34 protein-coding genes and 2 pseudogenes (1 of these 36 only partly in view) are annotated in these 47,768 nt (G+C 73.0%); 19 read left to right on the forward strand and 17 right to left on the reverse strand.

Annotated elements, in window-relative coordinates:
* The 3 genes in view from pucD to IF88_RS0122945 are tightly spaced (at most 2 nt apart) and all read right to left on the reverse strand, a layout consistent with a single transcriptional unit that may run on beyond the window.
* Positions 1–170: the 5' end (the start) of a xanthine dehydrogenase subunit D gene (gene pucD / locus IF88_RS0122935; protein WP_030715572.1), read on the reverse strand. It extends 2,233 nt beyond the left edge of the window; 170 of the gene's 2,403 nt are visible here — the first part of the coding sequence; it begins with the start codon at positions 168–170; its stop codon lies off the left edge, out of view.
* Positions 171–172: 2 nt separating this feature from the next.
* Positions 173–805 carry a (2Fe-2S)-binding protein gene (locus tag IF88_RS0122940; protein WP_030715576.1) on the reverse strand — a complete coding sequence of 211 codons (633 nt, stop codon included), beginning with the start codon at positions 803–805 and terminating at the stop codon, positions 173–175.
* A gap of 2 nt (positions 806–807) precedes the next feature.
* Positions 808–1,704, reverse strand: a complete 897-nt coding sequence (locus tag IF88_RS0122945; RefSeq protein ID WP_030715578.1) for an FAD binding domain-containing protein — start codon at positions 1,702–1,704, stop codon at positions 808–810.
* A gap of 253 nt (positions 1,705–1,957) precedes the next feature.
* Here IF88_RS0122945 and IF88_RS0122950 point away from each other — a divergent pair, with 253 nt between their 5' ends.
* Positions 1,958–3,637: a PucR family transcriptional regulator gene (locus tag IF88_RS0122950; protein WP_030715581.1), complete on the forward strand. Its 1,680-nt coding sequence runs from the start codon at positions 1,958–1,960 to the stop codon at positions 3,635–3,637.
* 181 nt (positions 3,638–3,818) lie between these two features.
* Positions 3,819–4,592, forward strand: a complete 774-nt coding sequence (locus tag IF88_RS0122955) for a hypothetical protein (RefSeq protein ID WP_199808117.1) — start codon at positions 3,819–3,821, stop codon at positions 4,590–4,592.
* Positions 4,593–4,753: 161 nt separating this feature from the next.
* On the opposite strand, the gene IF88_RS0122960 is transcribed toward IF88_RS0122955, so the two are convergent.
* The gene (locus IF88_RS0122960) at positions 4,754–5,473 is read right to left on the reverse strand and encodes a GntR family transcriptional regulator (RefSeq protein ID WP_051837380.1); all 720 of its coding nucleotides are present in this window, start codon (positions 5,471–5,473) and stop codon (positions 4,754–4,756) included.
* A 47-nt stretch (positions 5,474–5,520) separates the two neighbouring features.
* On the opposite strand from IF88_RS0122960, the gene IF88_RS0122965 reads away from it, so the two are divergent.
* Positions 5,521–6,396, forward strand: a complete 876-nt coding sequence (locus IF88_RS0122965) for a (2Fe-2S)-binding protein (protein WP_051837382.1) — start codon at positions 5,521–5,523, stop codon at positions 6,394–6,396.
* A gap of 224 nt (positions 6,397–6,620) precedes the next feature.
* Positions 6,621–7,682: a DUF2637 domain-containing protein gene (locus tag IF88_RS0122970; protein WP_030715591.1), complete on the forward strand. Its 1,062-nt coding sequence runs from the start codon at positions 6,621–6,623 to the stop codon at positions 7,680–7,682.
* Positions 7,683–7,721: 39 nt separating this feature from the next.
* Here IF88_RS0122970 and IF88_RS0122975 read toward each other — a convergent pair whose 3' ends face one another.
* From IF88_RS0122975 to IF88_RS40680, 4 genes and pseudogenes are all read right to left on the reverse strand, one after another.
* Positions 7,722–8,186 (reverse strand): ATP-binding protein, encoded by a 465-nt coding sequence (locus IF88_RS0122975; protein WP_234323657.1) that lies wholly within the window; start codon positions 8,184–8,186, stop codon positions 7,722–7,724.
* 131 nt (positions 8,187–8,317) lie between these two features.
* The gene (locus IF88_RS0122985) at positions 8,318–10,060 is read right to left on the reverse strand and encodes a pyruvate dehydrogenase (protein WP_030715595.1); all 1,743 of its coding nucleotides are present in this window, start codon (positions 10,058–10,060) and stop codon (positions 8,318–8,320) included.
* A 76-nt stretch (positions 10,061–10,136) separates the two neighbouring features.
* On the reverse strand, positions 10,137–11,144 hold the full coding sequence (locus IF88_RS49365) for a protein phosphatase 2C domain-containing protein (protein WP_324617204.1): 1,008 nt from the start codon (positions 11,142–11,144) through the stop codon (positions 10,137–10,139).
* 1,035 nt (positions 11,145–12,179) lie between these two features.
* Positions 12,180–15,567 (reverse strand): annotated as a pseudogene (locus IF88_RS40680) (S8 family serine peptidase).
* 200 nt (positions 15,568–15,767) lie between these two features.
* Between IF88_RS40680 and IF88_RS0123000 the strand changes: the two are divergent.
* Both IF88_RS0123000 and IF88_RS0123005 read left to right on the forward strand, forming a co-directional pair.
* Entirely contained in the window at positions 15,768–16,742 is a 975-nt protein-coding gene (locus IF88_RS0123000; protein WP_030715600.1) for a helix-turn-helix domain-containing protein, read from the forward strand.
* 24 nt (positions 16,743–16,766) lie between these two features.
* Positions 16,767–17,252: a DUF456 domain-containing protein gene (locus IF88_RS0123005; RefSeq protein ID WP_030715603.1), complete on the forward strand. Its 486-nt coding sequence runs from the start codon at positions 16,767–16,769 to the stop codon at positions 17,250–17,252.
* 152 nt (positions 17,253–17,404) lie between these two features.
* On the opposite strand, the gene IF88_RS0123010 is transcribed toward IF88_RS0123005, so the two are convergent.
* From IF88_RS0123010 to IF88_RS0123045, 8 genes are all read right to left on the reverse strand, one after another.
* Positions 17,405–17,743 (reverse strand): nuclear transport factor 2 family protein, encoded by a 339-nt coding sequence (locus IF88_RS0123010; RefSeq protein ID WP_051837385.1) that lies wholly within the window; start codon positions 17,741–17,743, stop codon positions 17,405–17,407.
* Between the two features lie 17 nt (positions 17,744–17,760).
* The gene (locus tag IF88_RS0123015; protein WP_158754518.1) at positions 17,761–18,966 is read right to left on the reverse strand and encodes a hypothetical protein; all 1,206 of its coding nucleotides are present in this window, start codon (positions 18,964–18,966) and stop codon (positions 17,761–17,763) included.
* 17 nt (positions 18,967–18,983) lie between these two features.
* On the reverse strand, positions 18,984–26,351 hold the full coding sequence (locus IF88_RS40685) for a non-ribosomal peptide synthetase (RefSeq protein WP_037806707.1): 7,368 nt from the start codon (positions 26,349–26,351) through the stop codon (positions 18,984–18,986).
* 11 nt (positions 26,352–26,362) lie between these two features.
* On the reverse strand, positions 26,363–29,527 hold the full coding sequence (locus IF88_RS0123025; protein WP_051837387.1) for a non-ribosomal peptide synthetase: 3,165 nt from the start codon (positions 29,525–29,527) through the stop codon (positions 26,363–26,365).
* A 1,099-nt stretch (positions 29,528–30,626) separates the two neighbouring features.
* The gene (gene rsgA, locus IF88_RS0123030) at positions 30,627–31,763 is read right to left on the reverse strand and encodes a ribosome small subunit-dependent GTPase A (protein WP_030715614.1); all 1,137 of its coding nucleotides are present in this window, start codon (positions 31,761–31,763) and stop codon (positions 30,627–30,629) included.
* A gap of 287 nt (positions 31,764–32,050) precedes the next feature.
* The gene (locus IF88_RS0123035) at positions 32,051–32,950 is read right to left on the reverse strand and encodes a hypothetical protein (RefSeq protein WP_030715616.1); all 900 of its coding nucleotides are present in this window, start codon (positions 32,948–32,950) and stop codon (positions 32,051–32,053) included.
* Positions 32,947–33,603, reverse strand: a complete 657-nt coding sequence (locus IF88_RS0123040) for a response regulator transcription factor (RefSeq protein ID WP_030715618.1) — start codon at positions 33,601–33,603, stop codon at positions 32,947–32,949. The genes IF88_RS0123035 and IF88_RS0123040 overlap by 4 nt, the downstream gene beginning before the upstream one ends.
* Positions 33,591–34,865, reverse strand: a complete 1,275-nt coding sequence (locus IF88_RS0123045; RefSeq protein WP_199808118.1) for a sensor histidine kinase — start codon at positions 34,863–34,865, stop codon at positions 33,591–33,593. Before IF88_RS0123045 ends, IF88_RS0123040 begins: the two co-directional genes overlap by 13 nt.
* Positions 34,866–35,042: 177 nt before the next feature.
* On the opposite strand from IF88_RS0123045, the gene IF88_RS0123050 reads away from it, so the two are divergent.
* Positions 35,043–35,438 (forward strand): hypothetical protein, encoded by a 396-nt coding sequence (locus IF88_RS0123050; protein ID WP_051837388.1) that lies wholly within the window; start codon positions 35,043–35,045, stop codon positions 35,436–35,438.
* Positions 35,439–35,706: 268 nt separating this feature from the next.
* A complete protein-coding gene (locus tag IF88_RS0123055) occupies positions 35,707–36,138 on the forward strand; it encodes a VOC family protein (RefSeq protein ID WP_030715626.1) in 432 nt (143 codons plus the stop codon).
* A 203-nt stretch (positions 36,139–36,341) separates the two neighbouring features.
* On the opposite strand, the gene IF88_RS0123060 is transcribed toward IF88_RS0123055, so the two are convergent.
* The gene (locus IF88_RS0123060; protein ID WP_030715627.1) at positions 36,342–37,466 is read right to left on the reverse strand and encodes a YihY/virulence factor BrkB family protein; all 1,125 of its coding nucleotides are present in this window, start codon (positions 37,464–37,466) and stop codon (positions 36,342–36,344) included.
* Between the two features lie 17 nt (positions 37,467–37,483).
* Here IF88_RS0123060 and IF88_RS0123065 point away from each other — a divergent pair, with 17 nt between their 5' ends.
* The 11 genes and pseudogenes from IF88_RS0123065 to IF88_RS0123105 form a co-directional block, all read left to right on the forward strand.
* Positions 37,484–39,127, forward strand: coding sequence for an acyl-CoA dehydrogenase family protein (locus IF88_RS0123065; RefSeq protein ID WP_030715628.1), 1,644 nt, complete (start codon positions 37,484–37,486; stop codon positions 39,125–39,127).
* 356 nt (positions 39,128–39,483) lie between these two features.
* Positions 39,484–40,746 (forward strand): GAF domain-containing protein, encoded by a 1,263-nt coding sequence (locus tag IF88_RS0123070; RefSeq protein WP_051837396.1) that lies wholly within the window; start codon positions 39,484–39,486, stop codon positions 40,744–40,746.
* A 5-nt stretch (positions 40,747–40,751) separates the two neighbouring features.
* Complete coding sequence (locus IF88_RS0123075) at positions 40,752–41,315, forward strand: GNAT family N-acetyltransferase (RefSeq protein ID WP_030715633.1); 564 nt, start codon at positions 40,752–40,754, stop codon at positions 41,313–41,315.
* A gap of 176 nt (positions 41,316–41,491) precedes the next feature.
* Positions 41,492–41,575 carry a putative leader peptide gene (locus tag IF88_RS49370; RefSeq protein WP_312847410.1) on the forward strand — a complete coding sequence of 28 codons (84 nt, stop codon included), beginning with the start codon at positions 41,492–41,494 and terminating at the stop codon, positions 41,573–41,575.
* Positions 41,576–41,804: 229 nt separating this feature from the next.
* Positions 41,805–43,517, forward strand: a complete 1,713-nt coding sequence (locus tag IF88_RS0123080; RefSeq protein WP_030715636.1) for a nitrite/sulfite reductase — start codon at positions 41,805–41,807, stop codon at positions 43,515–43,517.
* Complete coding sequence (locus tag IF88_RS48080) at positions 43,514–43,693, forward strand: hypothetical protein (RefSeq protein WP_078893063.1); 180 nt, start codon at positions 43,514–43,516, stop codon at positions 43,691–43,693. Before IF88_RS0123080 ends, IF88_RS48080 begins: the two co-directional genes overlap by 4 nt.
* Positions 43,690–44,403, forward strand: coding sequence for a phosphoadenylyl-sulfate reductase (locus IF88_RS0123085; protein ID WP_030715639.1), 714 nt, complete (start codon positions 43,690–43,692; stop codon positions 44,401–44,403). The genes IF88_RS48080 and IF88_RS0123085 overlap by 4 nt, the downstream gene beginning before the upstream one ends.
* 38 nt (positions 44,404–44,441) lie before the next feature.
* Positions 44,442–44,987: an adenylyl-sulfate kinase gene (gene cysC / locus IF88_RS0123090; RefSeq protein WP_030715642.1), complete on the forward strand. Its 546-nt coding sequence runs from the start codon at positions 44,442–44,444 to the stop codon at positions 44,985–44,987.
* Positions 44,984–45,925 (forward strand): sulfate adenylyltransferase subunit CysD, encoded by a 942-nt coding sequence (gene cysD / locus IF88_RS0123095; protein WP_030715645.1) that lies wholly within the window; start codon positions 44,984–44,986, stop codon positions 45,923–45,925. The genes cysC and cysD overlap by 4 nt, the downstream gene beginning before the upstream one ends.
* 2 nt (positions 45,926–45,927) lie before the next feature.
* Entirely contained in the window at positions 45,928–47,268 is a 1,341-nt protein-coding gene (locus IF88_RS0123100; protein ID WP_030715649.1) for a sulfate adenylyltransferase subunit 1, read from the forward strand.
* A 224-nt stretch (positions 47,269–47,492) separates the two neighbouring features.
* A pseudogene (locus IF88_RS0123105) lies at positions 47,493–47,768 on the forward strand (sulfate ABC transporter substrate-binding protein); the annotation flags it as partial.

The raw sequence follows: 47,768 nt of genomic DNA on the forward strand, positions 1-47,768 counted from the left end.
TGGCCCCAGAGCATGTCCTCGTGCCACATGTCCGAGGAGTACGCGAACTCACCGGTGACCTTGAGAGTGCCGTCCGGACGGAGAATCGATTCTCCGATGCCGCCCTTGTTGTGCTTCTGGGTGACGTTCGTCGGCGTACCGGCGGGCGCGGTGCGGGTGTTCTGAGCCATGGTCAGACCGCCTCTCCCTGACGGGCGGCCGCGAGGCGGACCGCGTCGAGGATCTTCTCGTAGCCCGTGCAGCGGCAGAGGTTGCCGGACAGGGCCTCACGGATGTCCTGGTCGGACGGGGAGGAGTTCTCCTCCAGCAGCGCGTCCGCCTGGATGAGCAGACCCGGGGTGCAGAAACCGCACTGCACGGCGCCGGCGTCGATGAACGCCTGCTGGATGTTCGAGAGCTCCACGCCCTCGCCGGTCTGCGAGTCGCCCGCCCGCGAGCGACCCTCACTGCCCGGCCCGTGCGCCTGCCACTGCTTGGCCGCGTCCAGGGACACGCCCTTGCTGCCGCAGCCGCCGCCGGTGCCGCAGGCGCCGCCGTGGCCGTGCTCGTCACGCTGCTTGGAGAACTCCGCCAGGCCCTCGACGGTCACGACGTCGCGACCCTCGACCTGGCCGGCGGCCACGAGACAGGAACAGACCGGCACGCCGTCGAGACGGACGGTGCAGGAACCGCACTCGCCCTGCTCACAGGCGTTCTTCGAACCGGGCAGGCCCAGGCGCTCGCGCAGGACGTAGAGGAGGGACTCGCCCTCCCACACGTCGTCCGCTTCCTGCTGACGGCCGTTGACAGTGAAATTGACGCGCATGATTACGCAGCCCCTTCAAGCGAGCGGCCGTTGTTCGAACCGCGGTACTGCTCCCAGGTCCAGACGAGCTGGCGGCGAGCCATGATGCCAACCGCGTGACGGCGGTACTTCGCCGTGCCGCGGACGTCGTCGATCGGGTTGGCCGCGCCGGAGGCGAGGTCACCGAACTGCTTGGCGATCGACGGGGTGATGACCTTGCCGGACTCCCAGAAACCGCCCTCTTCGAGCGCGGCGTTCAGGAACTCCTCGGCGGCCTTCGCCCGGATCGGGGTCGGGGCGGCCGAACCGATGCCGGTGCGGACCGTGCGGGTCTGCGGGTGCAGCGCCAGGCCGAACGCGCAGACCGCGATGACCATCGCGTTGCGGGAGCCGACCTTGGAGTACTGCTGGGGGCCGTCCGCCTTCTTCACGTGGACGGTCCTGATGAGCTCGTCGGCGGCGAGCGCGTTGCGCTTCACACCGGTGTAGAACTCGTCGATCGGGATCAGGCGAGAGCCGCGTACGGACTCCACCTCGACCTCGGCACCCGCCGCGAGCAGCGCGGGGTGGGAGTCACCGGCCGGCGAGGCGCAACCGAGGTTGCCGCCGACACCACCGCGGTTGCGGATCTGCGGGGACGCGACCGTGTGAGAGGCGAGCGCGAGACCCGGGAGCTCCGTCCGGAGGTTCTCCATGATCTGGGTGTACGGGACGGAGGCGCCCAGACGAACCACGTCCTCGCCGACCTCCCACTCCCGCAGGAGACCGATGCGGTTCAGGTCCAGGAGGTACTCCGGCCGACGGTGGTCGAAGTTGATCTCGACCATCACATCGGTGCCACCCGCAATCGGCACAGCTGTGGGGAACTCGGCCTTAGCGGCGAGCGCCTCCTCCCAGCTGGCGGGGCGAAGGAAGTCCATGTGCGGCTCTCTTCTTCTTCATCGTGTCGTTCACTTCAAGCCAGGAGGCCTTCGGCCCTCGACTGGTCGTTCACGTGCTGTTAACGCGGTGTGGACTCAGTACACCGGCCCCCCGTCCCCCCGGTGCAGTCACCGAAACCATGAAGGAGTTGGCTGACGGCATCCCTCGTCTTGTAGATTCGTATGAAAGGCAGGATGCGACGACCTGCCCGATTTCCAACGGCAACATTCGAGACAGATCGGCGGCGACACCATGCGGCTGCGCGCACTGCTGGAAACCGAGGCGCTGGGGCTGCGGCTGCTCGGCGGCGAGGAAGAACTCGACCGGACGGTCCGCGGGGTCATGACGACCGACCTACGTGATCCCAGCCGGTACCTCTCGGGGGGTGAACTCGTCCTCACTGGCCTGGCCTGGAGACGAAATTCAGCCGACTCCGAGCCGTTCGTACGAATCCTCGCGAGCGCCGGCGTCGCCGGGCTCGCGGCCGGCGAGGCTGAGCTGGGCGCGATCCCCGACGATCTCGTTTCGGCCTGCGTGCGCAACCGGCTGCCGCTGTTCGCCGTGAACGAGGACGTTGCATTCGCCACCATCACCGAGTACGTCGTACGGCAGGTTTCGGGCGAGCGGGCCGGTGATCTCGCGGCCGTCGTGGACCGCCACCGCCGTCTCATGACGTCGGGGCCGGCCGGCGGCGGCCCCGACGTGGTGCTGGATCTGCTCACCACCGACCTCGATCTCCGGGCCTGGGTGCTGTCCCCCACGGGCCGGCAGATCGCCGGGGCGGGCGAGCCGCTGGCGCCGGGCGTGTGCGCAGCACTGGCGAGCGAGCACCTCGCGGCGGTCCGGACGGGCCGCAGGGGACCGCACCGGATCTCCATCCAGGGTATTACCTACTCGCTCTTCCCGATCAGGGGACACGGGCGCGGCGCGGCGGGCCCGGCGGCCCGGGACGTGCGCGAGACCGTGCTGTCGGACTGGCTGCTGGCCGTCGAGGCGGACGCCGGCGACTGGCCCGCCGAGCGCCTGGACCTGCTCCAGGGAGTGACCCAGCTGATCGCCGTGGAGCGGGACCGGCGCGACGCGGCCCGTACGGTGCGCCGCCGCCTTGCACAAGAAGTGCTGGAACTGGTCCAGACGGGTGCCGCGCCCGCCGAGATCGCCGCCCGTCTGCGGGTGGCGGCCCCGGTGCTGCTGCCCGGGCTGGGCGCCGCCCCGCACTGGCAGGTCGTCGTGGCCCGGGTGGACTGGGAGGGCGGGGACATCCCCGGCGGCCCGGTGGCCCAGTCGGTGCTGGAGGAGATCCTCGTCGACCCGTCGCTCTCGGGGCCGGAGCCCTCGGACCGGATCGCGGTGGCCCATGCGGGTGACGAGGCCATCGCCCTCGTGCCGCTGCCCTCGCTGTCCGGCGACGCCGGCGAGGACAAGGGCCCGGACTCCGCCCTGCACGCCGACGAGCTCCTCGCGGCCGTACGGGACCCCCTGGGGGCCGGTCTGGCCGACGACGGCCGGCTCACGCTGGGCGTCAGCGCGGCCGTCCACTCCGCCGAGGGGCTGCGCGGGGCGCTGGAGGAGGCCCGGCACGCCCGCCGGGTGGCAGCGGCGCGCCCGGGCCGGGTCTGCGCGGCCGGCCACCACGAGCTGGCCTCGCACGTGCTGCTGCTGCCGTTCGTGCCGGACGACGTGCGCCGCGCCTTCACGGCCCGGCTGCTGGACCCGCTGCGGGACTACGACCGGCGCCACCGCGCGGAGCTCATCCCGACGCTGGAGGCCTTCCTGGACTGCGACGGTTCGTGGACCCGCTGCGCGACGCGGCTGCACCTCCACGTCAACACGCTGCGCTACCGGGTCGGGCGAATCGAGCAGTTGACGGGGCGGGACCTGTCCCGGCTGGAGGACAAGCTCGACTTCTTCCTCGCGCTGCGCATGAGCTGAGGAGATCCGTCCCGCGGCCGGAGGGGTCCGGCCACGGGACGGCTGATGATCCGTCCGGACTTTGTGAAAGAGTTCACCCGACCCCTTGGCCGATGCCGTGGATCCGTGCTCTCATTTCGCCCCAGGGCTCAACGATGTGCTGCTTGGTTGCTTTGGGGAGGGCAATGTGGCGGATACCGCCATGTCGGGTGCCGGAACGACCGGAGGGGACGACCCCCTCCAGCGGGCGATATGGCGGCTGCGCTCGCGCGGCTGTTGGACCGACGCGGCGGCGCTGCTGACGCCGCACCTCGCGGATGCGGGTGCCGCGGTCCAGCGCACCGCGCTGCTGGTCGAGCGGTGCCTGTTCACCGGCCAGGGCTGGGCCGAGGCCGAGGACGCGCTGCGGGTCGCCGAGGCGGTGGCGCAGGACGACGACCACCGGGGCGCGGCCGCGTGCGAACGGGGCCAGCTGGCCTACGCGGCCACCGTGCTGGGCGTACGCGACCGGGCCGACGAGGCCCGCTCCGCGCTGGGCCGGGCGGCGGCCCTGCTGTCCCCGGAGTCCCGGACCCGCCCGCTGCTGGACTTCCGGCGCGGGCTGGTCGCCGAGCACCTGGCGGACGCCCCGCAGTCGGCCCGGCCTGCGTACCACCGGGCGCACGCGGGCGCGGAGGCCCACGGGGACACGCTGCTGCTGTCGTTCACGTGGCGGCACCTGGCCGCGCTCTCCCTGCGGGACGGCGAGGTGGCCGAGGCCCGCAAGGGCTTCGCGGAGTCCCTCCGCATCCGGGAGGACCTGGGCTTCCTGATCGGCACTGCTCCGGCGCTGGCCGCGCTGGCCGAGGCCGAGCCGGAACCGGAGGCCACCCGGCTGCGCGCGGAGGCCCGCCGCCTGTTCCACCTCCTGGGCGGCATCCCCACCTGGCTGGCGGACCAACTCCACCCCACCCCGGCCCCGTCGCCCGCGGCGTAGCCCGCCCCGCGGCGTTTCGCCCGAGCCTCGAACGACGCGCAATTCCAGCCCCGTCGGCGTTTGAGGCGCGGGGTCTGGGGCGGAGCCCCGGGTTGTTCAGCCCCGCCGGCGTTTGAGGCGCGGGCGCGGAGCGCCGTCGGGTCCGAGGGCGGAGCCCGCGGTCAGGAGCCGGCGAAGTGTTCTCGGACCAGGGACTCGACCACCGGGAGGTCCCGCTCGATCAGCGCTTCCAGCAGCGCCGAGTGCTCCGCCGCGTCGGCGACGAGATCCGCCCGTCGAATCCGCGGAGCGCCCGGCAGGGGCCACTGCGCCCGCCGGTGGAGCTCCTCGGCCACCTGCACCAGCTGCGCGTTGCCCGCGAGCCTCAGCACCGCCCGGTGGAAGGCCCGGTCCGCCTCCGCGTAGCCCGGCAGGTCGCCCGCCGCGGCCGCCTCCGCCGTGGCGGCGGCCTCGGGGCGCAGGGCCTCCCAGGCGTCCGCCGGCACCGTACGGGCCAGCCGGAGCATGACGGGGACTTCGAGGAGCGCCCGGACTTCGGCCAGGTCGGCCAGCTCCCGCGGGGTGCGCGCCAGGACCCGGAAGCCGCGGTTCGGCAGGCATTCCACCGCCCCCTCGACCGCCAGCTGCTGCATCGCCTCGCGCACGGGGGTAGCGGAGACCCCGAAGCGCTCCCCGAGGGCGGGGCCGGAGTAGATCTCCCCGGGCACCAGCTCGCCCTCGATCAGGGCCGCGCGCAGGGCGTCGAGGATCTGCCCGCGCACCGAATGGCGCAACACCTTTCGTGCTTTTTGTGCCGGTACCCGGGCTCGGGCCGTGTCGTGCACTCGGTCCTCCTCCGGATCTCGACCTGACCTGAGGATACGGCCTGGCCGAGATCGGATAAGGTAAGGCTAACCTGCTAACGATCGTGCGATTCGGTGGTCCACCCATGGCCGTCACTGCCGTGACCCCTGCCCTGCACGCACCCTCCGTCCCGGCCGGATCTCCGGTGGCGGCTGCGTACGCGCGCCTGGACGAGGCCTACAGCGGCCTGCGGGTCGACGAGCGGGCCGCGCACGACCCCGTCCCTCGCGGTGCGGGATGGGTCGGCGCCGACGAGCTCGCGGCCGGCGGACCGGCCCTGGACGCCTTCCTCGCCTGGGACGAGGCCCAGATCCTCAGGGACTACGGGACGCAGGCCCGCCCCGACGTGATCGCGGGCTTCGGGCTGCACCGGTACGCGTGGCCGGCCTGCCTGCTGATCACGCTGCCGTGGTTCCTGCACCGGCGGGTGCCGTACCTCCCGGCCGGCGCGGTGGCCTTCCACCGGACGCTCGGCCGCATGTCCGTGCGCGTCGAGGGGTTCGCCTGCCTGCCGGACGACCCGGCGGCCGCCCTCCCGGGGGCCCGTGTCGTGCCCGACGAGGAGGCGCTGCGCGGTGAGGTGCGGGCCGCGGTGGCCCAGCACCTCGGGTCCGTGCTGGAAGGTTTCGGCCCGCGGATGCGGCGCGGCCGCCGCGCTCTGTGGGGCACGGTGACCGACGAGGTCGTCGAGGGACTCTGGTACGTCGGCGGGCTCTTCGGCGAGGAGCGCCGGGCCATGGCCGAGCTGGAGGCGCTGCTGCCCGGTTCGACCGCCCCGTACACCGGGGGCGCGGGGTTCCGTACGCTCACGGGTCCCGACGGCCGCGCGCTGCAGACCCGGGACCGGGCCGGCTGCTGCTTCTTCTACACGATCCGGCCCGAGGAAACCTGCGTCACCTGCCCCCGGACCTGCGACGCGGACCGCGTCGCCCGGCTCACGGCGGCCACCCCCGACTACTGAGCGTGATCCCGCCCCTAACCCACCCGTAGGGGTGGCTGTAATCGAACTCAACTCCGTCTACACGGGCGTCAGTTCGATCTACAACACCCTATCCGGCGGGCCCCGCCCCCCGATGGCGTCCACTTGCCCCGAAACCCGCGTGCACGGCTCACCGGCTACGCCACTATGGCGCCCGGAAGGCCGCACAGCCGCATAGCCGCATACGCGAGGCAAGGGACATCCGCATGAGACTGACCGACATATCGCTGGACTGGCTGCTGCCCGGCAGCCTGCTGATCCTGGGCGTACTTGCGGCAGTTGCGGTCTTGGCCCGTGGCAAGCGCGAGAGCGAGAAGGCCGCGGCCGACGACAGCTGGGAGCGCAGCGAGGAACGGCGGCGGCGCAAGGAGGCCGTCTACGGCACCGCCTCGTACGTCCTGCTCTTCTGCTGCGCGGCCGTCGCCGCCGCGCTGTCCTTCCACGGACTGGTCGGCTTCGGCCGGCAGAACCTCAACCTCTCCGGGGGCTGGGAGTACCTGGTCCCCTTCGGCCTCGACGGCGCCGCCATGTTCTGCTCCGTGCTCGCCGTCCGCGAGGCCAGCCACGGCGACGCGGCCCTCGGTTCGCGCATGCTGGTCTGGCTGTTCGCGGGCGCGGCCGCCTGGTTCAACTGGGTGCACGCCCCGCGCGGCATGGGCCACGACGGGGCCCCGCAGTTCTTCGCCGGGATGTCGCTCTCGGCGGCCGTGCTCTTCGACCGCGCCCTCAAGCAGACCCGCCGGGCGGCGCTGCGCGAACAGGGCCTGATCCCGCGGCCGTTGCCGCAGATCCGGATGGTGCGCTGGCTGCGCGCACCCCGGGAGACCTTCGGCGCCTGGTCGCTCATGCTGCTGGAGGGGGTGCGCACCCTCGACGAGGCGGTGGACGAGGTGCGCGAGGACAAGAAGGAGAAGGAGCAGGACCGGCACCGCAGGCGGGAGCAGCACCGTCTGGACCGCGCGCACATCAGGGCGCTCGGCCGCCAGCACCGGGCCTTCGGCCGCGCCCGTGGCGGCCGCCAGGTCGAGCTGCCCGAACTGACCCAGGGAGCGGGCTCCGCGCCGGTCGGCGCGGAGCCGGCCATACCGGAATCGGGACAACTGCCCCTGCGCCGCCGGCCCTCCCTGCAGGCCGTGAACGGAACCGAATCCCTTGACGTGACCGGCACCCGGACGGTGGACCTCACCGCCGAGGACGACACCCAGACCATTCCCCGGCTGGACTCGCTGGAGCGCAAACTGAAGGACCTGGAGCAGCAGTTCGGCTGACCGGTCCCGATCGGGGAAGACCCCGGAGGGCCCGCCTGCTCAGGCGGGCCCTCCGTCGTACGGGGCGTCGTGACACCCGTCGAGCTCGAACCACACCACCTTGCCCCTGCCGCTGCCCGGGGTCAGCGCGTCCACGCCCCAGTCGTCGGCGAGCGCCTGCACCAGCACGAGTCCCCGGCCGTGCGTACCGTCGTCGGCGGTCGGTACGTACGGCCGGGGCCGGCGTGCGGCGTAGTCCCGGACCTCCACCCGTAAGCGTGTGGCGGCGAGACTCGCGGACACCTCCGCACCCCGGTCCGTGTGGACGAGGGCGTTGGTGACGAGCTCCGTGATCAGCAGCTCGGCCACCTCGGCGGCATCGGTCCGGCACCGGTGGCGCATCAACTCCCTTAAGGCCCGGCGGACTTCTCCGACCGCTTTCAGGTCGGCCCCGCGCACGCTCCGGGTGATCCGCAGCGCCTCCACCGCTCCCCCGTCCTCACCGGCGGACGGTTCACGCGGCACCGGCCTCCCTCTCCGCCACATCTTTCCGGTCTTCGCCCCCACCCGCACGGCGATGCCCCTCCCCCGCGTCCTTGCTCTCGAACAGGTCTACGGGATGCATGCCCCCCGGGGGGTTCCGCACTCCTGCGGGCTTACGGGCGGGGCACGTTACGGAGGTTGGATCGAGCCATCTGGATCATGCGGCCCACCCCGCCGTCCAGCACGATCTTGCTGGCGGACAGTGCGAATCCGGTCACCATCTCGGCACTGATCCTCGGCGGAATCGACAGGGCGTTGGGGTCCGTCACCACGTCCACCAGAGCGGGCCCCTTGTGCCGGAAAGCATCCTTCAAAGCCCCTGTGAGCTGCTTGGGCTTCTCCACGCGGACCCCGTACGCACCCGCCGCGCGGGCGATCGCGGCGAAGTCGGGGTTCTTGTTGGTCGTCCCGTAGGAGGGCAGGCCGGAAACCAGCATCTCCAGCTCGACCATCCCGAGGGATGAGTTGTTGAACAGGACCACTTTGACGGGGAGGTCGTACTGCACCAGGGTGAGGAAATCTCCCATCAGCATCGAGAAACCGCCGTCGCCCGACATCGACACCACTTGACGGTTCCTGTCGGTGAACTGTGCACCGATGGCCTGCGGGAGGGCGTTGGCCATGGAGCCGTGGCTGAAGGAGCCGATGATGCGCCGTTTGCCGTTCGGGGAAAGATAGCGCGCCGCCCACACATTGCACATGCCGGTGTCCACGGTGAAAACGGCGTCCTCGTCGGCCAGTTCGTCGAGGACCGCGGCCACGTACTCGGGGTGGATCGGGGTGTGCTTCTCGACCTTGCGCGTGTAGGCCTTCACCACCCCTTCCAGGGCGTCGGCGTGCTTCTTCAGCATCCGGTCCAGGAAGCGGCGGTCCGTCTTGGCCTTCACCCGCGTGTTCAGCGCGCGCAGGGTCTCCCGTACGTCACCCCAGACGCCGAGGTCCAGCTGGGAGCGGCGGCCGAGGTGTTCGGGGCGGATGTCCACCTGGACGATCTTCACGTCGTCGGGGAGGAAGGCGTTGTACGGGAAGTCCGTGCCGAGCAGGATCAGCAAGTCACACTCGTGGGTGGCCTCGTAGGCCGCGCCGTAGCCGAGCAGCCCGCTCATGCCGACGTCGTAGGGGTTCTCGTACTGGATCCACTCCTTGCCGCGCAGGGCGTGCGCTACGGGTGCCTTGACCCGGCCGGCGAACTCCATCACCTCGGCGTGCGCCCCGGCCGTGCCGCTGCCGCAGAAGAGCGTGACCTTGTCCGCCTCGTCGACGAGGCGGACCAGCTTCTCGATCTCGGCGTCGCCCGGCCGTACCGCGGGGCGGGCGGTGACGATCGCGTGCTCCACCGTCTTCTCCGGCGCCGGCAGGGCGGCGATGTCCCCGGGCAGCGCGACCACGCTGACCCCGCTGCGGCCGATGGCGTGCTGCACGGCGGTCTGGAGCAGCCGGGGCATCTGCGCCGGGTTGGAGATCAGCTCGCTGTAGTGGCTGCACTCGCGGAAGAGCTGGTCGGGGTGGGTCTCCTGGAAGTAGCCGAGACCGATCTCGCCGGAGGGGATGTGCGAGGCGAGCGCGAGGACCGGAGCCATCGAACGCTGGGCGTCGTACAGCCCGTTGATCAGGTGCAGGTTCCCCGGGCCGCAGGAGCCCGCGCAGGCGGCGAGGCGGCCGGTGATCTGGGCCTCCGCGCCCGCCGCGAAGGCCGCCGTCTCCTCGTGGCGCACCTGGATCCAGTCGATGTCAGCCGTCCGGCGGATCGCGTCCACCACCGGGTTGAGGCTGTCGCCCACGACTCCGTACATCCGCCGCACGCCGGCGCGCACGAGGATGTCGACGAACTGCTCCGCCACGTTCTGCTTGGCCATGAGGGGGGCACCCTTCCCGGTCTCCGGTCCGGTCTCTCAGACACGCGTGCCTCCCATCCAGCCATGTGCGCGCCGGTTACGCCTCCCAGACGGCGGCGGCCGTGCGGTCGTCGGCGTACCCCTTGAGGCGGAGCTGGACGTCCGCGAGGAAGGCCGCCAGCCCGGGCGGCTCCGCCTCGCTCCAGCGCGCGGCGAGCTCCTCCGTGAGGGCGGCCTCCTCGCGCATCGGCTCCGCCAGGCCGCCGGAGCACAGCAGCAGGGTGTCACCGGGCCGGGCCACGGACGCGCGGAACCGGAACGCGGCCTCGGCTTCGTCGTCGCGTCCGGGGGCTCCCGGGGCTCCGGGCGGACCTGCGGGTTCCAGGTCCTGCCACTGGCCCGAACGGAGTCGGAAGAGCCCGCCCGCCCCGGAGCCGAAGCACACCCGGGTGCGGCACTCCGGGTCCACCGGGAGGAGCAGCCCGCGCAGCCCGGCGGTGTACGCCGCCTCCGCGAGCCCCAGCTCGGCGGCGCGGGCCCGCAGCCGGCCGTAGCCCCGGTCGGTGAGCCGCTGGAGGCCCGAGCGCAGGGCGTCGCGGCGCCCGGCGCGGATGTCCTCGGCCAGCCGGCCCTGGCTGCGCCCGACGGCCGCCGCGACCGTGCGGCACAGGTCGGCGGCGGCCTGCGCGGCCCCGGGCGCGGCCCGGTCCCCGCCGGCCAGGGCCACCAGGACCAGGGCGTCGTCGCCGCTGCCGAAACGGGCGGTGAGCAGGAAGTCCCGGCGCACCTCGCCGCGGAAGCGGGCGGAGTCCCCCCGCAGGGAGGCGGCGCGCAGGGTGTAGGTGCCGTAACGGGCGCCCTCCAGCACGGTGTCCGGGGTCAGCGCGTCGAGGGCGGCCGGGTCGGCGGGCGGGAGCGAGCCCGGCTCGGCGGCGTAGGTGGGCGCGCGGTCGCCGAGGTGGTGCACCTCGGGCCGCCGCTGCGCGGGGGCGTCCGCCGGGGCTTCGGGTACGGGCGCGGGCGGCGGCACTTCCTGGGTCCGGTCCTCGGGGCGCGGCGCATGCGCCCGCCGGACCGGCAACTCCGCCCCGGACACCGGCGGCACGTCGACACCCCCGAGCGCGTACCCGGTGACCCCACCCGCACGCGGATCCCGGGGCGCGACGCCCCCGGGCGGTGACGGATCCGGAGCCGGGCCCGCAGACCCGGACGGCGGAAACGGGACGCCAGCCCCAGCCGGGGCCGAGGCCGCGGGCGGAGCCGAGGCCGTAGGCGGGGCCAGGGGCGAAGGCGGGGCCGAGGCCGTGGGCGGAGCCAGGGGCGAAGGCGGGGGCGGGGCCGAGGCCGGGGGCGGAGCCAGGGGCGAAGGCGGGGGCGGGGCCGTGGCCGGGGGCGACGGCGGAGCCGAGGCCGCAGGCGGGGGCGGAAACGGGCCCGAAGGCGAGGCCGGTGCCGAGGCCGGGGCCATCGGCGGGACGGGAGCCGTTGGCGGTGCGGGGGCCGTAGGCGGGGCCTGAGCCGCAGGCGGAGCCGGAGTCATGGGCGGGGCCTGGAACGAAGGCGGGGCCGGTGCCGTGGAGGGTGCCGGGGGCGCGGGAGGCGGTGGGGCCGGGGCCGCCGGCGGGGTGTTGTGCTGCTCGGTGTGCGGCGGCGGGTCCTGGGCCGGGCGGGGGCCCGGGAGGAGGGGCGGGGGCGGGGAGTGGCGCTCTCGGGGCGACGGCACGTCCGGCGCGGGGGGCCGCCCCTGGGCCGGGCGCGGGCCCGGGAGCAGCGGCTGGGTCCGTCCCGGGCCGCCGGGTCCGTCGTCCCGCACCGGCGCCGGCGGCCGGGCGGGCAGGCCTGCGTCCGCTTCCGGGCGTGAGCCCGGAAGCGGTCCCCGCCCCGGCTCCGGGTCCCGTTCCGGCGGAGCCGGGTCCGTCGTCACTCGGGCCGCCGAGCGGAACCGATGGTCCAGGGTGTCCCCCGGGTCGGCTTCCGGCCCCGCGTCCGGGTCCTCGTAGAGCTTCTGCCACCAGTCGTCCGCGCCCTGCTGACTCATGCCCTCATTCTCGGCCTCCGGCACGGGCGGAAAACGCCGAACGCACGAAAAGGGTCCGCCGGACCGCCGCCCGGTGGACCCTTTCCGCTCTGCCCGTACGGCCTAGCGCACGTCGTACGCCCGCGCGACCGTCTGGGTGACCGTCGCCCCCTTCGCGTCGGTCAGTTCGACCATCAGGGACACCGGCTTGCCGGAGGATCCGGCGTGGTCCACGACCGCGGTCCACCGGCCGCCCCGCTCGCTCACCTTCGCCTGCGTCCAGTTCTCGCCGTCGTAGGAGTACGACAGCTTCGCCGACGTCAGCGCGCCGGGCACGTAGCCCGCGTGCCCGGTGACGCCCAGCCCGATGCTCTGGCCGTTCGCCGCCGCGACCGTCTTCAGCCCGTCCAGCGGGGCCGCGTACCGCGGGAAGAGGACCGGCAGGCCCTGCGAGTACGCCGACGCGTCCAGCTTCGAGGTGAAGCCCCAGGTCGTGCGGACCGCGGTGGACCGCTGCCAGACCCGGGACGGCGGGCCGATCTTCTCGATGCTCTGGGTCAGTTCGTAGCGGCTCTCCTCGGCCGGGATCTCGAAGACCCCGAACGGGTACCAACTGTCGCCGATGACCTCGCCGTCGCGCTTGAGCTGGAGCCCGCCGATGTCACCGAAGGAGCCCGGCTGCGCGGCGTGGCCGCTATCGCCCCACATGGCGGGGGCGAAGCCGATCAGGTTGCCCTGCCGCTCGGCGGCGAGGGTCTCCTTGCCGGCGGGGTCGCGCGGCGCGACCGGCCCGGTGATCCCGTCGTACCACGTCGCCTTGGCCTTCTGGCCCTTGGCGTAGGTGCGCTGCTCGCCGACCATGAACTCGCCCCAGGGGAAGCTGCTGGAGAGCAGCTGGTCCCAGGCGGTGTCCCCGGCCGAGTAGTACTCGGTCCGCGTGCCGGGCGCCGCGACGGTCTCCATCCCGCCGAAGTAGACCGCGCTGCCGATCGGCCGGTAGGCGCCGGCCAGGTCGATGAAGTCGGCGGCCACGCCCATGGAGTGGTACGTGGACTCGACCTGGCCGAGGTCGCGGTCGCGCACGCGGTGCGTACGGCCGCCCTTGACCTCGCCCGTCTCGGGGAAGGCGAGGGAGTAGGCGTACGGGCTCTTCGCCGTGGCCTTCCACGACAGCGTGACCTTGCCCGCCTTCAGCCCGGCCAGCAGTGCCCGGCCCTCGGCGGCCTCGATGGCCATGGTGGGCAGGGCGCCGCCCGCGTAGCCGGTGAAGGCGACCCAGCGGCCCGGGGCCTCGCGGTGGGCCAGCACCGCCTTGGCACCGGCGGCCTTGGCGTTCTGCGCGACCTCGTACAGGGCGCCGTCCACCGCCTTCACCAGGACGACCGCGTCCTTGGCGCCGGCGGCGGCGAGCTCCTCGGGGGTGCCGGAGCCGGCGTCGACCAGCGGGGCGCTGCCGGTTCCGTCGAGGTTGTCGCTGCCGGTGGAGGCGGTGATCGGGTGCAGGACCGGTCCGCCGACGGCCCTCAAGTCGGAGATCAGCGGCGCGGCCGCCCGCCAGTAGCTGCCGAACTCGAAGTCGCCGTCCTTGGCGCGGCCTTCGACGGAGGCGTAGAAGCCGCGGATGGTCCGGCCGCCCGTCGCGGTGCCCGCGTGCAGCCAGGCGTCGCCCCAGCTGCGGGCGAAGCCCAGGGTGGTGTTGCGGGCCTCGACCGGCTTGTCGGCCTCGATGGCCAGGCGCCCGGCCTTGCGGGCGTCGAGCACGATCGTGGTGTCCTTCTTCAGCTCGACCTGGGGCCGGCCGAGGTAGGTGAGGGAGTCGATCAGCTCGGCGCCCTCCCCCGCGTCGGGGGTGCCGACGAAGGCGGAGAGGAAGTAGGCGCCCGGGCGCACCCGGTAGACCTGGTCCACGGAGCCGTCGTTGAAGCGGCGCTCACCGCTGGCGTCGTCGGTGCCGATGACGTCCAGGGAGGAGGGGCCGGCGGCCGGCTTGCCCGCGCGGTCGACGAGCTTGACGCGCAGGGTCACCGTCTCGGGCTCCACGTAGAGCGAGAAGGGGGTGGAGACGCGCACGCCGTTCGCGGTGGCGACGACGCGGCCGGTGACGTCCCCGTACTGGGAGCGCTCCAGCTTCGCGGCCGGGTCCAGGGCGAGCGGCACCGTGACGGTGGCTCCGGCCGCGACGGTGACGGTGCGCTTGTCGAGGCGGGCGACCTGGCCGCGGACGGCGGAGCCGTCGTTGCCGGTGACCTTCTCGACGGCGAGGTCCAGGGTGACGGGGTTCTTGCCGAGGTTGCTGTACGGGACCTCGACGGTGGTGCGGTCGCTGCGGTCCTGCGGCCAGTTGTACGCGCCGCCCTGGACGGCGGGGGCGCTGGTGACGGTCGTGTCGATCGCGGCCTTCACGTCGAGACGGCCGCCGCCGGTCTCCCGTACGTCGCCGGGGACCCTGGTGTTCGCGGATCCCACGAGAGCGGCCTTGATCTGCTGCCCGGTCCAGTCGGGGTGGCGCTGCTTGACGACGGCGGCGGCTCCCGCGACGTGCGGGGTGGCCATCGAGGTGCCGGACATGGACTGGTAGGCGTACACCCCGCGGCCGCCCGCGGCGGCGGCCGAGATCCCGACGCCGGGGGCGGCGATCTCGGGCTTGAGGGTGTGCTGGAGACCGGCCGGGCCGCGGCTGGAGAACGTGGCCGTGGTGTCGTCGCGGTCCACGGCTCCGACGGTCAGCACGCTCGGCGCGCAACCGGGCGAGGAGACGGTGTTGTTGCCGGGGCCGGAGTTGCCGGCGGCGATCACGAACAGCGGTCCCTGCCGGGAGAGCCGTTCGGCGGCCGCGGCGAGCGGGTCGTCGCAGGCGGTCCGGGAGGGGTCGCCGAGGCTCATGGAGACCACGTCGGCCTTGGACTCGACGGCCCACTCCATGCCCGCGATGATCCACGAGTCGAGGCCGTAGCCCGCGTCGTCGAGGACCTTCCCGCTGAGCAGTTCGGCGCCGGGGGCCACGCCCTTCTTGGCGCCGCCGCTCTCGGCTCCGGAGCCGCCGACGGTGGAGATGGTGTGGGTGCCGTGACCCTGGCGGTCGGCGTCGGTGTCGGAGTCGGTGAAGTTCCTGCGCGTCGTCGTAGCCCTGCCGGACGAGGCCGGTGACGTTGAAGAGCTCGTGGTCGACCCGGCCCGCGGCGAGCGCCTTGACCGCGCCCTCGGGGTACACGTACAGGTCCTTGCCGGACTGCTTCGTCTGCACGAGCGGCTGTGAGCCGTCCTCGCGCGGCATGGCGGTGGCGGCCGTGCGGCCGGCCGCGTCGGTGGAGACCAGGATCCGGTCACCCGTGACGAGGGTGACGGTGACGGGGGCCGTGGGCTGCTTTCCGGCCGCCTCGCTCCCGACGAGTGGTCTCTTTCCCGCTCCGGGCGCTCCGTCGGTCGGCTGCGCCGTCGACGGGCCGACGGCGGTGACGGCGAGGACGGCCGCGGTGGCCGCCCCGAGTGCCGTACGCGATATCGGGCGCATCGCTCTCCCCAGGTGAATTCCGGCCAACTACTGCATTGCACGGCAAAGCTGCCGCGTAAATGGCGTCTGGCCGGCGGATGTTGGTGCTGCGGTGGCGTCACCCTGGCAGAGAGCCGAGGGGTGCGGCGATGATGTCCGCGGCGGGTTTACGCCGTGGCTGCTTCCCGCCAGGAACAGCGTCGAGAGGGTGGGTGGACGGGTTGCTGAGTGCGATAGGCCTGGACGAGGGCCAGGAGTCGGCGTACCGCGCGCTGGTGGCGCTGGGGGCTGCGGAGATCCCGGACCTGGCGCACCGGCTGGCGCTGCCGGTGCCGCAGGCCGAGCGGGCGCTGCGGCACCTGGAGCGGCACGGGCTGGCGGCGCAGTCTTCGGCCCGGCCGGGGCGCTGGGTGGCGGCTCCGCCGGGGGTGGCGCTGGGGGCGCTGCTGACTCAGCAGCGGCACGAGCTGGAACAGGCGGAGCTGGCGGCGGCGCTGCTGGCGCAGGAGTACCGGGTGGAGGCGGCCGAGCCGTCGGTGCACGACCTGGTCGAGGTGGTGACGGGGGCGAGCGCGGTGGCGCACCGCTTCCACCAGCTCCAGGTGGGCGCGGTCGAGGAAGTGTGCGCCCTGGTCAGCAGCCGGCCCCAGGTGGTCACGGGGATGGACAACGAGGCGGAGGAGCAGGCCGCCGCACGGGGCGTCGAGTACCGGGTGGTGATCGAGCGGGACGTACTGACCCTGCCGACCGGCATCCGGGAGGCGTCGACGGCGCTCGCGCGGGGCGAGGGGGTCCGGGTGACGGCGCAGGTCCCGACCAGGCTGGTGATCGCGGACAGGTCGCTCGCGCTCGTGCCGCTGACGGGGCCCGGGGCGGAGCCGGCGGCGCTGGTGGTGCACGCCTCGGGGCTCTTGGAGTCCCTGACGGGCCTGTTCGAGGCGGTGTGGCGGGAGGCGCTGCCGCTGCGGCTGGGGGCCGACGGGGCGGAGGTGTCCGAGGGCATCCCCGACACCACGGACCTGGAGATCCTGACGCTGCTGCTGGCGGGCATGACGGACGCGAGCGTGGCGAAGCACCTGGAGCTGGGCCTGCGGACGGTGCAGCGGCGGGTCAAGGGCCTGATGGAGCTGTCCGGGGTGACGACACGGCTGCAGCTGGGCTGGCACGCGTACGAGCGGGGCTGGGTGGCCCGATAGGCGCTGGTCGGTCAGGCTGAGCAGATGGATCTGCCTCAGCTGCTCCTGGTGGGGCTGGTGCTGCTGCTCGGGGTGCTGGGGGTGCTGGTCCCGGGCGTGCCGGGCACCTGGCTGGTGTGGGCGGGGCTGCTGTGGTGGGCGCTGCACGTGCGGTCGGCGCCGGCGTGGTCCCTGCTCGTCTCGGCGACGGCCCTGCTGCTCGTGGTCCAGGTGGTGAAGTGGCAGCTGCCGCCGCGGCGGGTGCGGGGGCTGGGGGTCACTCCCCGGATGGCGGTGTTCGCGGGAGTCGGCGCGGTACTGGGCTTCGTCCTGATCCCCGTACTGGGGGCGGTCCCGGGCTTCGTGGGCGGCATCTACCTCTGCGAGCGGCTGCGCCTGGGCACGCACGGGGAGGCGTGGGCATCGGTGCGGGCGGTGATGCGGGCGGTGGGGACGAGCGTGCTGGTGGAGCTGTTCGCGTGCCTGCTGGTGGTGGGGGCGTGGGTGGGCGCGGTGGTGGCGGGGGCGTAGCCGTGGCGGGGGCGGAGGACGTACGGACGTGAAGGGCGCCGAGGGCGCGGAACGCGCGAAGGCGTCGGGGAGAGCTTCGATCCCGCTCTCCCCGACGCCCCGGGGCGGCCGCCTCGCCGTCAGGTCGCCGGCGGCCGCCGCCGGACCTGTCGTCAGACCACGAACCACACCTTCTCGATGCGGTCCGGTCCGACCTCGTACATCGCGACGGCCGATCGGGACTCGCCGCCCATGAAGCCGGTGACGCGTTCCTGGTCGATCACGATCCGGCCGTGCGTGACGCGGGAGACGAGCTCCGCGTGCAGGTCGGGGCTCGACTCGAAGAGGGCGGCGTAGCGCTCCTCGAACGCCGGGCCCGAGCGGTCGGCCATCACCTCACCCGACGGGAAGGCGTGCACCGGCACGTCCTTCACGTAGAAGCCGAGAAAACCCTCCAGGTCACGCGCGTTGTACGCGGCGAGCTGGCCGTCGACGATCTCCTCCGGAGACATCCGGCGAGTTCCTTTCCTCATCCCGCCGGCACCAGGGTGCGGCGGGAGCGTGTACGGATGACGAGCAGCGCGCCCGCCAGTGCGATGCCGCCGGCCACGTGCAGCATGTCGACCAGCAGCAGACCGGAGGGGACCTCCAGCAGCAGGCCGACGAACTGCTCACCGAGGCCGAACACCACACCCAGATAGAAGATCATGCTCGCCCGGACCTGTCCGAGCCGGTCCACCGGGGCCGGCTCCAGGATCCGGGCGTTGGTGAAGTGGATCCAATAGGCGTTGACGAAGGTCAGCACCACGTACAGGGCCATGTGCACGGCGAAGGCGGACCGGCCCGACACCGCACTGACCACGCCGCAGCCGGTCAGGACGGCGGCGAAGGCCAGCGCCCAGCGCTGCGCGAGGGCGGGCCGGCGCAGCAGCGGAGCGGTCACCCAGAACGCGAGGCCGTAGAAGAACCACGCACCGGAGAAGGCGATCCCCGTCGGCACGAGGTCCTGGGCCTCGGCGAGCACGCTCGCGTAGACCATCATTCCGGAGAGGCTGACCAGGAAGCCGATCTGGAGCAGGTTCCACGGCCAGAGCTGGGGCAGCCAGTAGCTCTTGACGGCGTCCGTCCCGCGGGCGAGGACGTTGCCCCAGCCGAGGTCGAACCCGCCCGTGTCCGTGGCCTCGCGCCGCTCCAGCCGTCGGGCCAGCAGCGACAGCACCAGCACGGAGGCGGCGAGGTCGAAGACGAGCGCCACCACGAGGGTCCGGGAGGTCCAGGCCGGTACGGCCGCGCAGATCACGGCGGCGAACACCATGGCGCCCTGCGGTGAGGTCACCATCTGCAGCACCGCGCCCTGCGAGCTGGAACCAGAGGCGTCGGCGAGCAGCCGGTAGGCCAGCACCGAGCTCGCGCCCACCAGGGCGAACCGGACCGCCGTCCACACCAGGACGAAGTCGGGGCCGGCCGTGCCCAGCCAGGTCGTGAGCAGGAACACGACCGCCAGGACCAGCTGGAGGCCTTGGAGCAGGGCGAACTTACGGTGGATCAGCCCGCGGTCGGCCCATACGCCGACCAGCAGGGCGCCCACCACGCCCAGCACCTGGCGCTCCATGCCCAGCAGCCCCACGAGCGAGTCGGAGTGGGTCTGGGCCGCGAAGCTGGGCACCAGGAGCAGCCACAGCACCGTCGAGCCGAGTGAGCTCAGCAGGATCGTCGAGAACGTCGCACGCATCATCGTGTCCTTCACCGGTTTCACCGGCCCAGGACGGCGACGCCGCCGTCGAGCAGCAAGCGCAGCGGAACGCTGACGCCGAAGGTGTCGCGTACAGCCGTGGCCAGCCGCAGTGCGGTCAGCGAGTCCAGCTCGCCGGCGGCGTCCGGCTCCCCGCAGATCCTGGTGACGAGCGCGTCCAGCGCCGCGGGGTCGATGCGTTCGACGCCCTCGACCCGGTCCGGCAGTGCCGCGTTGCCGCGGTCGTAGCCGTCGGGGGCCTCGTGCGCCGGGCGGGGCAGCCGCGCGAGCGGGGCGGTGGTGCGGCTCCGGGCCGCCTCGTCGCCGAGCAGTTCCGCCAGGACCGCCTCGTAGACCTCGGCGACGTCCCGTACCGCCGCCCGGCCGAGCACGGAGGCCGCGGCGTTGAAGTTGACCCGCATCCGGCGCGTGAACAGGTCGGCGTTGAAGGTCACCAGCAGGGCGAAGTCCGAGTGCTCGAACCACTTCAGGTCGCCGATGACCGCTCCGCCGTCCGCGCCGAGCTGGTCGGCGTAGGCGCTGAAGTTGACGAAGTTGAACGCCGTCTCCACCAGGCGGCGGCCGCCCATGGCCTGCTGGATGGAGGCGTACGCGTAGCGCCGGTGCGGCAGGTGCTCGTGGCCGATGCGGTTGACGTCGGCCAGGAGCTCCGGCCAGGAGCCTGCGGTCCGGGCGCGCAGGGGCACGATGTTCAGGAACAGCCCCACCATGCGCTCGGCGTCCATGTGCTCGGGCCGGCCGTGGCCGAAGACGCCGGTGGTGACGTCGTCGGTGCCGGTGATGAGCGACAGGGCCCGGAAGTGGGCGGCCAGGCAGACGTCCTTGACGGACACCTGGTGGCGGGCGGCGAGCTCGGACAGCTGCGCGTAGCGCGACTCGTCGAGCAGCAGCTCGGCCTCCGCCCAGCGGGCGCCGGGTTCGGGCAGGCGCGGCAGCTTGGTGTAGGCGGCGCCCTCCAGGAGGCCGGTCCAGTAGGCGCGGGCGGCGCCGTCGTGCTGGGCGGCGAGCTCCAGGGCCACGTAGTCGCGGTAGGCGAGCGGCGCGGGCGCCGGCGCGGTGCGCGGTTGTCCGGCGAGCACCCGGCGGTAGTCCTCCAGCAGCCGGGCCATCAGTCCGGAGAAGCTCCAGCCGTCGATGACGGCGTGGTGGAAGCTGACCGACAGGTGGAAGGAGTCCGCGGACGCCCGGTGCACGAAGAAGCGCATCTGCGTGGGCGCGCTCCACACGAAGCCGGTGCTCTTCTCCGCTTCGAACCAGGCGTCGACGGCGGCGTCGCGGGCGGACGTGCCCAGGTGCGCGAGGTCGTGGACGGTGAGGTTGACCTGTCCCCGGGCGTGCACGAGCTGCAGGGGCACGCTGTATCCGGTGAGCGCGAAGGAGGTCTTGAGGATCTCGTGCTCGTCGACCATGGCGGCCAGCAGGTCCTGGAGCACCGCCTGGTCGAAGGGGAGGTCGATGCGGTAGCGGATCAGGTCGTGGAAGACGGCCTGGGCGGGGTCGGTCTCCGTGTGGTAGATCATGCCCAGCTGGAGCCGGGTGGCCGGGTAGGCGTCCGTCACCCCGGCCGGGACCGTGTCCCGGTCCTCCTCCGGGAGGAGGTCGAAGGGACGGCTGGGGGCCGTGTCGGTGCTGGGCGCGGCGGCCCGGCCGATGAGGCCCTGGTCGCTGAGGGCGCGGATGGTCTGGACCCGGAACAGGTCGTTCAGCGCCACCTCGAAGCCGGCCCTGCGCAGGGCGCCGACCAGCCGGATGCCCTGCAGGGAGTCACCGCCGAGCCCGTGGTACGTGTCGTCGACGCCGACCCTGGGTACGCCCAGGACCTCCTGCCAGACGGCGGCCAGCCGGGCTTCCGCGTCGTCCCGCGGCGCGGCGTACGCGTGGGCGGCCGCGGCCAGGTGTTCCTCCGGATCGGGCAGGGCCCGCCGGTCGGTCTTGCCGTTGATGGTCAGGGGCCACTGGTCCACCTCGATCAGGAAGCTGGGCACCATGTACCCGGGCAGCCGGTCGGCGAGGTGGGCGCGCAGCTCCGCGGGGTCGACGGCGGCGCCGGACGCGGGCACGTAGTACCCGGCCAGGGCCTTGCCCCCGGTGCGCCGGGTGAAGGCCAGCACCAGGGAGGAGCCGACCCCCGGGTGGGAGGTCAGCGCGGCCTCGATGTCGCCCGTCTCGATGCGGTAGCCCTGGATCTTGACCTGCGCGTCGCCGCGGCCGAGGTACTCGACCTCTCCGCCCGGCATCCGGCGGGCCAGGTCGCCGGAGCGGTAGGCCCGGACGGGGCCGTGGCCGAGGTCCAGTTCGGCGAACCGCTTGGCGTTCTCCTCGGGCCGGCCGAGGTAGCCGAGGGCCACTCCGGCGCCGGTCACGACGAGTTCGCCGGTGGTGCCCACGGGGACCGGGCGGCCGGCGGCGTCCAGCAGGTACATCCCGAGGTCCGGGATGGGCTCGCCGATCATGCTGCCCGGGGCGGTGGTGTCGGCCGCGGTCACCGGGCGGTAGGTGACGTGCACGGTGGTCTCGGTGATGCCGTACATGTTGACCAGCTGCGGCCGGGAGTCGCCGAAGTGGTCGAACCAGTCGGTGAGCGAGGCGAAGTCCAGGGCCTCGCCGCCGAAGACGACGTGGCGCAGGCGGATGTCCTCCCGCCCGGCCCGCGCCATGATCGCATGCTTGACCTGGGCGAACGCGGAAGGCGTCTGGTTGAGGACGGTCACGCCCTCGGTGACGAGCAGGTCGGCGAAGTCCTCCACCGAGCGGCTCACCCAGTACGGGACCACGACGAGGCGGCCGCCGTACAGCAGCGCGCCCCACAGCTCCCACACCGAGAAGTCGAAGGCGAAGGAGTGGAACAGCGACCAGGTGTCGTCCTCGCCGAACCCGTACCAGTGCTCGGTCGCGCCGAACAGGCGCAGCACGTTGCCGTGGGTGACCAGCACGCCCTTGGGGCGACCGGTGGAGCCGGAGGTGTAGATGACGTAGGCCGGGGACTCCGCGGTCAGGGTGTGTCCGGGGCCCTGGTCGGTGCCCTCGCCGACGAGTGCGGCGACGGCCTCGGCGGTGCCGGCGATCGTGGTGCGTTGCGGGAAGAGGCCGCACACCTCGGGGGTGGCGACGATCAGCCGGACGTCGGCGTCCTCGACGGTCGTACGGATGCGGTCCTCGGGGTACCCGGGGTCGATGGGCACGTAGACGGCGCCGGCCTTGAGGGTGGCCAGGATCGAGAGGACCATTTCCAGGTCGCGGTCGAGGGCGAGGGCGACGAGGTCGCCGGGGCGGACGCCGCGCTCGGCGAAGTGGTGGGCGAGGGCGTTGGCCCGGCGGTCCAGTTCCCGGTACGTCAGGGTGCGGCCGTCGCAGGTGACGGCGGTGGCGTCGGGGTGCTTGCCGGCCATCGCCTCGAACCGGTCCACCAGGGTGCGGTGGCCTTCGAGTTCGGGCGTCGCCGGGCGGGCGGGCGCGGGCAGCAGCTCGGCCCGCTCGGCCTCGGACAGCGGAACGGTGTCCGTCCAGGCGGTGTCGCCGCCGGCCGCGAGGGCCTGGAAGCAACCCAGGTAGTAGCCGAGGTAGCGGTCGATCTGCTCGGCGGCGAACTGCCCGGGGTCGTAGCCGATGCGGTACTCCCAGCCGCCTTCGTAGGCGTTGGCCCCGACGTAGACCACGAGCGGGGCATTGGTCTGCTCGAAGTAGTCCACCGAGACGACGGCCGGCTCCCGGTCCCGTGCGTCCGGCGCGTGCGCCGCGTCCCGCTGGTGCACGTGGAAGTTGGTGAAGTTGAAGAGCACGTCGAAGGCCGGGCCGCCGTGCAGCTTCTGGATGGCGGGCAGCGGGTACCAGCGGTACGGCTGGACGCGCTGTTCCAGCTCGAAGCAGCGCTCGGCCAGCCACCGCCAGCTCTGCTCGGGGTCCAGCCGCAGCCGGAAGGGCAGGGTGTTGAGGAACATGCCCAGGGCGTGCTCGGCGTCCTCCACCTCGGGGCGGCCGTTCGCGACGAGGCCGGTGGTGACGTCGTACTGGTTGGCGATCAGGGACTGCACGCGCAGGTGGGCTGCGAGGAACACGCTCTTGAGCGGCACCGACCACTGGGTGGCGCGCTCGCGCAGCGCGGCGAGGAGAGCGTCGTCGAGCGGGCAGGCGCTGACGACGACTTCGGCGGCCGGCTGCTGTCCGCGGGCGCCCTCGCCCAGCCTCGGGACCTCCGTGAGCTGGCTGCCGGCCAGTTCCGTGGTCCAGAACTCCCGCTGTGCCGGGTCGCGTTCGGCGGCGTCCTCCAGTTCGGCGTAGCGGCTCTGCAGGGCGGGTACGGGGGCCGCGGCGGTGGTGCGTCCGGCCAGCCGGTCGCCGTAGCCGCGTACCCACTCCTCCACCAGGGAGGCGACGCTCCAGCCGTCGAGGATGGCGTGGTGGAAGCTCAGCCCGAGGACGACGCGGTCGGTGCCGGTCAGGAAGAACCGTGCGCGGTACGCGGGTCCAGGGCCGGCCGGGTCGACGGGGCGGCCCTTCTCGGCCTCGGCCCAGGCGGCGACGGCGGCGAGCGGATCGGCCTCGGTGCGCAGGTCCACGACCTCGGCGGGCGGGTTCGGGGTGTCCTCGACCACCATGTGCGGCCGGTCGAGGGACTCCAGGTCGAAGTGGGCCCGGAGCACGGGGTGCCGCTGCGCCAAGTCGCTCCAGGCGGCGCGGAGTTCGGCCTCGTCGATGCGCGGCACGTCCACGTGGTAGCGGAAGATGTCGTGGTAGACGGGGACGTCCGGTTCGAGGCTGCTGTGGTAGATCATGCCCTGCTGGAGGGCGGAGGCCGGCCACGCGCGGACCTCTTCGGCATCGGCGGGTGCGGCGGTCGCGTCCGCGGCGGCGGGCTCGGCCGGGCGGACCACGGTGGCCAGGTCGGACAGCACCTGGTGGGCGAAGACCTCGCCGACCGACACCTCGTACCCGGCCTGGCGCAGTGCGGCCACCACCCGGATGGCGAGGATGGAGTCACCGCCCAGGGCGAAGAAGCTGTCGCCGGCGCCGACCCGGCTCACCCCGAGGGCGTCGCTCCAGATCGCGGCGAGCAGCCGTTCGACCTCGGTGGCCGGCTCGGTGAACTCCCGGGCGGGGTCGTCCTGCTGCCGGGGCCTGGGCAGGGCGGAGACGTCGCGCTTGCCGTTGTGGTTGGTCGGGATGGCGGGGACGGTGACGAAGAACTGCGGCACCATGTAGGAGGGCAGTTCGGCGGCGAGCGCGGCCCGCAGGGCGGCTTCGTCGAAGTCCGGGCCCGCGACGAGGTAGGCGCACAGGGCCTTCTCGCCGCGGTCGCCCTCGATGGCCGTCACGGCGCACTCGGTGACGCCGGGCGCGCCGCTCACCAGGTGTTCGATCTCGCCGAGTTCGATCCGGTAGCCGCGGATCTTCACCTGGGTGTCGAGCCGGCCGAGGTACTCCAGGATGCCGCCGGGCAGCCAGCGCGCCAGGTCACCGGTGCGGTAGATGCGGCCGAAGCCTTCGGGGCCGGTCACGAACCGGTCCGCCGTGAGTTCGGGGGCGTGCAGGTAGCCGCGGGCCAGGCCGACGCCGGAGATGCACAGTTCGCCGGGGACGCCCAGGGGTGCGATGCGCCCGTCCCGGGTGCGGACGATCAGCCGGATGTTGTCGATGGGGCGGCCGATGGGCACCGAGCGGGTGGAGTCGAGGCTGTCGCAGTTGAACCAGCTGACGTCGACGGCCGCCTCGGTGGGCCCGTAGAGGTTGGCCAGCAGGGTCTGCGGGAGGGCGGTGTGGAACAGCTCCACATGGACGGCGGCGAGCGCCTCGCCGCTGGCGAACACCCGGCGCAGCGTGCCGAGGCTGCCGGAGGTGCCCGACGCCTGGGTGTAGGTGAGGAAGGCGTGCAGCATGCTGGGGACGAAGTGCATCGTGGTGGCCCGGCTCTCGGCGATCCGCTCCGCGATGCGCGCCGGGTCCCGCTCCGCGCCGTTGGGCAGGGTGGCGACGGCCGCGCCCGCCAGGGACCACCAGAAGATCTCCCACACTGACACGTCGAAGGTGAACGGCGTCTTGTGCAGGATGATGTCGTCCGGCCCGAGGGGGTAGCCGCGCTGCATCCACCACAGCCGGTTGACGATGGCGCGGTGTTCGACGACGACGCCCTTGGGCTTGCCTGTCGAACCCGAGGTGTAGATCACGTAGCAGGCGTCGCCGGGGCCGGTGACGGGGTCGAGGTCGGTGTCGTCCGCGGCCAGGTTCGCCGGGTCCGTGACGTCGAGGACGGGCCGGTCGCCGAGGACGCCCGCGGTGTCGGTGGTGGCCAGCACCAGGCCGGTCCCGCTGTGGTCCAGCAGGTACTGGATGCGGTTGTCCGGCAGGGTGGGGTCGATCGGCAGGTAGGCGCCGCCCGCCTTGAGCACGGCGTAGATGGCGGTGAGCATGGCCGCGGAGCGGGGCACGCAGACCCCGACGATGCTGCCGGCGCCGACTCCGCGCTCGCGCAGCGTCCGGGCCAGCCGGTTGGCGTCGGCGTTGAGCCGGGCGTACGTGGTGCCCGGGCCGTCGGCGACGGCGATGCGCTCGCCGTGCTCGCGGGCGCCCTCCTCCAGGAAGGAGTGCAGCAGCCGGTCCTCGGGGAAGGGCGCGTCGGTGTCGTTGAATCCGGCGATGAGGGCGAGGTCGGCGGCGGAGGGCGCGCGCAGTTCGTCGGTGGTCGTCGCGGGGGCCGTGGTGAGGGTGTGCAGCAGGGTGCGGTACGTGTCCAGCAGCCGGCCGGCGGTCTCGTCGGTGAAGAGGGTGGGGTCGTAGCGCAGGCCGACGCGGGCCCCGTCCGTACCGGTGGTGAGCGTGAACAGCAGGGGGGTGCCGGCCCGTTCGGCGTCCTCGGGGCCGAGGTCCCCGTCCACGGCGACCATGAAGTCCGTGGGAAGGCTGTCTCCGCGCTCCAGGATGTGCGCGACGGGCACGTCGAGGTTCCCGGCGGCCTCCAGGTAGGCCGCGCGGACGGCACGGAGCACGTCCTTGGCCTCGGCGCCGGCCGGGAGGCGGACGTCCAGCGGGAGGGCGCGGTTGCGTACGGCGCCCGGGGCCGCGGCCGGGCCGGGCGGCGCGGGCACGAAGACGACCACGTCGTCCCGGTCGGTGGTACGGGCCACCAGGAGGGACAGGGCCGTGGCGGCGACGGTGCACAGCAGGACGGCGTCGCCGGAGGTGATGCGGTCCACGGCGCTGACGGTGGCGGCGTCGAGGGTGACAGCGGCCGTCCGGGGCTCGCCCGCGCCGGGGCGCAGGTGGTCACGGATGACCTGGACCGGCTCCGTCCAGTTCTGTCTGCGGGTCTCCCAGTACTCCTGCTGCGCGGGGTGGGCGAGGAGTGCTTGCTGGGCCTGAAGTGCGCTGGTCATTCGAGGTCCTTCTAGAAGGTGAAGTCGGCGTGGGCGGAGGTATCCGTCGTGGGTGGCTCCACCCGGCCGGACAGCGGGGCGTGCGGCGAGCGGTCGAGATCGTCGATGAGCCCGGCCACACTGTCGAGCAGGTACTGCGCGGATGACGCGGCGAACAGGGCGGTGCTGTACTCGAGTTCGAGCACGATGCCCTCGGGCCGCTGGAACGCCTGGAGGTTCAGGTCGAACCGGCACGTGCCGGTGTGCAGCAGGTGCACGTCGGCCCGTACGCCCTCCCGGGCGACGGTGTGGAAGTCGATGTTCTGCAGGGCGAAGAAGGCGTCGACCAGCGGCAGCCGGGAAGTGTCCCGTTCCGGCCGGAGCCCGGCGACGACCTGGTCGAAGGGGAACGACTGGTGCTCCAGGGCCTCCTGATGGCGGTCGTGCGCGACGGTCAGCAGGTCGGCGAGGGTGGCCGTTTCGGGCACGGTCAGCCGCAGGACCGCGGTGTTGACGAACATGCCGACGACCGTCTCGACCTCGGGCCGGACCCGGCCGCTCATGGGGCTGCCGCACACCACGTCGCGCTGCCCGGACAGCCGCATCAGCGCGGCGGTGTAGGCGGTCAGCAGCACCGCGTACGGGGTGGTGGAGGAGCCGGCGGCGATCCGGGCGACCGCCTCGGCCCGCTCCGGGGTCAGGGACAGCCGCTCCACGGCACCGGCCTCCGCGCGCACGGGCGGGCGGGGGTGGTCGGTGGGCAGTTCCAGCCGGGGCGGGTCGGCGAGCACGCCGAGCCAGTAGCGCTCGTCCGCCGCCTGCGAGCCGTCGGCCAGCCCGTCGGCGAACCACCGGGAGGCCTCCGCGTAGCCCCACTTGGGCTCGGCCAGCGGTCCGCCCGAGAGCAGCTCCGTGAGCTCCTCGGCGAGGATGCGCAGGGAGACCCCGTCGAAGACGATGTGGTGGACGTCGAGGTAGAGCCGGTGCCGGGTGTCGTCGAGCCGCACCAGCAGGGCCCGCAGCAGGGGCGCCGTGCCCAGGTCGAAGGGGCGTACGAAGTCGGCCAGGACCCGGGCGTCGTCCGGATGGGCGGCGAGGTCGGACTCCGTGAGGTGGACCGGCCCGGCCGGCCGGACCTCCTGGCGGACCCCGTCCGGGGTGGTGCGGAACCGGGTGCGCAGGGCGTCGTGCCGGCGTACCAGCTCGGTGAGCGCGGACCGGACCTCCGCGGGGGTGAGCCGGCCGTCCAGGTCCACCCGCAGCGGGACGTTGTAGGCGACCGAGGCCGGGGCGACCTGGGCGTGGGTGTGCATGCCGTGCTGCTGCGGGTGCAGCACGGTGGGCGTTCCCTCGGGTATGTGGGCGGGCGGCCAGGCCGGCCCGGGCGCGGCGGCGGGTGCGGCGGCGTACCGGCCGACGGCCTCCGTCATCGCCGCGAGCGTGCGGTGTTCGAACACCTCGCGGAAGGGGAGCCGGATGCCGTCCCGGGCGGCGAGCCGGCCGATGAGCGCACCGACGGAGAGGGAGTTGCCGCCGAGGGCGAAGAAGTCGTCCTGCGGGGTGAGGACCCGTCCGTTCAGGCGCAGCACGGTGTCCCACAGCACGGCGAGGGGGCGCATGCCCGAGGGCAGGGCCGCGAGGGCCGCGCCGTCGGGGGCGGTGGCGGGGCCGGCCGGCGTGGGCGACGGGAGCGCGGCCTTGTCCACCTTTCCGTTGGCGTTGAGCGGCAGCCGGTCCATGACCACGAGGTGGTCGGGCCGCAGGTACTCGGGCAGGCGGGCGGCGAGTTCCTCGCCCACGCCGGCCGCGGTGGCTCCGTCCGCGAGGACGACATGTCCCAGGAGGTGCTTGCCGCCCTCGTCGCAGGCCACGGTCACGCAGGCGTCCCGGACGCCGGGGCAGCCCAGCAGGGCCGCCTCGACCTCCTTGACCTCGACGCGGTGGCCGCGGATCTTGACCTGGTCGTCGACGCGGCCGTGGAAGTGCAGCAGTCCCTGCGCGTCGGTGCTGACGCGGTCGCCGGTGCGGTAGTACCGCTCGCCGCCGATGGTGACGAACCGCTGTGCCGTGAGTTCCGGGCTGCCCAGGTAGCCGCGGGCCAGCCCGGACCCGCCGGTGTAGAGCTCGCCCTGCGCACCCGGCGGCACGGGGGCGCCGGCCGCGTCGAGGACGAGCACGGTGGTGCCGGCGACGGGACGGCCGATCGGGAAGGCACCGGGCTCGTCGGTCCCGATCTCATGGGTGGTGGTGAAGGTGGTGTTCTCGGTGGGGCCGTAGCCGTTGATGATCCGCAGGCCCGGATGCACGGCCTGCAGGGCGCGCACGTGCCGTACCGAGAGCACGTCGCCGCCGACGAGGACGGCGCCCAGGCCGGCGAAGACCTCGGGATCGGTGTCCACCGTCTGGTTGAAGAGCGGCGCGGTCATCCACATCACGGAGACCGCGTGCTCGCGCAGGGTCTCCTTCAGGGCGGAGGCGACGAGCAGCGTCTCGGTGTCCGCCACGCACAGCGTCGCCCCGTTGAGGAGGCAGCCCCAGATCTCGAAGGTCGCGGCGTCGAACTCCAGGGCCCCGGTCAGCAGCAGCCGGTCCTGCGGGGTGAAACGGTAGAAGTCGCTGTCCCTGACCAGGCGGACGATGCCGGACTGTTCCACCAGCACGCCCTTGGGGCGGCCGGTGGATCCGGACGTGAACATCACGTACGCCAGCGGGGATCGGTCCTGCGGCCTCGGCGCGGCGGCGGCCGGCGCGGTACGGCCGGCCAGGCGGCCCTCGGCGACCAGCTCCTCCGGCGTGACGGTCCGCATCCCCTCCGGGACCGCCGGGGCCAGCGTGTCCTCCAGGCCGGGCGCGCACACCAGCAGGTCGGCCCCGCAGTCCTCCAGCATCATGCGCAGGCGCTCGCCGGGGAACCCGGGGTTGACGGGCAGGTAGGCGCCCCCCGCGAGGACGATGGCCAGCGTGCACACCACGGCCTCCGCCGACCGCGGGAAGGCCATGGCGACCAGGGTCTCGCGGACCACACCGCGGGCGGCGAGTCCGCCCGCCAACAGGCCCGCGCGCTCGTGCAGTTCGGCGTAGGTCAGCCGGGTGTCGCCGTCGATCACGGCAAGGGCGTCGGGGCTGCGGCGGACCTGCTCGGTGAACAGGTCTTCGAGCAGCCGGTGGCGGAGGTGCGGCAGGACCGCCGTATCCATGAGAGTGGACCTTTCCGGTGGAAGCCGCGGGCCGGCACGGCCTCGACTCGGGCGGCAGTGGCCTGAATCAGGGCGTGGCTCAGCGGCGGGCGTTGCGTACGTACATCTCCGTCGCGGCCGGTGCGCGAGGAGGCGCCGGGCCGGGCGGGCAGCGGACATGCCGATCCGAGGGCACGGGGGATCCCGTACCTGTCGAGCGATCGGAAGACTTAGCCAGGGAAGCAGACGGTTCGGCCTGCGATCACACCTGGAACTCCGGCGAGACACAACAGAAATGAATGCCGGGTGAATACGTCATGCCATCTTGTCGGAAGGCGTGCGGCGCCATTTTCGGTTCCCCCTGCGTCACATAAGTCGTGATCAACTTAACAGTCGCACAGCAGAAATCGACGGCTGCCGGCCAGAGTCGGCGTGATCCGTACGGTCCCGGCCGGACGGCATCCGAAGGCCCCTCGCCGACCCTCCGGACCCCTCCCCCGAGCCGCCCGCGCAAGGGCGGTCGCGCCCCTCTCCATGGCCCGCGCGGGGCGGACCACTGCTGCCGGATGCAGAGTTGACCCTTGTCGAAGTGCCTGCCGATTGGCCGGAGGCAGCGCCGCGACGCACACCTCGACCACGGGCGGAACCGCTTCCCACACCCCTTCCCACCTGCCCGGAAGGACGGCGAGGGTCCCGATTTGCCCAGCTGCTGCCGACGCCGGAGCCGGGCTCGCCGCGACGGCAGAGTGGCCGAAAAGCAACCCCTGTGCCGCTGCGTCGCGGCTACGGCCGCGGGCCGATGCGGGTGGGGTCGGCGGGTGCGCGGCTTGCGGGCATGAGGACATTCGAGGGTTTCAGCGAGTCTGGCGAGCTCGGCCCGCGCTTCAGCCCGGAAGTGATCCGCATCCACCCGACCGCGTCCACGCGTGGGGCCTCTGACCCCGAAATCCAGCCCCGCCGGCGTTTGAGGCGATCGTTCAGCCCGTCCGGCGTTTGCGGACCGGGGGCCGGGGCGGAGCCCCGCGTCCTTCAGCCCCGCCGACGTTTGAGGCGCGGGGTACGGGGCGGAGCCGCGGGGGCCCCGCGGAACCCCCGGTGGGGCTCCGCGGGGCGGGGCGGGTCAGGAGCGGGCGCCGCGCTTGGCCGCGTAGTTGGCGCGGCCCTCCGCCGACTTGAGGCGCCAGTCACGGCGGATCTCCGACCGCAGCCGCGCGTCCGTCTTGGCCACGATCCGCTGGTTCTCCCGCAGCAGCTTGCGGTAGCTGTCCAGGCGGCGCTCCGCCAGCTCCCCCGAGTCCAGGGCGGCCAGCACCGCGCACCCCGGCTCCGCCTCGTGGGCGCAGTCGTGGAAGCGGCAGTGCTCCGCGTACTCCTCGATCTCCGAGAAGACCTGGCCGACGCCGGTCTCGGCGTCCCAGAGCCCGACGCCGCGCAGCCCGGGCGTGTCGATCAGTACGCCGCCGCCCGGCAGGGCGAGCAGGTTGCGGGTCGTGGTGGTGTGGCGGCCCTTGCCGTCGACCTCTCGGGCCTCCTGGACCTCCATGACCTCCGCGCCGAGCAGCGCGTTGGCCAGCGTGGACTTGCCGGCGCCGGAGACTCCGAGCAGCACGCTGGTGCCGCCCGCGACGACGGCGGCGAGGACGTCCGTGCCCTCTCCGGTGAGGGAGGAGACGGTCAGTACCTGGACGCCCGGCGCGGTGGACTCGACGTCCTCGACCAGGTGGCCGAGCGTCACCGGGTCCGGGACGAGGTCCGCCTTGGTGAGGACGACCAGCGGCTGCGCCCCCGATTCCCAGGCGAGGGCCAGGAAGCGCTCGATGCGCCCCAGGTCCAGTTCGACGGCGAGGGATACGGCGATGATCGCGTGGTCGACGTTGGCTGCGAGGATCTGCCCCTCGGACCGCTGCGAGGAGGTGGACCGGACGAAGGCGGTCCGGCGCGGCAGGTACGCCTTCACGTAACGCGGGGTGCCGACGGCCTCGACGGCGGCCCAGTCACCGGTGCAGATGACCCGCATCGGGTCGTGCGGGGTGACGAAGGCGGTGTCGGCGCGGACGATGCCGTCCGCGGTCATGACGTCGCACTGACCGCGGTCGACGCGTACGACCCGGCCGGCCACGAGACCCTGTTCGGCGTAGGGGGCGAACTCGGCCGCCCACGCGTCGTCCCAGCCGAAGGGGGCGAGGGCGTGCGAGAGCGGGGCCCACGGAGAAGAGGAGGAAGCGGAGGAGGAAGCGGGGAAAGACGAGAAAGACAAGGGGAACCCTTCACAGGGTGGCCCCGGCCGCGTGCGCTCGCTCGATGGCGGCGCGCGAAGAGGTGTGAGGTCAGCCGGAGACCACAGAAGTGACATTGATGGTCTTCTGAGTGCGGGCAGCGCCCTGCGCAGCGACAGTCATCAATGAACTCACCTCCGGGTCATGCACGTTACTGACGTCCTCCACCGGCTCGGCGGGAACGGACCCACCGTAACAAGGTCCCGTAGGACAGGGCCACTTCTTTTTCGCGGACTTTTTCCGTGGACTTTTTCCGTGCCGCGCACGTTCACGGCCCGGCCGGGTACATGGCCACGGCGCGGCCGACGCCCGCCTCGACGTCCAGGCGCCGGGAGGAGCCGGCGTCGCGCATGTCGTCCGGGACCTGGCAGTGGCCCGCGCCGGCCTCGCAGCGGACCCGGAAGCGGCTGGCCGCGGGCACGGTGAGGGCGAGGTGGCCGGAGCCGACCCGGGCGCTCACCTGGTCCGGCGGGGTGACGAAGACCGCTTCCGCCCGGCCGGAGCCGACCCGGATCTCGGCCTGGGTCCCGGTGAGGCCGGTGGCCCGCAGACTGCCGGAGCCGACCTTCGCCCGCAGCGCTCCGCGCAGCCCCGCGAGGTCGACCCGGCCGGAGTCGACCTCGGCGTCGACGGCGCCGCCCAGGCCGCTGAGGAGGACGTGGCCGGACCCGGCCGTCACCTTCACCGGGATGCCCTCCGGGACGGTCACCCCGAGCTGGACGGAGCAGCCGGCATCGAGGGTGGGCAGGAACTCCTCGCCGGGGCAGTGCGGGGTCAGCCGGAGGGTGTCGCCGAGCCAGCTCTCCTCGATGGTGGGCGCCTTCAGCGACCAGCCGATCGTGGCGCGGTAGCCGACCTGCCCGTCCCCACGGGGGCTCACGGTGACGTCCGCGTCCCCGCCCACGATCTCCAGCGCGGCCACCGGGCGGCCGCCGCTGCCTCCGGACAGGGTGCCGCTGCGGGCGGTCGCGTAGGACCACACCTGCCAGGTGGCGGGGGCCACGACCAGGAGCGCGCTCAGCAGCGCGGCGACGGTCCAGGCGAGCCGCTGCCCCGGGCGGTCCGGGGCCGGCGCCGGCGTGGCGGCCGTCGTGCGGGCCGGCGTGGCGGCCGTCGCGCCGGCCGGGGCGGGGGACGGGGCTCGCGCCGGTCCGGCGGCCGGCGTCACGGCGTGCCGTCCAGGAAGCGCAGGACCGCCAGGACCCGGCGGTGGTCGCCGTCGGCCGGCGGCAGGTCGAGCTTGGCGAAGATGTTGTTGATGTGTTTGGCCACCGCGCTCTCGCTCACGACGAGTTCGGCCGCGATCCCGGCGTTGGAGCGGCCCTCGGCCATCAGCGCCAGTACCTCCCGCTCGCGCGGGGTGAGCCGCTCCAGGGGGTCCGGTCCGCCGCCGCGCCGCAGCAGGAGCTGGGCGACGACCTGTGGGTCGAGTGCGGTGCCGCCGGACGCGACCCGCCGCAGCGCGTCGACGAACTCCTCGACGTCGGCGACCCGTTGCTTGAGGAGGTAGCCGATGCCGGCGCCGCTCGGGGTCGCGAGCAGATCGGCGGCGTACCGTTCCTCCACGTACTGCGAGAGCAGCAGCACCGCCGTGCCGGGGCTCTGCCGGCGGATCATCAGGGCGGCGCGGACCCCCTCGTCGGTGAAGCCGGGCGGCATCCGTACGTCCACGAGCGCCAGCTCGGGCCGGTGTTCCTCGACGGCGGCGAGCAGTCCCTCGGCGTCCCCGGTTTCGGCGGCCACCTCGAAGCCGGCCATTTCGAGGACCTTGACGAGTCCTATCCGCAGCAGGACGGAGTCCTCGGCGATCACAGCCCGCACGGCAGCTCCACGGTGATGACGGTCGGGCCCCCGAGGGGGCTGTTGATCATGATGGTTCCGTCGACCGACCCTACGCGTTTGCGCAGGCCGACCAGACCGGTTCCGCGGGCCGGGTCGGCCCCGCCGACCCCGTCGTCGGTGACGGTGACCCGCAGCAGGTCCCCGCGGCGGCCGGCCCCGCCGGGTGCGGCCGCGCGCACGACCCGTACCGAACAGCGGCGCGCCCGGGCGTGCTTGGCCACGTTGGCCAGGGTCTCGGAGACCACGAAGTAGGCGACGGCCTCCACGGTGGCCCCCGGCCGCGTCCCGATGTCCACGGTCAACTCCACGGGGAACGGGGCCCGGGCGGCGATCCCGGAGAGCGCCGCGTCGAGCCCGCGGTCCTCCAGTACGGCCGGATGCAGGCCCCGTACCAGGCTGTTGAGCTCCTCGATGGCCTCCTTCGCCTGGCGGTGCGCCTCGTCGATGACGGCCTTGGCCTCAGGCGGCAGATGGGGCAGCGTGGCGCGCGCGATGCCGAGGTTCATGGCGAGGGCGACCAGCCGCTGCTGGGCTCCGTCGTGCAGGTCCCGCTCGATCCGGCGGCGTTCGAGATCGGCGGCGTCCAGCACCCCGGCCCGGCTCTCCGCGAGGTCCTCGACGCGCCGCTCCAGCTCGCGGGCCCGGTTGGGGCCGAGGAGCGCGGCCGCGGCGAAGGCGTCGAGCCGGGCGAAGAGGGCGGCGAGCCAGGGCGCGGTGAGCAACAGCAGGACTCCGCCCACGGTGACGAGGTCGCAGTCGCCGGTCCAGCCGGGAGTACGGTTGTCCGCGGGCAGGAACCAGAACCAGCCGTAGACGGACGCCGCCGCGATGCCGAAGGCCCAGGCCAGCACCACCAGCGCGGCCGCGGCCGCGGCGAGCGGGCTGACGAGCAGGTGGTAGCCGTACTGCCGCCAGGTCGCCTCGGAGCGCACCCGTTCGGCCAGCCCGCGCGGGCTCGACCAGCGGTTCTCCCGTACGACGTCCGGCACGTCGAGGCCGAGCAGCACCCAGAAGCGGCTGCGCTGGAGCGCCGTGAGCAACGGGCAGAGCCCCAGCACCGCGAGCAGCGGGACCGGGCTGAGGCCGGGCGCCACGGCCGCGTAGGTGAGACCGAGGAGCGCGGGCAGGGCCGGCGGGATCGCGGCCGTGGTGAAGACCGTGTTGCGCCGGGCCCACGCCGACCACGGTGCGTGCGCCGCGGTCCAGGTGTACGTACGCCTCAGCGCGCCGCGAAGTGCCATGCGCCGTACGGTAATCGCACTGGTCAGGCGTTTGCCATCGCGCTGGCATCCGGCCGGGGGTGTACCTGGCACCACCACCGGTTCGGACAGTGGGGCCAGTGATCCCGGCGGCGCGGCGGACGAGGCTGGTGGTGTGCCCGGGGGACGGACCGCCGGGACGGAAGGAGAGCCGCACCCATGGCACTTGTCGCCCCGCAGGCCCGCACCTGGCGCACCCCCCGGCCGGCCACCGTGTTCACTTGTGCGGGTGTCGCGCTCCTCCCGTGGGTGCTGGTGCTGGCGAAGACGACGCCGCAGACGACCGAGGTCTCGAACTGGGCCACGGCGTGGATCGGTCTGGACCTGATGCTGGCCGCCGGGCTGACCGGGACCGCGATGCTGCTGCGCCGGGGCGACCCGCGGGTGTCCCCGGTCGCGGCGGCCACGGCCGCGCTGCTGGTGATGGACGCCTGGTTCGACGTCACGACCTCGGCCGGGACCGGCGGACAGGGCGTGGCGCTGCTGATGGCGGCGGGCGCGGAGCTGCCGTTGGCGCTGGCGTGCGCGATCGTGGCCGCCCGCGGCAGGGGCTGAGGCCGACGGGCCTCCGCGCCCAGGGCCCCAGCCCCCGGCCCCCGCGTGCGGCGGTGTCCGTTTCGTTCAAGACGCGCGCCACCCGGCCTGCCCAAGGGCTGTCCCGTAATCCCCGGTGGATCAGCGCACGGCGTCAGATGCGGTGCATCGCAAGGCGGAGGGGCGCCCCCCTTCTGGGCGTATTCGGGCGTTCCGACAATGCAGCGAGGTGCCGTAGCTGGCGTCGTGCGCCCGCCGGGGATTACGGGACAGCCCTTAGCCTGCCGTCATGACTCCACGACTCGACATGATCGGCCTGGTCGTCTCCGACATGGCCGCCTCGCTCGCCTTCTACCGCCGTCTCGGGCTGGACGTCCCGGCCGAGGCCGACGGCCTGCCGCACGTGGAGGCCGCGCTGCCCGGCGGGCTGCGGATCGGCTGGGACACCGAGGACACCGTCCGCTCCTTCGACCCGTCCTGGACCCGCCCCACCGGCGACGGCAGCCGGGACCTGGCCTTCCTGTGCGACTCCCCCGCCGAAGTGGACGCCCTCTACGCGGAGCTGACCGCGGCCGGGTACCCGGGCCACCTGAAGCCGTGGGACGCCTTCTGGGGGCAGCGCTACGCCGTCGTGCTCGACCCGGACGGCTGCGCCGTCTCCCTCTTCGCCCCGTTGGAGCCCTCCCCGTCGGAGCCCGCCCCGTCGGAGCCCGCCGCGTAGGCGGTCAGCGTGGTCCCGGCCAGCGCGCGCACCTCGCGTGCGAGGTGCGCCTGGTCGGCGGCAGGTCCATGCACCCGTCGGGCAGCACCATCCGGCCGTTGCTCCGCGCCCGCCACAGTACGGCCCGGGTACGGCCGCCGAGGGTGCTTCCTCGTACACCCCTCCGGCGCAGGGCGAGGATCCACGGCCCTCCCGGGTACCGGTCAGTGTTTGCGCAGCCGCGAGGAGTAGTCCTCCGGCGGCAGGAACTTCGACCACCGTTCCGGGAACTCCGACGGCATCCCGCCGTCCTCGTCGTCCTCCGACTCGCCCTCGGCCATGGCCCGCCAGGCCGCGGCCCGCGCGATCAGCTGCGCGGCCTCCAGTTCCCGGGCCCGCTCGTTGGCCTCGCGCGCCGCCGCCGTGGCCACGGACGGCCAGACCCGGTCGATGGCGGCGTTGACGGCCGCGCCGACCAGCACCGCGAAGGCCGAGATGCCGATCCACAGCAGCACCGCCACCGGCGCCGCCAGCGATCCGTAGATCGTCGGCCCCTCCACGGTGTTGGTGAGGTAGATGCGCAGCAGGAACGAGCCCAGGACCCACATGGCGAGCGCCACCAGCGCCCCCGGCACGTCCTCGATCCACGGCGAGCGCACCGGTACGGAGACGTGGTAGAGCGTCGTCAGGAAGACGATGGACAGCAGGGTGACGGTCGGCCAGTACAGCACCGCGATCACGCTGGTGCCCCAGGGGACCAGTTCGATCACGGCGTCCGGCCCCACCACCATCAGGGGCAGCACGATCGCGCCGATCACCAGCGCGATGACGTAGAGCACGAAGGCCAGCAGCCGGGTCTTGACGATGCCGCGCTGCCCGTCGAGCCCGTACATCACGGTGATGGTGTCGATGAAGACGTTCACCGCGCGGGAGCCCGACCACAGGGCGAAGGCGAAGCCGAGCGAGATCAGGTCGGGGCGTCCGCGTCCCGTCACGTCGTCGAGCATCGGTTTGGCGATGTCGTTGACGCCGCGGTCGGACAGCACCGTGCCGACCGCGCCCAGGATGTTCTCCTCGATGCTGGCCACCGTCGTCTTGCCGGTCCAGCCGTCCACGTAGCCGAGCAGGCCCAGCAGGCCGAGGAAGAGCGGGGGCAGCGAGAGCAGCGTGAAGAACGCCGCCTCGGCCGCCAGGCCGAGGATGCGGTACTCGATGCACGAGTTGACGGTGTCCTTCAGTAGCAGCCAGCCCATCTTCCGCTTCGAGACGTTGCGGTAGAGGGCGCGGGCCCGGTGGAGCCGCCCTGGGGGTCCCGGGATCCGCTCGGGTGTTTCTTTTGCTGGCTGCACGTCCTTACGGTATCCGCATGGCAGCCACCACCCACACAGTCAGCAACCAGGCCCCGCCTCTGGTGGGCTACGACGTCTACGGCGGCGATCGGGCCCTCACCGAGGGCGTCGAACGCCACCTCGCCTCCGCGGAGCCCGAACTCCTCGGTGAGGTACGGGAGGAGCTCACCGCCCTCGGGCGTGCGGCAGGATCCTCGCAGGCCCAGGAATGGGGTGTGCAGGCGAACGAGAATCCGCCGAAACTGCGGACGCACGACCGGTACGGGAACCGGATCGACGAGGTGGAGTTCCACCCGGCCTGGCACCGGCTGCTCGGGCACGCCGTGACCTCCGGGCTCACGGACGCCTGGGGGCGGCCGGCCGGGCATCTGCGCCGCGCCGCCGGGTTCTTCCTGTGGTCGCAGGCCGAGGCGGGGCACGGCTGCCCGGTCTCGATGACGCACGCCGCCGTGCCGGCGCTGCGGACCGATCCGGCGCTCGCCGCCGAATGGGAGCCGCGGCTGACCTCGCACGTGTACGAGGAGGGGCTGCGGCCGGCCGCTCAGAAGGCCGGCGTGCTCTTCGGCATGGGGATGACGGAGAAGCAGGGCGGCAGCGACGTACGGGCCAACACGACGGCCGCGACGCCGCTGGGCACGTCCGGCGAGTACCTGCTGACCGGGCACAAGTGGTTCTGTTCGGCGCCGATGTGCGACGGCTTCCTGGTGCTGGCGCAGGCTCCGGGCGGGCTGACGTGCTTCCTGGTGCCGAGGGTGCTGCCGGACGGCACGCGCAACGTCTTCGCGATCCAGCGGCTGAAGGACAAGCTGGGCAACAAGTCGAACGCGTCCAGCGAGGTGGAGTTCGACGGGACCTGGGCGCGGCGGGTGGGCGAGGAGGGCCGGGGGGTGCGGACGATCATCGAGATGGTCGCGGCGACCCGGCTGGACTGCGTCATCGGCTCGGCCTCGCTGATGCGCCAGGCGCTGACGCAGGCCGTGCACCACACGGAGCACCGCTCTGCTTTCGGAGCACCGCTCATCAACCAGCCGCTGATGCGCAACGTCCTCGCCGACCTGGCCCTGGAGTCGGAGGCCGCCACCGCACTGACCCTGCGCCTGGCGGCCGCCTACGACGCCGGGACCGAGCAGGAGAAGGCCTTCCTGCGCCTCGCCGTGCCCGCCGCCAAATACTGGGTGACCAAGCGCTGTACGCCGATGGTCGCGGAAGCCCTGGAATGTCTGGGGGGCAACGGCTACGTCGAGGAGTCCGGGCTGCCCAGACTGCTGCGCGAATCCCCGCTGAACTCCATCTGGGAGGGCTCGGGCAACGTACAGGCGCTGGACGTCCTGCGCGCCCTCCAGCGCGAACCCCAGGCGCTGAACGCCTTCCTCCAAGAGGTCGGCCTGGCCCGGGGCGCCGACCACCGGCTGGATTCGGCCATCAAGGACCTGCTGACGGAGCTCGCCGACCTCGACGGCATCGAGGCGCGGGCCCGCCGCGTCGTGGAGCGCATGGCGCTGGTCCTGCAGGGATCGCTGCTGGTGCGCTGGGCTCCGCCGGAGGTCGCGGACGCGTTCTGCGCCTCCCGGCTGGGCGGCGACTGGGGCACGGCCTTCGGCACGCTGCCGCACAGCCTCGACCTCGGCGCGGTGGTGGAACGGGCGCGGATCGCGGGCTAGGGAGGAGCCCCCGTCGGGCTCCCCTGCGGTCCCCAAACCGCTCCGAGCCTGGATCCGGGCCCGTCGACCGGTACAGAGGTGGCGCCGCGCCGACTCGGCACCACCTCTGACCCGAAGCCCCGAGGAGGAGCTGTCACGCCGCTCGGCGGCGTCCGGACAGTTTCGGTCGGGTGACCGGGACTTGGCGAGGGTTGCATACCGTTGCAACCTTTGAGTCGGCAGCCGTCCGCCGGGGCGCCAGGGTGCGGAACCCGCACACCCGCCCGGGCGGCTCGCGTCGTACGTCCTGTTCGCACGGGGAGGTTCCGGTGGCCGACGCCACAGGCAGCACGGTCGATGTGGCACGCATCTCGGCCATGGACGCGCGGGCGGCGGCGCGCCTGCTCAAGGGGGTGCGGGCGGCCGCGCTGGCCGGGGACCGCCCGCCGGCCGCGCCGAGGCCGGAGATCGCGGAGTCCTGGCGGCGGATGCTGGCCGGTGGGGTGCACCCGGACCGGGACGCGCGCTCGCGGATGCTGTCGGCCGCCGAGACCGAGGAGCGGCGGCACGGGTCGCCGCTGCGGGAGGTCCTGCCCGTGCTGCGGGAGGGGCTACTGCCCGCGCTGGACGAGGCCCTGCACATCTTGGTCGTCGCGGACGCCGACGGGCGGCTGCTGTGGCGGGAGGGCCACTCCTCCATCCTGCGCAAGGCGGACCGGCTCGGTTTCTCGGTGGGCGCCGACTGGGACGAGGCCGTGGTCGGCACCAACGGGGTGGGCACCGCGCTCGTGGCCCGCCGGCCGGTGCAGGTGTTCTCGGCGGAGCACTTCGTCTCCAGCCACCACGACTGGACCTGCGCGGGGGCGCCCGTACGGGACCCGCGTGACGGGCGGCTGCTGGGCGTGGTCGACGTCAGCGGCCCGCTGGCCACGATGCACCCGGCGACGCTGGCGTGGGTGACCTCGGTGGCCCGGCTCGCCGAGCGGGAGCTGCGGATCCGGCACCTGGAGTCGCTGGAGCGGCTGCGGACGGTGGCGGCCCCGCTGCTGGCCCGACTGCCGGGGCGGGCGCTGGCCGTGGACCCGGACGGCTGGCCGGCGGCGGTGACGGGGCTGGCCCCCACGGAGCGGATCCCGCTGCCGAAGACCTTCGGGCCGGGCCGGGTGTGGGTGCCGCGGCTCGGCGACTGCGTGGTGGAGCCACTGCCCGGCGGCTGGCTGCTGCAGGTCGCGCCCGAGCGTTCGAGCACGGCGGCGACGCGGATCGTCGTGGACCTCAGCCGGGCGGGAGGCTGGTCGGCGACGGTGTACGGGTCCTCCGGGAGCTGGTCGCAGGAGCTGAGCCCGCGCCACGCGGAGCTGCTGTTCCTGCTGGCGGACAGCCCGCAGGGGCGCTCGGCGGCGGAGCTGGCCGTGGAACTGTTCGGGGACCCGACGCGCACGGTGACGGTCCGCGCGGAGCTGTCGCGCGTACGCCGCCACCTCGCGGGCGTGCTCACCCACCGGCCGTACCGCTTCGCGCAGGACGTGGAGGTGGAGCTGATCCGCCCCGAGGACCCGGCCGCACTGCTCCCGCACTCCACCGCCCCCGCGGTGATCAGGGCCCGCCTGGGGAGCGGGGGGCCCGGCGTGGTTCCCTGAAGGGCATGAGCACCATCACCCTCACCACCTGGTCCCTGGAAATGACCTCCCCGTCGGACCTCGTCCCGGCGGCCGTACCGGGCCCCGAGATCACGATCTCGCGGGCGGAGGTCCCCTCCCCGGAGTTCAGCCGCTTCCTCTACGCGTCGGTGGGCGGCGACATCCACTGGACGGACCGGCTGTCGCTGACCCGCGCGCAGTGGGTGGAGCAGCTGGAGCGGCCGGGGGTGGAGACGTGGGTGGCGTACGACCGCGGCACGCCGGCCGGGTACGTGGAGCTCGACCCGCAGGACGACGGTGTGGTGGAGATCATGTACTTCGGCCTCATCCCGGACTTCCGCGGCCGCCGCATCGGCGGGCACCTGCTGTCGGTGGGCACCGCCCGGGCGTGGTCCCTCGCGGAGCGCTGGCCGGACCGCGAGCCGACCCGGCGCGTCTGGGTGCACACGTGCAGCCAGGACGGCCCGACGGCGATGAGCAACTACGAGCGCCGCGGCTTCAAGGTCTTCAAGACGGAGACGGAAGAGAAGGAAGACACCCCGGCCCCCGGCCCCTGGCCCGGAGCCTGACCTCGCCTTTCAGCCCCGCCGGCGTTTGAGGCGCGGGGGCTGGGGCGGAGCCCCGGGGCCGGCGGAGCCGGCTTCGGCAGGTGACCCCCGTCACGTCATCCCACGATGCGGGACGAGTTCGTCCGAATCGTGGACAGTAGTGGACTCCTCCAAGAGGCACATGACACGCTTCCGTCATGAATGGAGCTGGAATTGCCTTGGTGAGTCGGCGGCACGTCGACCTCGGCCGCATGTCCAGCGCCATCTGTCCGGCGCGCTGACGGAACCAGCCACGCCGCACATCGTCGCCGTCCCCGCCGCCGCGGACGCGCCGATCACCCGCTAGCCCCCTGAGGCCGATGTCCCGCCCTGCCCGCCGGCGACCCCGGCAACGGCGCGGGAATCAGCCACACCCGCTCAGAGTCGCAGACCTGACAGGGGCCGCTGCCGCCGATCCGCCTCCCCCTGCCCTTGCCCTTGCCCTGAGCCGCCGAAGAAGGACGTACCGCCATGGCCGCCGCCACCCCCGAAACGCCCGCAGCCGCGACCCCCGCAGCCGCCGCGCGCCGCAAGACCGGCCGTCACCGCGGCGAGGGCCAGTGGGCCGTCGGACACCACACGCCCCTCAACGGCAACGAGCAGTTCAAGAAGGACGACGACGGTCTCAACGTGCGGACACGCATTGAGACGATCTACTCCAAGCGCGGCTTCGACTCGATCGACCCCAACGACCTGCGCGGCCGCATGCGCTGGTGGGGCCTCTACACCCAGCGCAAGCCCGGGATCGACGGCGGCAAGACCGCGATCCTGGAGCCGGAGGAGCTGGACGACGAGTTCTTCATGCTGCGCGTCCGCATCGACGGCGGCCGGCTGACGACCGAGCAGCTCCGCGTCATCGGCGAGATCTCCGAGGAGTTCGCGCGCGGCACCGCCGACCTCACCGACCGCCAGAACGTGCAGTACCACTGGATCCGGATCGAGGACGTCCCGGAGATCTGGCGCCGCCTGGAGGCCGTCGGCCTGTCCACCACCGAGGCCTGCGGTGACACGCCCCGCGTCATCCTCGGCTCGCCCGTCGCCGGCATCGCCCGGGACGAGATCATCGACGGCACGCCCGCCATCGACGAGATCTACCGCCGCATCGTGGGCAACAAGGACTTCTCCAACCTGCCCCGCAAGTTCAAGTCGGCGATCTCCGGCTCGCCGCTGCTCGACGTGGCACACGAGATCAACGACGTCGCCTTCGTCGGCGTGAACCACCCCGAGCGCGGTCCGGGCTTCGACGTCTGGGTCGGCGGCGGTCTCTCCACCAACCCCAAGCTCGGCGTGCGCCTCGGCACCTGGGTCTCGCTCGACGAGGTCCCGGACGTCTACGAGGGCGTCATCTCGATCTTCCGCGACTACGGCTACCGCCGGCTGCGCACCCGCGCCCGCCTGAAGTTCCTCGTCGCCGACTGGGGCCCGGCCAAGTTCCGCCAGGTCCTGGAGGACGAGTACCTGAAGCGCAAGCTGACCGACGGCCCCGCCCCCGAGCAGCCGACCGGCCAGTGGCGCGACCACGTGGGCGTCCACCAGCAGCAGGACGGCAAGTTCTACGTCGGCTTCGCGCCCCGGGTCGGCCGTGTGGACGGCGCCACCCTGACCAAGATCGCGGACGTCGCCGAGCAGCACGGCTCCGGCCGTCTGCGCACCACCGCCGAGCAGAAGATGATCGTGCTCGACGTGGAGGCCGACCAGGTCGACTCGGTGGTCGAGGCGCTGGAGTCGCTGGACCTGCGGGTCAAGCCGTCCCCGTTCCGCCGCGGCACGATGGCCTGCACCGGCATCGAGTTCTGCAAGCTGGCCATCGTCGAGACCAAGGCGCGCGGCGCCTCGCTGATCGACGAACTGGAGCGCCGCCTGCCGGACTTCGCCGAGCCGCTCACCATCAACATCAACGGCTGCCCGAACGCCTGCGCCCGTATCCAGGTGGCGGACATCGGTCTCAAGGGCCAGCTGGTCCTCGACGACGACGGCAACCAGGTGGAGGGCTACCAGGTCCACCTGGGCGGCGCCCTCGGCCTGGAGGCCGGCTTCGGCCGCAAGGTCCGCGGCCTCAAGGTCACCTCGGCCGGTCTGCCCGACTACGTCGAGCGGGTCGTCAAGAGTTACGAGGAGCAGCGCGAGGACGGCGAGCGCTTCGCGGCGTGGGTCGCCCGCGCGGACGAGAAGAGCCTCTCGTGAGCGAGCGCGCCGCACCGTTCTACTGCCCGTACTGCGGCGACGAGGACCTGTTTCCCCACGAGACGGGCCACGGCGCGTGGGAATGCAGGGCCTGCAACCGAGCCTTCCAGCTGAAGTACCTCGGGCTGCTGTCCCGCGGTATCCGGTCCGAATCAGCTGGAGGGGACGAGACATGACCGCCACTCAAGACGCGCGTCTCAAGGACGTGGATCTCAAGGCACTGGCCGAGCAGGCGGGCCGGGACCTGGAGGACGCCTCCGCGCTGGACATCCTGCGCTGGGCGGCCGAGACCTTCGGCGGGAAGTTCGCCGTGACCTCCTCCATGGAGGACGCGGTCGTCGCCCACCTGGCCTCGCGCGTCCGCCCCGGTGTGGACGTGGTCTTCCTCGACACGGGCTACCACTTCGAGGAGACCATCGGCACCCGTGACGCGGTCGACGCCGTGATGGACGTCAACGTCATCACGCTCACCCCGCGCCAGACGGTGGCCGAGCAGGACGCGCAGTACGGCCCGAAGCTGCACGACCGCGACCCCGACCTGTGCTGCGCGCTGCGCAAGGTCAAGCCGCTGGAAGAGGGCCTGACCGCGTACGACGCGTGGGCGACGGGCCTGCGCCGCGACGAGTCCCCCACCCGGGCGAACACCCCGGTCGTCGGCTGGGACGAGAAGCGGCGGAAGGTCAAGGTCTCGCCGATCGCCCGCTGGACCCAGGACGACGTGGACGCGTACGTCGCCGAGCACGGGGTGCTCACCAACCCGCTGCTGATGGACGGTTACGCCTCCGTCGGCTGCGCCCCCTGCACCCGCCGCGTGGCGGAGGGCGAGGACGCGCGGGCCGGCCGGTGGGCCGGGCGGGGCAAGACCGAGTGCGGGCTGCACGGCTGATGACGACCGAACGTACGGAACTTACGGAGACGAAGCAGATGAGCGTGAGCGACCAGGGCGCCACCGTGTGGCTGACCGGGCTGCCGAGCGCGGGCAAGACCACCATCGCCTACGCGCTGGCCGAGCGGCTGCGCGCCGAGGGCCACCGCGCGGAGGTCCTCGACGGTGACGAGATCCGCGAGTTCCTCTCCGCCGGACTCGGCTTCAGCCGCGAGGACCGGCACACCAACGTGCAGCGGATCGGTTTCGTCGCCGAACTCCTCGCGTCCAACGGCGTGAAGGCACTCGTCCCGGTGATCGCGCCGTTCGCAGACAGCCGTGAGGCCGTCCGCAAGCGGCACGCCGCCGAGGGCACCTCGTACCTGGAGGTCCACGTGGCCACCCCGGTCGAGGTCTGCTCCGAGCGTGACGTCAAGGGCCTGTACGCCAAGCAGGCGGCGGGCGAGATCTCCGGTCTGACCGGGGTCGACGACCCGTACGAGGCACCGGAGTCCCCAGACCTCCGTATCGAGTCGCACACGCAGACCGTGCAGGAGTCGGCCTCGGCCCTGCACGCGCTGCTCACCGAGAGGGGTCTGGCATGACCACGGCCGCACACCTGCACACCGATCCCGGCTCCGACGCCCCGTACGCGCTGTCGCACCTCGACGCGCTGGAGTCCGAGGCGGTGCACATCTTCCGCGAGGTGGCGGGCGAGTTCGAGAAGCCGGTGATCCTGTTCTCCGGCGGCAAGGACTCCATCGTCATGCTGCACCTGGCGCTGAAGGCGTTCGCGCCGGCGCCGGTCCCCTTCACGCTGCTGCACGTCGACACGGGCCACAACTTCCCCGAGGTGCTGGAGTACCGCGACCGCACGGTCGAGAAGCACGGCCTGCGCCTGCACGTGGCGTCCGTCCAGGATTACATCGACGCGGGCAAGCTGCGCGAGCGTCCGGACGGCACCCGCAACCCGCTGCAGACCGTCCCGCTGACCGAGGCCATCCAGAGCCTCAAGTTCGACGCCGTCTTCGGCGGCGGCCGCCGCGACGAGGAGAAGGCCCGCGCCAAGGAGCGGGTCTTCAGCCTCCGCGACGAGTTCTCCCAGTGGGACCCGCGCCGCCAGCGCCCCGAGCTGTGGCAGCTCTACAACGGCCGCCACGCGCCCGGTGAGCACGTGCGCGTCTTCCCGCTCTCCAACTGGACCGAGCTGGACGTCTGGCAGTACATCGCCCGCGAGGGCATCGAGCTGCCGGAGATCTACTTCGCCCACGAGCGCGAGGTGTTCCTGCGCAACGGCATGTGGCTGACGGCCGGCGAGTGGGGCGGCGCCAAGGAGGGCGAGGTCCCCGAGACCCGCCTGATCCGCTACCGCACCGTGGGTGACATGTCCTGCACCGGCGCCGTCGACTCCGACGCCACCACGCTGGACGCCGTGATCGCCGAGATCGCCGTCTCCCGCCTCACCGAGCGGGGCGCGACCCGCGCCGACGACAAGATGTCCGAGGCCGCGATGGAAGACCGCAAGCGCGAAGGGTACTTCTAGAAATGACCTCCACCACCGAGCAGTTCGCCGATCTGTCGGCGACCACGCTGCTGCGCTTCGCGACCGCCGGTTCCGTCGACGACGGCAAGTCCACCCTGGTGGGCCGGCTGCTGCACGACTCCAAGTCGGTCCTGACCGACCAGATGGAGGCCGTCGAGGCCGTCTCCGCCCAGCGCGGCCAGGAGGCCCCCGACCTCGCGCTGCTCACCGACGGCCTGCGGGCCGAGCGGGAGCAGGGCATCACCATCGACGTCGCGTACCGCTACTTCGCCACCGCGCGCCGCCGGTTCATCCTCGCGGACACCCCGGGGCACGTGCAGTACACCCGGAACATGGTCACCGGCGCCTCCACCGCCGACCTGGCCGTGGTCCTCGTGGACGCCCGCAACGGCGTGATCGAGCAGACCCGCCGGCACGCGGCCGTGGCCGCGCTGCTGCGCGTCCCGCACGTGGTCCTGGCCGTCAACAAGATGGACCTGGTGGGCTACGAGGAGGCGGTCTTCGCATCGATCGCCGAGGAGTTCACCGCGTACGCCTCGGACCTGGGCGTCCCGGAGATCACCGCGATCCCGATCTCGGCGCTGGCCGGCGACAACGTCGTGGAGCCCTCCGCCAACATGGACTGGTACGGCGGCCCGACGGTGCTGGAGCACCTGGAGACCGTCCCGGTCAGCCACGACCTCACCGCCTGCCCGGCGCGTTTCCCGGTGCAGTACGTGATCCGCCCGCAGTCCGCGGAGCACCCCGACTACCGCGGCTACGCGGGCCAGATCGCCTCCGGCGTGCTGCGCGTCGGCGAGGCCGTGACCGTCCTGCCCTCGGGCCGTACGAGCACGATCGTGGGCATCGACGCGCTCGGCGAGAGCGTTGACATCGCCTGGGCCCCGCAGTCGGTGACGCTGCGTCTGGCGGACGACATCGACATCTCGCGCGGCGACCTGATCGCGCCGTCCGCGAACGCCCCGGCCACCACGCAGGACGTCGAGGCGACGGTCTGCCACGTGGCCGACCAGCCCCTCTCCGTCGGCGCACGGGTGCTGATCAAGCACACGACGCGCACGGTCAAGGCGATCGTCAAGGAGATCCCCTCGCGGCTGACCCTGGACGACCTGTCCCAGCACCCGGACCCCGGGCAGCTCGTGGCCAACGACATCGGCCGCGTGGTCGTCCGTACCGCCGAGCCGCTCGCGCTCGACGCGTACGCCGACTCGCGCCGCACCGGGTCCTTCCTGCTGATCGACCCGGCCGACGGAACCACCCTGGCGGCGGGCATGGCCGGCGAGTCCTTCGCCTCCAAGGGCGAGACCACCGTTCAGGCGGACGAGGAAGGGTGGGACTTCTAGATCATGCTCTCCGACATCTACTCCACCTTCGCCAAGGAGGGCGGCCGTGTAGGCAGCGGCCGCCTCGGCAGCGGCCAGGGAGGGGTGGCGCGATGTGCGCGATGACTGAATTGCCGCCGGCATCACGCCCACGCGCCCACACCCCCCACGAGCCGTACCCGCCCCTGCTCCACAGACGAAGACGTGCGTCATGAGATGACCGCGTCACGAGAGGAAGTCCTCCCGTGCCTGCCACCACCCGTAGCACGCGTACCACCCGCACCACCCTGCGCCGCGGTGTCGTCGCCGCCGCCGCGCTGCCGCTCCTGATCGGCGCGCTCGCCTCGTGCGGCTACGGCTCCGAGGCCAAGAAGGACGAGGGCGGCAAGGCCGCGAACGCCGCCGCCACGGACGGCGCGAAGCTGTCGGCCTCCGAGGTGCGGATCGGCTACTTCCCGAACCTGACGCACGCCACCGCGCTGGTCGGCCTCCAGGAAGGCCTGATCCAGAAGGAACTCGGC

This window comes from Streptomyces sp. NRRL F-2580 (assembly GCF_000720115.1).
Classification (GTDB): domain Bacteria; phylum Actinomycetota; class Actinomycetes; order Streptomycetales; family Streptomycetaceae; genus Streptomyces.

Excerpts from the sequence above, each read along its gene's own strand:
- IF88_RS0122940 (WP_030715576.1), bottom strand. The coding sequence starts at position 805 with ATGCGCGTCAATTTCACTGTCAACGGCCGTCAGCAGGAAGCGGACGAC.
- IF88_RS0122945 (WP_030715578.1), bottom strand. The coding sequence starts at position 1,704 with ATGGACTTCCTTCGCCCCGCCAGCTGGGAGGAGGCGCTCGCCGCTAAG.
- IF88_RS0122950 (WP_030715581.1), top strand. The coding sequence starts at position 1,958 with ATGCGGCTGCGCGCACTGCTGGAAACCGAGGCGCTGGGGCTGCGGCTG.
- IF88_RS0122955 (WP_199808117.1), top strand. The coding sequence starts at position 3,819 with ATGTCGGGTGCCGGAACGACCGGAGGGGACGACCCCCTCCAGCGGGCG.
- IF88_RS0122965 (WP_051837382.1), top strand. The coding sequence starts at position 5,521 with ATGGCCGTCACTGCCGTGACCCCTGCCCTGCACGCACCCTCCGTCCCG.
- IF88_RS0122970 (WP_030715591.1), top strand. The coding sequence starts at position 6,621 with ATGAGACTGACCGACATATCGCTGGACTGGCTGCTGCCCGGCAGCCTG.
- IF88_RS0122985 (WP_030715595.1), bottom strand. The coding sequence starts at position 10,060 with ATGGCCAAGCAGAACGTGGCGGAGCAGTTCGTCGACATCCTCGTGCGC.
- IF88_RS0123005 (WP_030715603.1), top strand. The coding sequence starts at position 16,767 with ATGGATCTGCCTCAGCTGCTCCTGGTGGGGCTGGTGCTGCTGCTCGGG.
- IF88_RS0123010 (WP_051837385.1), bottom strand. The coding sequence starts at position 17,743 with ATGTCTCCGGAGGAGATCGTCGACGGCCAGCTCGCCGCGTACAACGCG.
- IF88_RS0123015 (WP_158754518.1), bottom strand. The coding sequence starts at position 18,966 with ATGATGCGTGCGACGTTCTCGACGATCCTGCTGAGCTCACTCGGCTCG.
- IF88_RS40685 (WP_037806707.1), bottom strand. The coding sequence starts at position 26,351 with ATGACCAGCGCACTTCAGGCCCAGCAAGCACTCCTCGCCCACCCCGCG.
- IF88_RS0123025 (WP_051837387.1), bottom strand. The coding sequence starts at position 29,527 with ATGGATACGGCGGTCCTGCCGCACCTCCGCCACCGGCTGCTCGAAGAC.
- IF88_RS0123045 (WP_199808118.1), bottom strand. The coding sequence starts at position 34,865 with ATGGCACTTCGCGGCGCGCTGAGGCGTACGTACACCTGGACCGCGGCG.
- IF88_RS0123050 (WP_051837388.1), top strand. The coding sequence starts at position 35,043 with ATGGCACTTGTCGCCCCGCAGGCCCGCACCTGGCGCACCCCCCGGCCG.
- IF88_RS0123055 (WP_030715626.1), top strand. The coding sequence starts at position 35,707 with ATGACTCCACGACTCGACATGATCGGCCTGGTCGTCTCCGACATGGCC.
- IF88_RS0123065 (WP_030715628.1), top strand. The coding sequence starts at position 37,484 with ATGGCAGCCACCACCCACACAGTCAGCAACCAGGCCCCGCCTCTGGTG.
- IF88_RS0123070 (WP_051837396.1), top strand. The coding sequence starts at position 39,484 with ATGGACGCGCGGGCGGCGGCGCGCCTGCTCAAGGGGGTGCGGGCGGCC.
- IF88_RS0123075 (WP_030715633.1), top strand. The coding sequence starts at position 40,752 with ATGAGCACCATCACCCTCACCACCTGGTCCCTGGAAATGACCTCCCCG.
- IF88_RS49370 (WP_312847410.1), top strand. The coding sequence starts at position 41,492 with ATGAATGGAGCTGGAATTGCCTTGGTGAGTCGGCGGCACGTCGACCTC.
- IF88_RS0123080 (WP_030715636.1), top strand. The coding sequence starts at position 41,805 with ATGGCCGCCGCCACCCCCGAAACGCCCGCAGCCGCGACCCCCGCAGCC.
- IF88_RS0123085 (WP_030715639.1), top strand. The coding sequence starts at position 43,690 with ATGACCGCCACTCAAGACGCGCGTCTCAAGGACGTGGATCTCAAGGCA.
- cysC (WP_030715642.1), top strand. The coding sequence starts at position 44,442 with ATGAGCGTGAGCGACCAGGGCGCCACCGTGTGGCTGACCGGGCTGCCG.
- cysD (WP_030715645.1), top strand. The coding sequence starts at position 44,984 with ATGACCACGGCCGCACACCTGCACACCGATCCCGGCTCCGACGCCCCG.
- IF88_RS0123100 (WP_030715649.1), top strand. The coding sequence starts at position 45,928 with ATGACCTCCACCACCGAGCAGTTCGCCGATCTGTCGGCGACCACGCTG.